The organism is Streptomyces coacervatus (assembly GCF_029223485.1).
GTDB lineage: Bacteria > Actinomycetota > Actinomycetes > Streptomycetales > Streptomycetaceae > Streptomyces > Streptomyces coacervatus.
Genome location: NZ_JARHTP010000009.1, coordinates 1 through 55,673 on the forward strand (window position 1 = coordinate 1; position 55,673 = coordinate 55,673).

A 55,673-nucleotide genomic window follows, 5' to 3' on the forward strand; every position below is an offset into this window, starting at 1 on the left:
ACACCGCTCTCAGTGGAGGCTTCAACGGCCCGGGTCCAGAAAGGCGTCGTAGCCCCGCGCTCGAACAGTCCGGCGCGAGTGTGGTCCCCGCTACTGGAGCTGTTCACAAGGAATTAGGGCCTCCTGGCACTCGATTGGGATCACACCCGCGAGCGACCAAGAGGCCCTGCTGCCTGATATGGGCGACAACTTCGCCCGCCACTCTCGTGCCGATCCCGGTGAGCGCAGGTTCGAGTACGGCCTGCGGACACAGCCCCCACCGCGATGGTGCGGGAGGCCTGGGTCAGTTTCCGTCCTCGTCCTGGGCGCGTTGGTAGAGATTGGCGATGTCATTGTCGAAGTACGCGGCGTAGGAGACGTCGTCCTCGTCGCCGCCGCCTTCATAGCCGCCCAGGACGCCGATGACGGTGCCGGTATGGCTCTTGGGGTCGTAGTCGGTGAGCCAGGGGCTGCCGCTCGTGCCGTCCTCGAAGTCGGTGCACTGGATGCGCAGTTGGTAGTCGCTGAATCTGGTGGTGTGGTTCTGGCAGGAGATCGGGGTGTCACGGCTGGTGGGGTAGCCGGTGATCTTGACTTCGTTGTCGAAGCCGCGGTCTGTGCCGAGCCTGTTGCCGCCCAGGACGTTCTGGATGTTCTTGCCGTCCTTCGGGTCGACCGTGAGGAAGGCGACGTCGAGGTCTTCGTCCTGCGATTTGGCCCAGCGGTCGTCGACTACGACCTTGTTGACCTTCCACAGACCGGTGGGTTCGTCGCCGTTGCGGTAGGCGGGGGCGAAGACCAGGTCGTCCACCGGCTTCCCGGCGTCCGCGTCGAAGGCGCAGTGGGCCGCGGTGATCAGCATGTTCCGTCCGCGGCTCTGCACCACGCTCGCGGTGCAGAAGTGGGCGCCGTGGTCGTCCTTCTCGAAGACCGTGCCGATCCGGGCGTTCTCCTCGGTCCTGCGCGGGGTGTACGCGGTGCCGTCCTGGGCAGGGGCGGTCGCCAACGCGTCCTGGTCCTGGGGGGCCTGGCCCGGCTCGCCGGACTTGCCGTAGCTGCTGCGCCCGCTGCCTCCGCTCGGATAGGTCTCCTCCGCGGCGTAACCCAGCAGTGCGGCTGCCCCCACGATGACCAGCGTCAGTGCAATGCCAGCCTTCATGGAGCGAAACGGTAGCCCAGTCCGGGCATGGTGATCGCCCGGGGGTGGCAAACAGGCTGACAGGTCCCCCCACCCTGCTCAGGCCCGGAAGTGCTTCGGTCGAAACGCTTCCAACGTCCTACGAAGCTGACTTGCCCGAAGCCGGAGCACCCCATCTGACCTGCATGGAGCACTCCGAGCCGCCACACGTGGGCGTGGTTCAGAAGCGGATACGACGGCGAGACGTTCACCAACTCCGGCCGGCTCGACATCGACCATGTCGTGCCCCTCCACCTTCGCCAACGACCTCCAAGATCTGTGCCAGAGCCCAAATGGCGCCGCCGTAGCCACACCCTTGCAGGCGCGGGTGCTGCGTACAGCGGGATTTCGCTGGTGGAGCAGGGGTCCGCACGGACAGCGGCCGCCCCGGCGTTCAGTGCGGTGCGGACAGCCACAGGCTGAGCCATCCGAAGGCCGCGGGGTACTCCGCCGACCAGGTGTTGTAGTTGTGCCCGCCGCTGGGCAGCACCAGCGTGCGGACCTCCACCGGGGTGACCCTGGCGGCCGCTTGGAACGTCTCGATGTACGACAGCGGACTGAGCCGGTCCTCTCGCGAGGTGGCCAGGAAGAGCCTGACGCGGGCCTTGGTGTGGCGCACGAGGTACGTCGGGCTGTTGAGCCTGCGCACGGCCGGGTCGGGAAGGACGGACTCGTCGCCGGTCAGCGGATCGGGGTCGAGGGCGGCGCCCGCCCCAAAGACCTTCGGGAACTGCAGGGGCAGTTTCGCGGCGCAGAACCCGCCGGTCGAAAAACCCATCAGGCCCCAGCCCCGCGGGCCCGGCAGCGTGCGGAATTTGTGGCTGACGAGATCCGGGACGTCGGCCGCCATCCAGGTCGCCACCTTGCGGTTAGGCAGGTCGCTGCCGTCAGTGTCCACGCTGCCCGGGTTGACCACCGGCATCACAAGGATGAAGGGGTGCACCTTGTTCTGCTTCAGCAGATCCACGAAGGCGCCCGGCATACCGCCATGCTCCAGCCAGGACTGGGGTGAACCCGGGACACCGTGCAGCAGCATGATGACCGGGAACCGTTTCTTCGCGTAGGCAGCCTGGTCGTACTGCGGCGGTGTCCACACGAGCACCTCACCGGACAGCGCGGATCGCCGGCCGTGGAAATACGTGTCCAGTACGCCGCCCTTGGTGCTCTTGCTGAACTTCGCCCGGTGGACCGGAGGCCCAGGCATCGCGACCGCGTTGGTGTTCGCGTTGCCGAGCAGGTCGTCCCAGGACGCATACAGGCCGTAGCTGTTGTTGATCCAAGTGGCCACTACGGCGATGGCCGTGAGCTGACACAGGCCGATCATGACGGCGTGCACCAGCCAGCGCACCGCTCTGGGCCCGCGCACCTTCGGCCACAGCGCAATCGCGCCGACCATCATCAGGGCCGTCGCGACGATGAGTACAGCGAAGAACGGCGTGCTGGTCAGGGACACACAACCACCTCCCGATACCACCTTGCCCACGACCTACTGAGCAAGAGGGATCTCCACGATCAACGGTTCCTTGCCGACATGCGGCGAAGTGAGGGTCAGGGCCCCTCGGAGAATCGCTCGTATACGTGCGTGGCGAGTCGAAGGAGCGGACGGAGGTTCCGACAGCCGCGCCGGCCGCGGGTTTCTGGGCCTGCCTTCTCTGCCACCGGAACGAACGCCGTCCCGTCTCCGGCCCAGGTCTGGTCACCCATGTGGTCCGCCACCGCCTTGGCCAACTCCCTGCCTGCAGAGGGGCCTTGGCCCCAATCGAGCGATGGTCTACTTCTTGGCCGACGTGGGCGAGCAGTCGTACACACGGAACCTCTCGTGGGGCATGCGTGTGCAGTGGCCGCGTACCCAGTCCGCGGCGGCGCGGCCCGGGGTGGTGGGCGCGCCGCCAAGGACGACGTAACGCAGCCGGCCGGTGGCGATCAGGTTGCGGAACTCGGCGCTGGTGGGCGTGGGCGCGGCGCCCGTGAAGCCGCCCATGGGGAGCACCTTGGCGCCCGCGAAGAGGATGTAGGGCGAGGCCGAGCGCCAACTGGTTGTCGCGAAGACGAAGGTGGCATGGCCCTGGCGGGCCCTCATGGCGGCCAGGAAACGCTGCTCCTCGCGGGTGAGTGCCGTCCGCTCGGAGTACCTGATCGTGTGCTTGTGCGGTTCCGTCGCGCGAGGGGAGCCGTCCCCCCAGGCCGGGCCCTGCGTCGCTGCGCGGGCCGTGGCCCGGTGACGCTTGTGGTGGTGCCAGGTGGAGACCGGCCCGGCCGCGCCCATGCCCGAGTGGCCGTACTTGGAGTCCAGGACCGCCGACGCCCAGGCGGCGGATGGCAGCAGCATGCCCACGATGACCGCCCCCACGCCCAGCACCGCGATCCGGGACCGCGCCCGCTCGCCGGTGGTGCGCGACAGCATGAGCAGCAACAGGCCCCCGGCCCCCACAAGGGTCGCGACGGGCGCCAGCCACGGCAGGAACGAGTATCGCGTCGCGATGAACGCCGACCACGCCACGGTGCTCACCACCGCCGTCGGCAGCGCCCACGAGCGGGCCCGGTCGCCGCGCCGCCAAGCGCGCCAGAACTGCACGATGCCGCCGCCGAACAGCGCGGCGAGCGGCACTGCCACCACTCCCATGTAGTAGGTGTGGGCGCCGACTGCGCCGGCGCTGAAGACCAGGAAGTACAGGGCCAGCCACACGCCCCACAGCAGGAAGCCCGCCCGCAGCGGATCCGTGCGGTGCCTGCCGCGCAGCCATACCAGCCCGCACACCACGGAGAGCGCGGCCACCGGGTACAGCCAGCCGACCTGGGAGGCCAGCGACGGGCCGAACATCTTGGCCCACATGGCGGCGGGCCGGCCCTCACCGCCGGAGGGCGCCGGTGCGGTGCCGGCCATGGTCGTGGCGGAGACGCTTCCGGTGGCCTTGGCACTGATGCCGAGGCCGGCGAAACGATTGAGGAAGTTGTATCCGATCACCTGACTGAACGCCGAGTTGTCGGTCGTACCGTCGATGAACGGCCGGTCCTGTGCCGGAGTCAGGGCCACCAGGACCATCCAGGACGCCGACGCCGCGATGCACACCGCCGCGGCCGTCCCCAGGTGGGCAAGTCGGCGGCGCAGCGTCGACGGCGCCGACACCAGGTAGACCAGCCCGAGGGCGGGAAGCACCGCCCAGGCTTCCAGCATCTTGGCCTGGAAGCCGAGGCCGACCCAGAGCCCGGCCATGAGGAGCGGACGCAACCGGGCCTCACGGGCGGCGCGCAGCGTGGCATTCGCGGCCAGCAGAACGCACAGGGTGAACGCGGGGTCCTCGACCTCTGTGCGGAACATTCCCGCGACCACGGGAGTCAGTGTGAAGGCGCCGGCGGCGAGGAGTCCCGCGCTTTCCCCCGCCCACCGGCGCACGGCGCGGTGCAGCACGGCGACGCCGAGGACGCCCTCGATCACCTGCGGCAGTGTCAGAGCCCACGAATGGAACCCGAAGATCCGCGCGGAGAGGGCCTGCGGCCAGAGGAAACCCGGGAGCTTGTCGATGGTGATCGTGTTGTTCGGGTCGAACGAGCCGAAAAGGAAGCCCTTCCAGCTCTCCGTCATGCTGCGCGCGGTCTCGGAGTAGAACGCGTGGTAAGTGCTGTGCTGGATGTCCCAGGTGAACAGCACCGCCGCCGCCAGCATGATCGCCCACCAGGCCAGTCTGGCGTTGATCCCCTTCCTGCGCGCAGGCGGCGGTCCACCCGTGCGCTGGACCGACCTGATGAGCTCTGCGGTGGTGGCCCCCATGGACGACCCTTTCCAAATGCGCGTCAGCCGTACGACGTGCAAGATGGCGAGGGCGCCGCTCGGGATGCACGGGACCGGTTCTCATTCAGGTGAGAATCAGGTGTGCTGCCCTGACTTTGCTGGGATGTGTGGGCCTGGCCACCCGGCGGTGCAGATACCGCCTCACCAGCCCGTTCGCCCGCTGCACCAACCGGCTCGGGATGCTGCTGAACGTCACCGCGCCGACCCTGGCCGGCTGGACGGGAGCACCACTTGCACGCACTGGTGGACGGAGCCGTTGCGTCCGGTAGCGCAGCAGGTGAGCGATGTCATCGGCGCCAACTAAGCTCCCGCCCATGAGTGAGGCAGATAGAGGTCCCGCCAGACGAGTCGTCGACGGGCGCTTCGAGTTGGAGGCCCGCCTCGGCGGCGGTGGGATGGGCACGGTCTGGCGAGCCAGGGACCTGGTTCTGCACCGGTTCGTGGCGGTCAAGGAGGTCCGCCCGCCCGACCGGGACCTCGCAGAGTACGACCCCGACAGTGCACGGATGCTGCGCGAACGCGTCCTGCGCGAGGCTCGGGCCCTGGCCCGGATCGACCATCCGAACGTCGTCACCATCCACCACATAGTCGACGGCGGCGAAGGCACGTACCCGTGGCTCGTGATGGAGCTGGTCGCCGGAGGCTCTCTGGCCGACCGCCTGGCCCGTGGACCCATGCGCCCGGCCGAGGCCGCACGGATCGGCCGCGGCGTGCTCGCGGCGCTGACCGCGGCGCACGACGCCGGCATCCAGCACCGGGACGTCAAACCCGCCAACGTCCTGCTCCGGCCCGACGGGCGACCCGTCCTCACCGACTTCGGCATCGCCGCGATCCGCGAGACGACCAACCTCACCGCCACCGGCTCCATCATCGGCACGGCCGACTTCATGGCACCCGAGCGCATAACCGGCAACGAGGGCGGAGCCGCCTCCGACCTGTGGTCCCTTGCGATGATGCTGTACACCGCCGTCGAGGGCCGCCACCCATTGCGCCGGGGCACCACCCTGGCCACCCTCGCCGCGGTCCTCCACGAGGACGTCCCGCCACCGACGCAAGCCGGACCCCTGGGCGCCGTCCTGATGGATGTCCTCGTACGAGACCCTGCGGCGCGCCTGTCCGCCGCCGTGCTCGACCGACGCCTGGCCGAGATCGAGGCGGATCCGATCGGACACGCGAGCACGCGGGACGAGCCGACCTCGTACCAGCTGACCCCGCCGGCGCCCCCGTCCACCCCGACGACCCACCCGGGGAACCTCGCTTCCCCGACCACCTTCGTCCCCTACGGCGGCGCTCCGGCGGGCGTGCCCACTGCCCCTGCGACCGCACCTCGCCGACGCGGTCCCGCCCGGCCCGTCCTGCTCAGCCTCTCGGGAACCTCGCTTGTCGGGGTCCTCGCCGTGTTGTGGTGGGTGCTGCCCCTGGGCGGCAACGACTCCGCGGGCGCGGGCGGCTCGCCCTCCACCGCGACCAGCTCTCCGGGTGCCACTCCCGTCTCCCGGAAGTCGCAGGACTCCGAGACACTGTCCGCGAACACGGACATGCTCACTCCGGATCACATCCGCACGGCCATCAAGGCGATCGAGAAGGAGACCGGCGGCAAGCGGTTCGGCGACTTCACTGTCTACTCGGACTACGTGTCGGCGGAGGTGATGGTCAACGGCAGCAAGGTCGCGTACGAGACCTACACCTACCGCCCGGGCAAAGGCGTGGAGAAAGGCATCATCGCCGGCAGCCTGGACAGCCTGGAGAAGCCCTTCACTCCCGAACTCTTCAACTGGGACAAGGTCCCCGCGCTCATGAAAGAGGCGGACAAGAAGCTCAACGTCAAGGACCCGGAGAACCGGTACGTCGTGGTGATGATGCCCAACGCCTTCTACCCCGAGTTCGGTATGGGGATCTACCTCAGCGACAAGTACAGCCGGGCGGGATATCTGAGGACTGACACCAAGGGCAAGGTCGTCGACGTGAACCCCGCCGAGAACTGAGCGGGGAAGAGTCCGGCGCTGACCCACACCGATGTGCGCGACGGCCCGGCGGCGGCGCCCCGCGCCGTGTCGTGAATCAGCTCAGTGGTCGGTCGCCCGCTCACGGGTCGGCGAGGTCCTGGCTTCCACGGCCGAGACCGGGCAAGACCCCGCTCCGGCCCTACAGGCGGTTCGTCGGAGCGCCTGTCGAACACCGACGGCGAGCCCGCCCTGCCTCATCAGTGACCCTCATCGAGACCCGTCGCGTGGAACCACGAAGGTGCCAGGCACACTCTGCGTGTTGTAGTCCCTCTGACACGAGAATGAGCCATACATGATCACGCTCACCAAGGAAGACGGCCCCGCAGACCTGGACGGAGTGACGCACCTGTCCATCGGGGTTTCCTGGGATCCCACGGCCGGCAGCAGCGGCGGAATGCTGGGCAAGCTGCGCCGCAAGAAGGGCACCGACCTCGACCTGATAGCCATCGCCCTGCAGGGCGGGGACCCGGTCCGCCTCGCGGGTCTCGACTCGCTCGACCCCATGGGCAACGGCTCGTTGGTCCACAGCGGCGACAACCAGACCGGGCACGGGGACGGCGACGACGAGACGGTGACCGTCGAGTTCGCCCGTATCCCGCCCAACATCACAGCGATCGTGTTCGTCGCCGCCGCGTACAAGAAGGGCAGTTCCTTCCAGCTGGCGCGCAACATCAGCTTCAAGGTCTACGACGCGACGGGGGGTAGCTCTCAGCAGGTCGCCGACATCTGGCCGAGTCTGCTCACGAAGGACAACGGCTGCGCCGTGGCCAAGGCGATGCGGGTCGGCGGCAGTTGGAAGCTCGAAGTGATCAACGTGACGGGCAAGATCAAGCAGGGGGACGAGCATGCCCTGATGCGTTTTGCTGTCAGCAAGTAGTACGTCCCTGGGGCTCGGCACTGGTTTGCTGACTGGTCCGCGGGAACAGGTCCAGGCAGCCGGCAGGGCGACCGGCAGGTCCAGCGGCAGGAGCGCACGGAAGAGCAGTTGGACGGGCATCGGGGCGTAGCCACCTGACCCTGGTGATCGGCAGTGACTGGTCGAGCGGCACCACCTGCCCCGGCAACTCGTCCTCGCCGGCGCCCGCCGACACGAAGGCCGCCGTCTCCCCAAGGTCAGGCATACGCAGCCGCGAGTAGCAAGCCCGACTTCGACGCGTGAATCGCTGACGAGAAAACGGAGGCCCGCAACCGAGGAGCGTGCTATCGCCGCGTGCCGCAACCCGGGCAGAATGCCGCGCCGTCCGGCACGACGGTGGAGCAGGAGGTGCACTGGGTGGACTGGGCCAGGTGGTAGCCGCAGCCGGAGCAGTAGGCGGCTCCGTGGGTCTCGGTCCGGCATTGGGGGCAGACCAACTGCCGGGGCGTGGTGGGGTCGTAGGTCTGGCCGGCCTGCTGTCCTACGGCGTACGCCCGCTGGGAGGCCATGTCGTTGAGACCGCGCTGCTGGGCTGCCATGGCCTCCGCCGCGGTGTCCGGTGCGCAGTGCAGACACAGTCCCTGTGCTGCGTTCCAGCAGCGTCCGCAGACGTAGTTCGTACAGCGCGCACAGCGGTTGAAATGACCCTGCGCGTTGGTGATCGCCCGCTGGAAGGCACTGTCGCGGGCCTGCCCCCAACCCGCCCCCGCAAGCCCGTCGGCGGCGGACGTGACCCCCCTGCCCGCACTGCCCAGCAGGCTCCAAGCCATGTCGACGCCCTTGCCGAGCCAGGTGGCGGCCCGCTCACCGGCGTACGCCTCGAACGGCGAACGCCAGGTGTCATAGCAGCGAGAGCAGGAGAACTCGAACTGGAAACCGGCCCCGGTGCCGTTTCGCTCGCACAAGTCACGGTAGTTGTTGCTGAAGTAGATCTCGCTGCTCATGTGGTCCCCCCACAGTTCAGGCCGTCGGCACCCCTGCCCTACGACGCTGGCGGAAGGGTACTGGTTCTCGCCATCGGCCGGGCGCTCGGGTGCTGCCGGAGTTGTACAGTTGCGCAACGCAGCAATCATGGCTGCGGGTGCGGCTGTCATTCCTCGGCTGAGCGGCGCGACCACGGGAGAGCCTGGCGCTCCGGCGTTGATCTGCAGGAACGGGGTTCATGGCCGCGCCTGTTGTTGAGCCGTGGGCCCGGACGTCGTCCGTATCCGGGCCGGCTGGGGTGCGGGGACGGCACTGCTTCAACCGGTCGTCCCCGCACCCTTGCTGCTTTCGGGGACCGCGCCGGGACGGAGCATCTGGCCGGCGGCCAGCTCGCGGTAGAGGGGGCTGTCGGCCAGCAACTCCTCGTGGCGTCCGTCGGCGGCTGTGCGGCCGTCGTGCAGCACGACGATGTGGTCGGCGTGCTGCACGGTGGACAGGCGGTGCGCGATGACCAGCAAGGCGCACTCCTGGGCGATGTCCTTCATGGCGCTGATGAGCGCCGATTCATTGATGGCATCGAGGTGGGAGGTGGGCTCGTCCAGCAGGAGCAGCGAGGGGCGCGCCAGCAACGCGCGGGCGACGGCGACGCGTTGGCGTTCGCCACCGGAGAGCGTGCTGCCGTGTTCGCCGATGACGGCGGCCAGACCGCCGGGCAACCGGTCGATGACCTCTTCGAGGCGGGCCAGTTCTATGACGCGCCGGATCTCCGCTTCGGTGGCGTCGGGCACGGCATAGGCGATGTTGTCGCGCAGGGTGCCGTGGACGACGTGGGCGTTCTGGTCGACGACGGCGATGCGTCGGCGGCAGGCGTCACGGGTGAGTTCGGTGGCGGGCCGCCCATCGAAGACCACCGTGCCGGCGTCCGGCTCGAAGAATCTCGCCACCAGGGCGAACACCGTGCTCTTGCCGGCTCCCGACCGGCCGACCAGGGCGACATGCTGCCGGTGCGCCACGGCGAACGAAAGGCCGCGGAGGACCGGCCGTTCCGGGGTGTAACCGAAGCGGATGTCATGCAGGGCGAGGGCGGGCTGTTCGGGGGTGGCGGAGGGCCTTGCCGGCCACGGCGCGTGTGCGCTGACTCCCGGGATCTTCGGTGCGGTCGGCTCCACAGGCAGGCAGAGTGCCTCGTCGATGCGCTGGTAGGCGCCCATCCCCCGTTGGATGAGGCCCACGGCACGGAAGACGGAGGACAGCGGCAGGACGAGGTACGAGGCGTACAGCAGGAAGGCGACGAGGTCGCCGAGGGAGCCGGCGTGGCCGCTGACGCGCAGGCCGCCGACCACCAGGACGATGAGGAAGGAGCCCTGCACGGCGAGTTCGACAGCGGGGCTCATGACCGAGGCGAGCTTCGCGGTGCGCACCCCCGCGCCGTAGGCCGCCTCGACACGTGCGCCGATGCCCGCCGCCTCCCGCTCCTCGGCGCGATGCACCCGGACCATCGGCAGAGCACCGAGGGCCCGTGCAAGGTCCGCGGCGAGGGCACCGACCGAGTCCTGCATGTGTTCGGACGCGCATCGGATACCCGTGAGCAGCGAGGCGACGACCAGGGCCGCCGCGGCCACGACGACGGCGACCAGGAGCAGCAGCAGGGGGTCGAGCCATGCCATGAGGACGATCGCCCCGGCGGCGACCAGGCTTCCCGTCACCAGATCGACGAGGGCCTGCGACACGACCTCCCGGAGCACGGTGGTGTCGGTGGTCACCCGGGAGATGAGGTCGCCGTCTCGGTGGCGGCCGTATTCCCTCATCTCCAGCCGGAGCAGCCGCCCCACCAGCCCGTGCCGGAGCTGCCGTACGACGCCTTCGCCCATCTGCTCCAGAAGGAAGCGCCCCGCGGATCCCGTCGCCGCCTCGGCGACGAACAGCGCGCCGAGGAGGGCCAGCAGCGGCCAGATGACCTGCCCGCGGCCGCTGGCGTCCACGACGTGCTTGGCCACGAGTGGCTGGGCCAGCCCGAGGGCGGAGGCCACGAGGGTCAGTACGGCGGCGACGGCGATGGCACTCCGGTGCCCGGCCGTGAGCCGGTACATCGCGGCCACCGCCGCCCGGGTGGACTTGTCACCGTCGGCGACCGCGGCCCGGCCGCCGTTCGGATCCGTTGCGTTGGTCATCGGCCCGTCGGTCGTGGCAGTGGGCCGACGGCCAGCAGCGGGGCGAAGTAGCCCTCCGGCACTCCCTCGCCGACGGGACGGCCGTCCGCCTCGATCCAGGCGTGCGCGGTGAAGGGCGGGACGACGCGCACGCCGGTGCTCCAGGTCGGCCATGTCCCGCCGAGCCGGCACAGCAGTGCGGCCCCCAAAGAGCGCGGCAGACACCCCTTCGGTCCGGCGCAGCGCAGGCTGGCCGCGCACATGGCATCGCGCGCGTTCTGGGCCTGCGCGGTGGTGGCGGGCGTGGCACCGCGCCGCAGGATGCCAAGTACGGTGCGGATGCGGCGGGGCGGCAGCAGGGCGAGGACGACGGCGGGGAACAGGACGAGCCGGGCGGCCAGGCGTCGGGCCAGGGGCACATCTGTGGGTCGCTCCAGCGCGCTGGGCGTCGTCATGAGGCCAGCCCCGAGCTGCGCAGCTGCCGTACGAGCGTCTCGACGTCCTGCAGGGCCTGTGCCTGGTCGATGTCGAACTCCTGGGCCAGGGCGGCGGCCGCATCCGCCTCCTCCGCGCCGGCCAGCAGCGTCCGCACGACGAGGGTGGCGGTCGGATTCAACTCCCAGTAGGCGCCGGCACGTTCGTCCAGCAGCACCGTTCCGTAGTCGGTCTCGGCCGTGGAGACGTTGTCGCCGAACCGCAGGGGCATGTGAGGGCCTTTCTGACGTGTCTGACGTGTCTGGCGTTGTCTGACGTGGGGCTGGGGTCAGGGTTGTGGGACTCGGGTGTGGCCGCGGGCTATTCCCCGCAGCCACACCTCGGCGGCGATCGTGGAGTAGAGGATGGCGTCGGACAGCCCCTTGGAGGCGGGCCGCCGGGCCAGGCGACGCAACTCGGCGGCGTCCACCAGGCCCAGCGCCTCCAGCCGTGAGTCCTCCCACAGGGCCAGCAGGTCGGCACGGTGTTCGCGCAGTCCGTTGGAGGCATCCATGGAAGCTGTGGCCTTGTTGCTGCGCCGCAGGCAGTCCTCGGGCACGATCCCGCGCATCGCGGCGCTCAGAACGGGCTTGTACCGCCAGGGTGTGACGCGCTCGCTCGGACGTACCGCCAGACACGCCTCGATGACGCGGTCGTCGAGGAAGGGAGAGGCCATCGGCAGGCCGACGCGGGCCGCCATCCGATCCCACTGCCGGATGATGCGGGTGCACGAGCGGATCTGCTCCAGGTCGCTGTGCAGGCCACGGTCCGGATGCAGTGGCGAGGCCGTTGCCGCGGCTTCGAGCACTGCCCGGCGGGCCATCCCTTCGGCCTCCGGGGTCACCCAGTCGAACAGGCGCGGGGCCATACCCCAGCCGAGCCCCGTTGCGACGGACGGGGGCAACGGGCCACGCAGGCGGCCGGCGCCGTCGGCGAGCCACTTCCGGTACGGCCGGGAGTCGGAGAGCGCGCGGACCGTGCCGCCGAGTGGCCACTGCCACAGCGCCCGGAACCCGCGCAACTGGCGCAGGGCGAACAGCGGGCGGGTGCGCAGCAGTTGGTGGTAGTACGCCTCTGAGCACCATGCGACGTGGTCGCCGCCGATGCCGGTCAGGTGCAGCCGGCTGCCGCGTGCGGCGAGGCCGGGCAGGTGGTGCAGGACCCGGGAGCGGTCCATGACACCGATGGTGGGCTCGTCCAGGAGGTCGTCGATGTCGAGGAGGTCCTCGTAGACCAGTGGCGAGGCGTCGGCGTCCCAGACCACGTGCTCGACGTCCGGGAGGTGCCCGATCGCCCGCTCGGCCCAGTGCAGGTCGGTGTCCGCCGGATCGCGTCCCGGCCATGTACTGGCCACCACGCGGGCGGGGGAGCGGTCGGCCAGGAAGCAGACGGAGGTCGAGTCCAGGCCGCCGGACAGGTCGCAGCTCACGACGCCGCCCTGCCGGGTACGCGCGCCGACGGCCTCCTCCAGCGCGGTCCGGATCAGGGGCGCCGCTTCGGCGAGCGGCAGGACCGGCTCCGGCGGCGTCCACCACCGGGTGTGCCGTACGGTGCGCCCGTCCGCGGCCATGACCAGGGCGTCCTGCGGAGGAACGGCGGTGACCGCACGCCACAGGGACGTCTCGAACAGCGGGTACGGGGCGGGCCACAGCAGTCTCACGGCCAACTCCTCGACGTCGGGGTCGAGGCCCAGAACCGCGGCCAGGGTGTCGGCACGGGTGGCGGCCACCTGTACGCCGTCGATCTCCGTGTGGAAGACCAGTCGCAGCCCGGAGGCCGTGCCCTGAACCCTGATCTGTCCGTCGAGGGCGCCGACGAGGTGGAAACTGCCGGGCAGGGACCTTGCCAGTGCGTCGAGCTCCGTGAGATCACGCAACCGTGCGGCGCGCCGGCGCAGTTCGTCGGCGTCGATGGGGCAGCAGCCGACGACGGTAAGGACGGCGGTGCCGGCCTGCGCCGTGACGACCTCGTCGTCGTGCCAGTGGCCGACCAGCCAGGGCCGGCCCGACGCATGTGCGACGCTCCGGCTTCCGGGACGGGCGAAGGAGCGGGCCACGGCGGCCGCGTCCGCGTGGTCGGTGAAGACCGCGAAGTGCGCGTCGCCGGGGCCCGTCCCCGCACTTTCGTGCAGTTCAGTCATGACGTCGGGTCAAGGACCGTCGGCCGTCAGTTCTTGCTCAGGACCAGGCGGTCGTTGCCGTGGCGCCCGAGGAGCCCCGTCTCCTTCCGGAACGTACCGAGCCGGACGAGCGTCGGCGCCTCATAAGCCTTCTTCATGACCACTCCTCACGTGCGGGTTTCCCGACCACCTCCCTGACCGACGGCGACCCCGGGGCTGCCGGTGTGCTGTTGGTCTGCCCAGGGTTCATCGGGAACCCGGGCCAGGAAGCGGGCGCAGCAATCAGCTAGCTGCAGAACGTGAGGTCATGGCAAGAGCGTTTATGAAGCTCAGATAATATGCAAAATTCCAATCCATTGGATTGTGCGCCCCCTCCTTGTAGATGCATTTGTTGCGCAACTGGGTATGTGTGTGTCGAAAGAAACGTTTTGACATGTGTCCTGGCAGCTGCCTGCCGCTTCTCCCGGACAAGCTTGACGACGCACACATGCGGCGCCGCCGGGCGCACTCCCCGCCTCTGGGCATGCGCCGCTTCCTGCGAACGGACAGGTGCTTGGGGGGCTTCACTGACTTCTGTCACTGAGCCCAGGGCGGTCGCTCGTCAGAGGCGGCTGGGCAACTTTCGGAGTGTCTCGCGCGTCAAATGTGCATGAAAGCCAAGGGCAAGGTGTTCGTGGCAGTGCCGGCTGCCGTGGTGCTCGCCCTGGCGCCCTGTCCAGCCGCCGGGGCCGACGATCCGTCTGCGACGCCGTCGCCCCTGCCGACGCAGGCATACGCGACGATCGAGGCGGAAAAGCAGCTCAACGTGGGGTCGGCGGCGCAGTCGGCCGATGTGAGCTGGATGTTCTGGGACGGCGGAGCGCAGGTCCCTGTACCCATGAACGACACGCTCGTCATCGACGCACGTGACCTGACGGGCATCGCAGGCGTCGCGGTCGACGACCCGAGATGCAAGGCCGACGGGCAGGTCATCACCTGCGTCAACTCGGATGCCACACAGAGCCGTTCGGTGCACTTCACCGTGCGTGCGGACGCGGACGCGAGGCTCGGCGACAGCGGCACGATCAAGTACACGCTGACCGCCGACAAGGCCACCGGCGCCACCGCGAATGCGAAGGTGGTCGTCGGCATTCCGAACCTGGTCGTCGGCAAGGTCCCTGATGTGTCCCACGCCAAGATCGGGTCCCGGGTCGCTCTTCCGCTCCAGCTCCGCAACACCGGGGATCTGGCCACCGACCGGCGCGTCATGGTGCGGTGGGAATCGGAGGGTGGTCTGGCCTTCGACCGGAAGTTCTCCAACTGCACCTACGGCGAAGGCGACGATGCGGTCGAACCGGGCGGCCACGCATCCGTCACCTGCATCTTCACGGCGCCCGTGCCCGCCCTGGCCACCGTGGAGCTGAGCAGCCCCCTGACCGCCACCGTCGGCAAGCGTGTCCTGAACGCCGTGACCGACTACTCGGTCACCCTCCTCAGGCCGAACGTACAACCCGGCGGCGGCAGCGAGCGGGGCACCGGACCCGCACTCACCCTGGTCCCGGCCTCCGGGTCGGGGAGCGGATTCGAGACCGGTGCCAAGGGCCAGTTCACCGTCTCGGCCGACAACTCCGCGGATCTCGCCGCCACCGCCACGGCCAAGCCCGGCCGCAAGGCGGGTGAATGGACCCTGGAGCTCCACGCCGTCAACCAGGGTCCGGCTTCCGTGTACAGCATCACCGGCAAGGCCGTTGCCCTGATCGACGTCGTCCTGCCCAAGGGCACGGTCGCGACCGGCAACGCATTCGAGGAGGACGAGGACACCCCGTACGGCCAGTGCCTGCTCCGGGTCAGCAACACCAGGACGGCACCCTTCGAGGCGGGGCACCGGCATTACGTGTGCCCCGTGCCGTTCGGCGTCGCCGCCGGCAAGAGCCAGCTGTTCGTACTGTGGGGGAAGACCACCAAGGGGTACGACGGCGCCAAGGGCACGGCGACCGTGCGTCCCGGCCCGGCCGGCATCCCGCTCCATGATCCGGACGCCTCCGACGACAGCGTCACCTTCGCCTTCGACGCGTCGGCAACACCGACCGCGACGGCGTCGTCCGACGGCATCCTGGCCGCCACGGGCGCGGGCCGAACGGCACTCATCGCCACCGCGGCGGGCTGCGCCGCCCTGCTGGGCGGTGCGGTCTTCGTCGTCCGTCGGCGCAGGCGTTCGCACTGAGCGCCGGACGGTGCCTCAGGTATCCGTGAAACGAGGCCAGTTCGGTCAGACGGCGGGCCCCGCGGCCCAGGCGTCGGCTCGATGGTGCCGCACGGCGTCCATTGGACAGGTTCCACCTGTGCCCGCCGGCGGTTTCGCCGCCCAGAGCACCGAGCCCGTGCCCGAAGCCGGGGGCCGTTTGCGTGTGGTGCTCCTGATGGCCGGCAGTTGTCTGCCGGTGCTTGGCGCGGTGCTGCTCGCTCCTGTGTTGCCGAAGCTGCAGGAGCGGTTCGCGACGGTGCCCGATGCGGACGAGCTGGTCCCGATGATCCTGACGATCCCGGCGCGGTGTCGTGATCGATCGGCTGGGGCGCGAGCGTCTGCTGGTCGTCGCAACCACTTTGTACGCGCTGTTCGGCACAGCACCGCTGTGGCTGGACTCGCTCGGTGGCATTGTGGCAAGGCGGTGGCACACACCGACTGCCTCGGACTGGCGGGCGCCGTTCCAGCTTTATGCCGTCGGGCTGCTCCTCGCGCCCGCGATGGCAGCGTTCCTGCCCAGAGCCAGACAGGACGCGGCCGTGAACGAGGCGCTCACCGCCGGGCGGCGGCGGTCTCCCGCGCGCCGGCTGGTGGGCATCTGCGTGCTGTCGGTGTTCGGTGGCATCGTCTTCTACACCGTCCGGGTGGAAACGGCCTATCTGATGAATGGCCTGGGCGTGCAATCCAGCGGCCTCATCGGCATGGTCACCGCGATCGCCAGCGCCGCCACCGTCACCGGATCCGCCATCTTCGCCTCGATGATCGGCCGGCCGGAGCGCAGACTGACCGCGATCTTCGCCCTGTGCGGAGCCGGGCTCGTGGTGATCGGCCTGGCCCAGAGCATGGCGGTTCTGATCATCGGCACCTTCCTCAACTGCGTCGGCACCGGTTTCCTGCTCGCCACGCTGCTCACCTGGGCGATGTCCAAGCTGGTACACGACAACCGCGGCCGCGGCACCGGCCTGTGGACCGCGTCGTTCTTCTTCGGGCAGTTCCTGTGCCCGATCGCCCTCGTCGCCTTGGAGGCCATCACTGGCAGCCTCGCCACCGCCGTCGGCATCCTCGGCCTCGTCTCGGCAGTCGTGGCGGTCGGGCTGCTGCCCTTCCTTCGCCGGACGGCAGCCGAGCGAGAATTCCCAAGGGTGTGACCTGGTACGGGCGTCGTGGTGGATCTTTCCATGGGCGGGTCGTTGAAGGACTCCCTGGTGACCAGCTCGTTCATGGGTTCGCGACGCCACCTGGTCGCTGACCTCGGGCCGACCAGGTGTCCTTGTCCAGCAGCTCGAGCTCGGTGGTGTTGGCACCCGCCATCTGCCGGCCCAGGCCCCAGAGCTCCTTGAAGGCCTGGGGCCGTTCGTTGCGGTCAGAACGCGCCGGGGGTGCGGCCGAGGGTGTTGTCGAGGTCGCGGGGGTCGGCGCCCGCTCCGGCGGGTCGCAGGGAGGACTGCTGGACGCGGGCGAGGGCCTTCGACGGTTGGAACGGATGCGTGAACTGCCTCGCAGGTGGGCGTGGTCAGGAGTCGGTGCGTGCGTGGAATGCGGCGATGCGGTCCCACATCCACACGGGGTTGGCGTACATCGGCCAGTGCCCGCTGTGCGGGACCTCGGCCAACTCGACGCCGTTCGCGGCGAGTTCGGGCAGGTAGGACAGGTGCGCGTTCTGCTCGCCGTACATGAACAGGCGCGGGAAGGGCAGAGAGAGGAACTTCGCCAGCAGGTCGCCGTGGTCGGACAGTTCGACCATCGACTCGAAGATCCCGCGCACCGCGCCGGGGCGCACCTTGTGCAGCAGACTTGCCGCGTACAGGGCGCTGGAGGACTCGGTCGAACGGCGGGCCCGCTCGACGAAGCCGTTGAAAAAGCCCTCGTCGTCGGCCGCGGGATGCGTGACGATCTGCCGGCTCAGGAAGCACTCCTCCGGAGTGACGTTCCCCTCGATGTCGACGAAGCTCAGCACACGGTACGGCTCTTGGTGGGCGAGCATGAGCGCGGTCAGGCCGCCCATGGAGTGGCCGACGACATGGAACCGCTCGATGCCCGACTGCCGCAGTACCTCCTGGGCGGTCCTCACCAGGAACGGGATCGAGACCTTCGCAGGATCCGCGCACACCGTCTCCCCGCAGCCCGGGGCGTCGTAGGCGAGGAACGGGCGCCCTGTGAAGGCCGGTTGGTGCAGGAAGTCGACGTAGTCCTCCTTCGTCGATCCGAAGCCGTGGAGGAAGACGACGGGAGCGAGGTCGCCGTCCCGACGGACGGTGGCGATCCGTAGGGCCGTGTCGTCGACGCGCAGGCTGACGTGCTCATGGGTGAGACGGCTCATGGCGTGCTCCCTGAGCCGAGGCGGTAGTACTCGAGGGTCGTCACGCCGCCGCGGATCGCTGCGAGCGCGCGCTGCTCCGCGGCGACCCGTTCGTCCGACCGATCCAGGGTCTCGGCCACTGCTTCGGCCCGCAGGACGACCACGCCGTCCGCGTCGCCGACGACGAGGTCTCCGGGTCGTACGACCACTCCGCCGACGCGGACGGGGACGTCGAAGGTGCCGGGGTGGTCCTTGCCGGTGCCGACGACGGTGATGTGACGGGCGAAGACCGGGAAGTCCAGCTCGGCCTGCTCGGCGGTGTCGCGTACGCCGCCGTCCACGACCAGGCCGAGGATGCCGCGCTGCTGGGCGGCGACGGCGAGGATCTCGCCCAAGTGACCGTGCCGGGCGCCCTGGAGGTCGACGACGAGGACGCTGCCGGCGGGGGCGGCGGCGACCGCGCGGTGCAGGGCGAGGTTGTCGCCGCCGATGCCCTGCACGGTGAACGCGGGGCCGGCCACCCGGGCGCCCTGCCAGGAGGGGCGCAGACCCGGGTCGCAGGCGTGGGCGGCACCGGCGGAGGCCTCGAACAGGGTGGCGGTGCTGTGTCCGCGGGCCGCGTCGGTCATGCCCTGCTCCTCGTCTGGAGCCGGTGGTAGCCGAACTTCTCCCGGGCCTCGCGCAGGGCGCCGCCCGCGCGTGCGGCGGAGACGATGCCGGACTCCACCCGCTCGATGCGCTCGGCGATGTCGACGACGCGCTCGGCCTCGGCGGCGGGGACGGCGAGCACTCCGTCGGCATCGGCACAGATCAGAGCGCCGACGTGGATCTCGACGCCGTTGACGGTCACCGGCTCGCCGACGGCGACCAGACGCACCCGGTCCTTGCCGGTGCGCATGAAACGACCGCGGCTGAAAAGCGGGTAGTTCTGGGTCAGCGAGACGGACACGTCGCGGCAGACGCCGTTGATCACGGTGCCGGCGATGCCGCGGGCGGCCGCGACCTCGGTCATGATGCCGCCCCAGACGGTGACGTCGGTACGGCCGGCGTTGTCGATGACGATGACTGCGCCCGGCGGGACGTCGTCGAGGAAGTCACCGACCGTGCCGGCACCGGTCTCGTCGACCGGCGCATAGCGGACGGTGAACGCGGGACCCACTGCCCGGAAGCCGTTCGACAGGGGAGCCAGGCCGTGCAACGCGCCCTCGACGCCGATCCGGTCCAGGGCGTCCGAGACGGCGGCGGTGGGCAGGGCACGCAGGCGTTCCACGAGCATCAGCGGGCCTCCGTCCCGGCCAGGCGGGCGTCCCGCATCGCGTCCGGCAGCGGGACACCGGCCCGGACCTCGGCCTCGATCGCGGCCTCCCGGTCCGCGACGGCCTGAGCAGCCTTGAGTACGTCGCCCGCCCGCTCGCGGGGTATGACCACGACGCCGCCCTCGTCCGCCAGGACGACGTCGCCGGGGTGGACAGTGACGCCGCCGATGGCGACCGGTTCGCCGGACGACTTCTGCCGCACCCGGCCGCGCGCGGTCACGGGGACCTGGGCGCGGGCGTAGACCGGGAAGTCGAGCTCCCGGGCCTGGCCGACGTCCCGGCACGCGCCGTCGGTGATCACGCCCCGGACACCGCGCACCGAGGCGCCGACGCTGACGATGCCGCCCCAGGAGGAGACGTCCGTACGGCCGCCGTTGGCGATCACGATGACGTCCGTGGGACCGGACTCGGCGATCGTGCCGGTGAGGACGTGGGCGCCACCGTGTTCGCCGGCCAGGGGCTCCAGCTCGATGGTCCGCGCGAACCCGGCCACCTTGGGTCGGCCCCACATGGGCCGCAGACCGCCCTGGCCCGGAGGGAGACCGCACTGGTCGAGGGCGTCGGACACGGCGGCCGTGTCCAGGGCCGTGAACTGCGCCAACAAGGCTGCTTCAGCTGTCATGCCCCTCAGTGAAGCAAGAGCGTTCCATATACTGAAGGTCTGATTTCCTCTCCCACTCATAGGCGGAGCGACTGATGATCGAGGTCCGCCAAGCCCGCTACTTCCTCGCTGTCGCGGAGACCCTGCACTTCGGGCGCGCCGCGGAGCAGCTCGGCATGTCGCAGCCGCCGCTGAGCCAGGCGATCCTTCAGCTGGAACGGCAGCTGGGGGTGCAGCTGCTCGATCGCACGGGGCGCAGGGTCAAGCTCACCGAGACCGGGCGGGCGTTCGCGGAGGAGTGCCGCACGCTCGTGGCGGCCGCCCAGCACGCCCACGAGGTGGCCACGCAGGCCGGGGCGGGCCTGGTGGGCACGCTGCGCGTGGGCGTGGTGACGTCGGCGCTCAGTGAGCCGCTGCTGAGCACCCTCGCCGAGTTCCGACGTGCTCGGCCTCGCGTCGAGTTGCAGATCATGGAGGTCGACACCGGGGTCGGGCAGGAGGCGATCGGCCGACATGAGATCGACATCGCCGTCATCCGGCCCAGCGCACCGGTCCGCGGCCTGCGCATGCGGCCCTGGCGCCACGACCAGTTCGTCATCGCGCTGCCGCGGCAGCACCCCCTGGCCGGGGACACCAGCAAGCCCATCGACCTCTCCCGCTTCGCCGACGAGCCGTGGGTCTGGCTGCGCCGCGAGGCGTCACCCGACTACCACGACCAGCTCATGGCGACCTGCCGCCGGGCGGGCTTCACCCCCGACGCGCGCCATCTCGCCAACTCGATCCTGACGCAACTGGCCATGGTGGCCTGCAGCCTCGGCGTCACCCTCGTACCGAACGTCACCGCCGCGCGCTCCTTCGACCACCCCATCGCCTACCGGCCCCTCACGGACCCCGCCGACATCGTCGAACTCTCCCTGGTCACCCGGTCCGGCACACACGAACCGCTGGTCCAGGAGTTCCTGCGCATCGCATCGGGCCGGCCGCTCGGCGCAGCGCATCGCGGTTGACCGGGACACGGCGGCGTTCGCCTCGGCCGTGTCGGCCCGCCGGCCGACGTCACTCCGGCGGCTCTCTTCCTCGCCGGTGACGAAGCCGCCTACATCACCGGCGCCAACATCGTGTATCGGTGCTCAATCTTGAACTGCGCCGTGGCAAATCCGCGAACGCCCCTATCGTCAGAAGGGGTTTGAGGTTCGCTGGACGGTCAACGGTCGGGAGGAGCCCGAGCCCTTCCTCACCAAGGGCCTCGCAGAAAGCCGCCGGGCCAAGCTGATGACCGCCGCTCGCGACGACGGGCCGTTCGATCCGCAGACAGGTCTGCAGGCCTTCGGGTGCCACGCGGCGTTCAGCGGCCCCCACACGATTGCCGCGGCGCTGCTCGACGGCGGCCTCGGCGCGTCTCACGAGGACTTCACCGACGCCGTCGCCCGTGACTCCCGCCGCCTCGCCCTGGCCGCCCTGCTGCGCTGCGTCGAGGACGAGCGCTGCAGCGCGTCGTTCCGGTACGCCTTCCCTGCCGCCCTGCGCGTGACCACTCGCACGGGCGAGGAGCTCGAGGCCCGCGTCGCGGCCCGAACGCTCGCCCTTCCTGACGCTCAGAGCGCCGAGGATCTCACCGCGCTGCTGACCTCGGCGGGGGAGCGCCGAGATCGAGACGGTTACCGCTCCCGGACTGCGTAGGTCAGGTGGGTAACCCGCTGCGTCGGCTCCGCGCGGACCGGCTCCAGGGCCACGCGGCCCGCGTCCACGCCCTCGAACAGGCGGATTCCGGAGCCGAACAGCAAGGGTGACAGCGCGATCGTGAACTCGTCGATCAGGCCGGCGTTCACGTACTCCAGGATCGTTGCGCCGCCGCCCGCGATGCGGACGTCCCTGTCGCCGGCGGCCTCGCGGGCCTGGTCGAGCGCGGTCTCGATGCCGTCGTTGACGAAGTGGAAGGTGGTCCCGCCCGGCCGCTCCCAGGGGTCACGCTTCTCGTGCGTCACGACGAAGGCCGGCGTGTGGAACGGCGCCTCCTCCGGCCACGCCTGCTCGCCGAGGTCGAACATGCGCTTGCCCATCACGCTCGCGCCGGTGCGCTCGAACGTCTCCCGCACGATGTCGTTGTCGCGCCCTTCCTCGCCGCCCTCGCCGAGCTTCAGGTTCTCCTGGAAGAACCGCAGCGGGAATATCCACTGCTGCAGCTCCATCCACTGCGCCATCCAGCGCTGCGCATCCGGGTCGCCCATGTGCTCCTCGGGCGCAATGAACCCGTCCAGCGACATCGTCACGCTGAAGAACACCTTCCCGGCCATCAGTCCTCAGCTCCCTTCCGAACGATCTCGGTGACGTAGGCAGCCAGGTGGCTCAGGGTCTGCCGGCCGCCTTCGATCGCGTGGTACTTCTCGACCGCCTCGTCGCGCAGCTCCTTGGTGGGGAACACCGTGCGCATCTCGATCCGGGTCGCCGCACCGTCGGGCGCGAACGTCAGGACCGACTCGAAGGCGTTCGGGTCGCCGCGGGACTCACCGTGCAGCAGCGCGATCCGCTCCGGCGGGGCGATCTCGGTCCAGGAGATCCACTCCTGGTAGTCCGTCCCGTCCGGTCCGTGCAGCACGAAGTCCCACTCCCCGCCGACGCGGAACTCGAACGCCCGCGTGGTGGTGGTGAACCCCTCCGGTCCCCACCACCGCGACAGGTGCCGCACCTCGGTGAACGCCTCGAACACCAGCTCCCGTGGGGCGTCGATGACCCGGGAGATCACGATCTCGCGGTCGGCCGTCGCGGACTGCGTAGGCGCTCCTCGTCCCGTCGCGCTCATCGGCTACTCCTCCTGCCTTGCCTGCTTGAGGTCCTGCACGTATGCGTCCAGCCGGTCGAAGCTCTCGTTCCAGAACCGCTCGAACCCGCCGGCCCACTCGTGAACCGGTCGCAGCCCACGGGCGTCAAGGCCGTACAGGCGCTGCTTGCCTGCCTTGCGGTCCCGCACCAGCCCGACCTCCCGGAGCACCCGCAGGTGTTTGGACGCCCCCGGCTGGGTCATCCCCAGCTCCTGGGCCAACTCGGTCACCGGCCGCTCACCCGCCCGCAACAGCACCAGGATCTCCCGGCGCTGCGGCTCGGCGATCGCGTTGAAGACGTCCGACGTCGTCGCTGCTCGTGCCATGGGCGCCATCGTATGCCGATATCGGCATACGTCAAGCCGGAGGGATCAGGCGGGTCTTGTCAGACGACGATCGTGACCCTTGGGCGCCTGACGGGCATCTTTCCTGGTCAGGCGCCCTTTATGCGCGTCGAGAAGAACCCGAGCTTCTTCGGCGAGTACGACACCAGCAGGTTCTTCGTCTGCTGGTGGTACAGCGCAAGCAGCCCGCTGCACTGCGAATATGGCAGCCGTGGGGATCTGCCGGGACTGCCGGCCCGGGAATGGTCCGGATCTTGACTGATGCAGACCTTGGGGCTGCGGCTCTGTTGGATTGGCCGTCGCCGCTGACGTGGCCGATCGGGGCCTGGGCGAGCGGTTCCCGGGAGCGGTGCAGGGATGCCTGCCCGAGCAGCCGACCCGCCGCCGGAAGGCGGCCCCCGGTGCGAAATACTCTCCCGATGAGTTCACGCACTTCCCCGATCAGCCAGCCGATCACGATACGGAGGGCAGTCGCGCGGGATGCCAAACGGCTCACGCGGCTTGTGCGTGGCTCAGGCGCCTACGAGGGCAAGTACGCATCCGCAGTGGCGGGCTACCGGGTCGGTCCTGACTACATCGAAGCCCACCGCGCCTTCGTAGCCGTGGGCGCCGACAAGCATGGAGGCCGGGTCCTCGGGTTCTACTCGCTCGTCCTCGCTCCACCGGAGCTCGACCTGCTGTTCGTCGCCGACGAAGTGCAAGGACGGGGTATTGGACGGCTGCTCGTCGCGCACATGCAGTCCGAGGCCCGTGCCGCCGGGCTCGACTGTGTCAAGGTCGTGTCGCATCTTCCCGCCGAGGGCTTCTACCACCGCGTTGGCGCATTGCGGACCGGGACCGCGCTCGCGAACCCGCCCGCCGTGCCGTGGGACCGTCCCGAATTCGAGTTCCGCATTCCTTCGGAATGACGCGGTGTGCCGGTTCGCAGGGCACCGGCTTCGCCTGCACGGTGGCCGGCATGCAGGAGCCGCTGGACGCCGCGCACTTCGTGTGTGCCGTCGCCTCTGCCCTGGCGAGGTGATCGCCTGCGCCAGCGGCCTCTCCTGGCGACTCCCTCGCCTCCGGTACTCCCGAGGCCATCGACATCGCGTACACCTCGGCTCGCTCCACACACGATGGCGATGGTCCTGCCGGAGCCGGCGGAGGCGGTGGAGGTCAGGCCGTAGGCCGACTGCAGGTCGCTGGGGCCGTAGCCGGTGGGGGAGTCCGCGGCGGCGTTCCGCCGGACGGTCTGGGGTGCGATGCCCCTTCTTCGCCGCCTGCTCTTCCTGGAAGGCGGTGGTGCCGCTGGTGATGCGCAGGGCGTTGCAGGATGCGTAGCCCTTCTTCGGGGTGTCGGCGCACTGCAGCATCTCCAGGCGGAACTGCCGGCGCGCCCAGCGCTACGGCGTGGGGGTCCGCTGCGGGGAGCGGAGTACGAGCAGGGTGATCTCACTCGGGGCGAAGACGCGGAAGGGCGGGCCCCAGAAGCCGGTGCCACGGCTGGTGTAGAGCAGGGTGCGGGTGCCGTGGCGGCTGAGGCCGGCGAGGGCGGGCTGGTCGATGCGGACCAGGTGGTGGAAGGGCCAGATCTGGCCACCGTGGGTGTGGCCGGAGAGTTGGAGGTCGACGCCGCCGGCTGCCGCCCGGTCGACGAACTTGGGCTGGTGGGCCAGGAGCAGGACGGGGTGGTCGGGGTCGGTGCCGTGCAGGGCTCCGGCGAGGTGGGCGCCGTGGCCGGCGAGGCCGGAGGACTCGGCGGTGACGTCATCCACTCCGGCGACCACGAGGGTGTCGCCACCGCGTTCGAGCAGCAGATGGCGGTTGCGCAGCGGCTCCCAGCCCAGCTCGTCCATCAGGTCGACCCAGCCCTGGGCCTCGCTGTAGTACTCGTGGTTGCCAGTGACGTAGACCCGGGCCTGGGTGGCCTGCACGGTGCCGAGTGGGGCGGCCTGGGCGCGGCGGCGTTCGGCCGTGCCGTCCGCGATGTCGCCGGTGTGGCAGACCAGGTCGGCCTCCAGCGTGTTGACCGTCTCGCAGACCCGCGCCGACCAGCGGGCGCGGTCGAGCGGGCCGTAGTGGGTGTCGGTGATGAGGACGACGCGCGTGCCGTCCAACCCGGCCCCCAGGCGCGGCAGTTGCACGTCCAGGCGGCGTACCCGTGGTACCCGGCGGGCCTCGGCGTACCCCCAGGCGAGTAGTACGGCGGTGACGCCGAGGACGGCCCAAGTGACGATGCGGGCCCGGTCCTGACTCTCGCCGACGCCGGTCACGGTCAGGGCGAGCCGCAACGGGACGCCGACCAGAAGGGACCAGGTGAACAGAACCCAGCTGGTGCCCAGCAGGGTGTCACCGACTATCGCCGCCCGGTCCTGCTGGCGTCGGCCGTGGCCGCGCACCATCGCGAGCGGCATACCGATCAGGCCGAGGGCGAACAGGGCGGTGCCGGCGAGCGTGACAGGGAGCGGCCAGTGCTGGCCGGTGTGCAGCAGCAGCCAGCAGGGCACGGTCCACAGCAGGACGGGGGCGATCAGGGGGAGGTAGCGCATCAGGCGGAGCAGCCGGCTCTGCCGAATCGGGTGCGCTGCACTGTCGGCGAGTCGGGTTTCGCTGGTGTCGGTCACGCCACCCCTCCTTGAGCAACCAGGCTGCCTTCGCGCGCACTGTATCCGGCCTGTCCAGTTCGACCGTGCCCATTGGAGCTGGAGGCGCAGCCGCTGCTGGACCGGACGGGGGGAACCCAGTGGTTTCTGACGGCCACGGTGCCGGAGCCGGCGGCGCAGCTGCGACGGCGGGCGCTGGAGCAGTTCCCCGTTCCGATGACGCTCTTCGATCAGGACGGCCTCGCTGTGTCCGCGACCTCTGCCATGGAAGCGGCGCCGCTGGGCAGGCCTGAGTCGGACCTGGTGGGCCGACAGGTGGGGGAGTCGGGCCGCGGGCTGCGACGGCTGCCGGGCTTCGAGGGGATCGACGAGGCGGTCGTGCGGGTCCTGCGCACGGGTGAGCCGATGCCGTACGAGGCATGGCTGCGCGTGCCCGGCGAGCCCCGTGAGCACGCGTGGCTCGTGTCTCTCAGCCCGCTCAGGGACGACGCGGGAGGCCCATTTCGTGAAGAAGCCCTCAAGCGTGCGGCAGCTGGAGCCGCGCACCTCCCGGCATGTCGTCGGGATGTCGGCCGCCACCTCGGTCAACGGGTGACACACCCTGTTCGGTCACTTCCCCAGGCGGGCAGCGCTGCTGGAAGCCCCCGCCGCGGACCCCACCTCTTCAATCGCTTCATGGGCATGCTCTTCTACTGCCTCCAGCACGGCCAGCTCTACGACGAGCTCAAGGCATTTCCGATCCATCCGGACGATCGTTCCGCCTCTGCGGCTTGACTCTTATCCGCGTGGGATGTCTTGTCCGCCCGGACCACCTCTGGCCTGGTGCGGGGCCGTCCGCGTCGGCGCGGAACACGTAGACGTGCCATCACCTGCGCGAAAGCGGGTGCGTCGCCGGCCTGTCCGGCGGTGAGATGGAAGGCCCGAGGACGACAGCTGCCGTCGGCGGCGAGGTGGATCTTCGTGGTCAATCCGCCGCGGGACCGGCCGAGGGCGTGGTCTGCCGGTTCGCTGGCCGGGGCCTCTTTTTGCGGGCCCAGCTGCCGTTGACAGCCCACATCCGCAGCCGGTTGTAGACGCCGCGCCAGTTTCCGTACTTCTCCGGCAGGTGCACCCACTGCGTTCCGGTCTGGAACTTGAAGGCGATCGCGTCGATCACCTCCCGGTGATCCCTCCAGCGACCACCCCGCATCGGCGTCCGGTCCGGGAGCAACGGCTCGATCCGTGCACAACCGGGCCGTTCTCTGAGCAGGCCCGGCGGAAGGCGCCTGCCTGGTAAATGACCAGGTCAGGCGCCTTCATTTGTGCGTCTAGAAGAAGCCCAGCTTCTTTGGCGAGTAGCTCACCAGCAGGTTCTTCGTCTGCTGATAGTGCTCCAGCATCATCTTGTGCGTCTCGCGCCCGATGCCCGAGCCCTTGTAACCGCCGAACGCCGCGTGCGCCGGGTAGGCGTGGTAGCAGTTCGTCCAGACGCGGCCCGCCTGGATGGAACGGCCCGCGCGGTAGGCGGTGTTGATGTCGCGCGTCCACACGCCGGCCCCGAGGCCGTAGAGGGTGTCGTTGGCGATCTTCATGGCGTCGTCGAAGTCGTCGAAGGAGGTCACCGAGACGACCGGTCCGAAGATCTCCTCCTGGAAGATCCGCATGCGGTTGTCGCCCTCGAAGATGGTCGGCTGGACGTAGTAGCCGCCCTTCAACTCGCCGTCGTGCTCAATGCGTTCGCCGCCGGTGAGGATCTTGGCGCCCTCCTGCCGGCCGATGTCCAGGTAGGAGAGGATCTTCTCCAGCTGGTCGTTGGAGGCCTGCGCGCCGATCATCGTGTCCGTGTCGAGGGGGTGGCCGGTCTTGATCTGCTCGGTGCGGGCGACCGCCGCCTCCATGAACTCGGCGTAGTGGCCGCGCTGGACCAGCGCCCGGGAGGGGCAGGTGCACACCTCGCCCTGGTTGAGGGCGAACATCGTGAAGCCTTCGAGCGCCTTGTCCCGGAAGACGTCGTCGTGCGCCGTGACGTCCTCGAAGAAGATGTTCGGGGACTTGCCGCCGAGTTCCAGGGTGACCGGGGTGATGTTCTCCGAGGCGTACTGCATGATCAGTCGGCCGGTCGTGGTCTCCCCGGTGAACGCCACCTTCGCCACCCGGGGGCTGGACGCCAGTGGTTTGCCCGCCTCCACACCGAAGCCGTTGACGATGTTGAGGACGCCCGGCGGGAGCAGGTCGGCGACCAGGCTCAGCCAGTAGTGGATGGACGCCGGGGTCTGCTCGGCCGGCTTCAGCACGACCGCGTTGCCCGCCGCCAGCGCGGGCGCCAGCTTCCAGGTCGCCATCAGGATCGGGAAGTTCCACGGGATGATCTGCGCGACCACGCCGAGCGGCTCGTGGAAGTGGTACGCCACAGTGTCCTCGTCGACCTCGCCGAGCGAGCCCTCCTGAGCGCGGATCGCGCCCGCGAAATAGCGGAAGTGGTCGATGGCCAGGGGGATGTCGGCGGCCAGCGTCTCACGCACCGGCTTGCCGTTCTCCCAGCTCTCGGCGACCGCCAGTTCTTCGAGGTTCGCCGCCATTCGGTCGGCGATCTTCAGCAGGATGTCGGAGCGCTCGGTGACGGACGTACGGCCCCAGCCGGGCGCCGCCGCGTGCGCCGCGTCCAGCGCCCGCTCCACATCCTCCGCCGTGCCGCGCGCGACCTCGGTGAACGGCTGCCCGTTCACCGGAGAGGGGTTCTCGAAGTACTGCCCGCGGGCCGGCGGCACGTACTCGCCCCCGATGAAGTGGTCGTAGCGCGCCTGGTAGGAGACGATCGCGCCCTCGGTGCCGGGCGCCGCGTAACGGGTCATGCTGGTCTGCCTCCTTCGAAGCGCTGCCCGCCGTTGGGCAGCTCCCGTCGGGAGGCTAGGGACGGCGACGTTGCAACTACGTTGCCGCCGGCGCCCGGGGCCTGTTGAGTGCTACACCGGCGCCGCTCCCCGGCGACCTGAGATGCCGGACCAGTTGGCCGGTGCCCTCAGTTCGTCCTCCAGTGCGGTCAGCCGGGTCCGGACCGTCGCCGTCGGCCGGACCGCGGCCAGCGCCCGCCATACGTCGAGGTCGTCCTCGCCCCAGGGCGCGTGCGCCCAGTCGGCCAGCAGGTCGGGGTCGCGGCGGGCGATCAGCGCCGTACGGAGGGCGTCGGCGAGGCGGTGCCTGAGCCGCACCACCGCGGGGGCCTGGGAGCCGGGCAGCAGCGGCCCCGCGTACGCCGTCGCTGCCGCCGTGACCGCACCGGTCTCCAGCCGCCGTTCGACCGCGGCCACGTCGCACTCGACGGGCACGGTCAGCCGGTACGGCCGCGAGGCCAGCAGCCCCGGGCCCAGCACCCTGCGCAGCCGGGCCAGTTCGGCGCGTAGCGTCACCGGCGTCACCGACTCGTCCTCGTACAGCGCGCACAGCAGCTCGTCGCCGGTCAGCCCCTCCGGGTGACGGGCCAGCAGGACGAGGATCTCGCTGTGCCGGCGGCTGAGCCTGATCCTGCGCCCGCCGGCCAGGAGTTGCGCCTCGTCCCGGCCCAGCGCCGTCAGCTCCGGCGTGTCGGCGGCGGGCCGCTCCGGCACGAGCAGTGCCAGCTGCGACTCGGCGGCGCGCGCGACCGCCTGCACGAAGCCCAGGCTGTGCGGATGCGCGAGACCGTCACCGCCGGTGATGTCCACGGCGCCGAGCACCCGTCCGGTGCGCGGATCGTGCACCGGAGCCGCCGCGCAGGTCCAGGGCTGCACACGCCGGATGAAGTGCTCGGCCGCGAAGACCTGCACCGGCCGGTCGACGGCGACCGCGGTCCCCGGCGCGTTGGTGCCCATCGCCGTCTCCGCCCAGCGGGCTCCCGGCACGAAGTTCATCCGCATGGCATCCCGCCGGGTGGCCGGATGGCCCTCGACCCACAGCAGGCTGCCGTGCGCGTCGCACACCGCGAGCAGATGCTCCCCGTCGGCCGCGAACGTCCCCATCAGCTCACGGAAGAGCGGCATCACCCGCGCCAGCGGATGCTCGGCCCGGTAGGCGCCGAGGTCACCGTCCACGAGGTCCACGCTCGCCGTGCCGTCGGGCCCCACGCCGGCCCGTGCGGAACGCCGCCACGACTCGGCCACCACCGAACGCACCGGACGCGTCACCGTGCCCACCTCGGTGAACGTCTCGTGCGCGCGACGCAGCATCCGCGCGTGCTCGGCAGGGTCGGCCCCCGGCTCCAGGGCCACCCATGGATCGGTCAACTCGGCCTCCCCGAGAGGTCATGCGGCTGAGGACATCGTCACTCCGGGTACGCGCGCCGACAACCGTTTCGACCGGTTCACCCGAACGACGGCCTTCCCGCCGCGGTCAGGCGAAGTTGACGAGCCTCATGTAGCGCGCCCAGTCCCAGTGGGGTCCGGGGTCGGTGTGGTTCGTCCCCGGCACCTGGTAGTGCCCGATGATGTGGTCCCGGTCCTTCGGGATGCCGTACTTGGTGCAGATCGCCGCGGTGAGCCTGGCCGACTGTTCGTACAGGGCGTCGGTGAAGTAGGCGGGCCGGTCCACCCAGCCCTCGTGCTCGACGCCGATGCTGTGCGTGTTGTAGTGCCAGTTCCCCGCGTGCCAGGCGATGTCGGCCTCCCGCACGCACTGCGCCACATGCCCGTCCGCCGAGCGCACCAGGTAGTGCGCGGTCACCTTCTTCTCCGGGTTCTGGAAGATGGCGAGAGTCTTGGCGTACCTCTCCTGCGTGACATGGATGATCACGTAACCGAGGGGACAGGACGCGGGGCGGTCCGACACCGTGTAGTTGGACGTGCTCGCCGGCTGCCACTCGGCGGCCGGGTAGTCGACGGCCTGGTCCTGCGCACCGGCCCGCGTCCCGGGAAGCACCGCATACGGTACGGCGGCCAGGGCGGCGCCCTTCAGGAACCGCCGCCGGGATGCGCTCGGTCTTGCTCGTTCCATGAAGCCGTGCCTTTCGATCAGTGGGGGGAGGCTCAGCCCTGCAAAGTCGTCGCGATCTCGCGCAGCTGCGCGTGCACACCGCGATGAGTCTCGCGCGCGGGTAGCCACTGCTTGCGGATCTTGGCCACGCATGTGTAGTTGGTGTCGCACACATTGGCCAGCGGTGACTCGACCGCCTGGGTCGCGAACTGGTACGCGTCCAGCTCGCTGAACCCGTAGTCGCGCACCAGCCACTGCACCAGGTCGAGCTGGGATATCCGGAAGGCGTCCTCCAGCGGGCGGGCCGAGCCCGTCGAGATGATGTGCGTGTCCGACTCGATGCGCGGCCACGGCGTGGCGAGCCCCTTGAGGAGTTCCACGATCACCACAGTGTTCATCGCGCACTCGACGGCGACCCCGCAGGTCTCGCCCTCGCCCTGCCGCGCATGCCCGTCGCCGAGGCTGAGCAGCGCGCCCTCCACATTCACCCCGAGGTAACAGGTGACGCCGGCCCGCATCTCGGGCGTGTCCATATTGCCGCCGTGCGCGTCGGGCACCAGGGCCGAACGGACCTCGAGGTTGGCGGGGGCCACACCCACGGTGCCGTGCATCGGGTCCATCGGCAGCTCGGCCTCGATGTCGCTGTCGTGCGCCCGGAACAGCGCGGTGCGGCGGGTGCGGTCGAGCTGCCAGATCCACACGGTCTCCGGCAGCGGCGGCTGCAGTGTGGCCGTGGTGTGCGTGGAGGTGAGCGCCCCGAACAGCGGGACCGTGGTCGACGCGGCCCAGTCGCGGGCCGGTTCGACGGACACGAAGTGCACGGCGACCGTGTCACCCGGTTGGGCGCCCTCGACGTAGAAGGGTCCGGTCTGCGGATTGAGGAAGGGGAACTCGCACACCTCGGACACCAGGTCCTTCTCGGACCGCACCCGCCCGGCGAAGCAGTCCTCGGTGTACAGGTCGAGGACCGTGCCGGGCGCGATGCGTGCCACGGGCGGCGCGCCGCCGAACGTCCAGGCGTACTCGCCCGGCTGGGGCCGGACGGTCAGGATGCGGGGGTCGCTCATGGGCGGGCTGCTCCGTTCTGCGCAAGGCCGGTGGGGGAGGGGTCGTCGAGGTGGACGCGGGCGGTCTCGGCCACCCGCTCGGGATGCCGCCGCATCAGCACCAGCAGCACTACGACACCGGCGGCCATCCACACGGCGACGATCGGTCCGGCGTAGGACACCGGCGCCGTCAGCTCGGTGACGAAGTCGAAGACGGGCAGGCCTGCCGCGGTCAGCAGCGCGGGCACGAACGCGACGATGCCGAGCAGCGGCAGCAGCAGATGCCGTACCGGTTTGAGCAACTCCCGTCTGCGGCGCAGGAAATAACCGGCGCAGGCGAGGTTGACGACGATGTAGACGCCGATCACGACCGTGACGATCACCGTGGCGAGCAGCAGGAAGGCCGTCACCGGGTCGTAGCCGAACCCGAGCCCCAGAACGGCACCGACCGCCACGACGGTCTGCACGGCGATTCCGGCGACGGGGGAGCGGTATCTCGGGTGGAGCACGGCGAGGATGCGGGGCATGACGCGGATGCGGGCCAGGGCGAAGGCCGTCCGGGTGGAGACGTTGGCGCACGCGTTGGCGTTGGCGATCGTCGAGTTCACCACGGCCAGGAACACCAGCACCCAGAACAGGCCGAACGACGCCCGTGCCACACCCTCCCAGGACGCGGCGCCCGAGGCCCCGAACCTCGCGAACCGGTCCGGGCCGAAGTACACCGTCATGGCGTAGGTCGTGACCACGTAGAACAGGCCGATCCCGAGCGCCGCGCCGAGGACCGCACGGTGCATCGTCCGGCGCGGATTGCGCGTCTCCTCGGCGAGCGGTGCCGCGGCCTCGAACCCGGCGAAGGCCAGCACCGTGTACACCGACCCGGCGAAGACCCCGCTGACCCCTCGGTATCCCTCGGCCGTGTGCGAAGTGCCGAACACCGAAAGGGTGTTGTCCCCACCCGCCTTGCCGATCAGCCAGACGGCGAACACCAGGAAGACGAGGACCTCGAAGACCCCCAGGAATGTGCCGAAGCGGGCCGAGGCACGCACCCCGAAGTACCCCGCGACCGCGATGATCGCCGCACCCGCGAGTGCCCAGGGCCACCACAGGTCCGCCGGATACGAGGACCACTCCTGGTGCAGGGTGCCCGCCGTGGTGAAGCCGAGCTGCAGTAGCAGCAACGGCGGGACCAGCGCCTCCACGAACACATAACCCCAGCCGACGAGGAAGCCGACCGCCGGGTGCAGGCCCTGCGCGGCATACGTGGACACCGAGCCCGCGGCCGGGAGTTCACGCGCCAGCTCGGCCACGCAGGACGCGGTGAACAGACAGGCCACCAGCGCGATCAGCACCGCGAGCGGCAGACTGCCGCCGGCGAAGGCCGCACCGGACGGAATGGAGGCGGCGACCGCGGCGGCCGGCGCCATGGCTGTGATGCTCTGGAACAGCACTTCGCGCAGCCCGATCGCATCGCGCCTGAGACCTACCGCCGCTCGATCTGCTGCTGCGTCCCCCGACATGTGAATCCCCCTCAATTCACGCCGACCTGCCTGCCGCCCGACCCGGCGGGAGCGCCTCGTGTGAATCACGGTACGGCGCTTGCGAGTTGGGCAGAAGGGCGCACCGTGCTTCGGTGGACGACGGCGCGCATGTGGAAAACCCGGCCACTCGTACGGGTGAAGCCGACGGCCGCGGAGCGGTCTACCGCGTGCGGCGCAGGCTTGCCGAGAGGTGGTGCTGCAAGGGCCGGCCGACCGCCGCCAGGTCGAAGACGAAGGTGAGTGTGTCGTCGGCGGTGAGGGTGTAGCGGCGGCGGGTGGCGGCGACCTCCTTCGCGGTGGGGGTGAGGGCCACGTGGTGAGTGGAGAGATCGACCGCCCCCTCGGCCGCCCGGCCGACCGCGATCTCCGCAATCCCTGTGGGCTGGGTGATCAACGCCTCCACCCGGCCCTCTTGCTGAAGCCGCCACCAGCCGCTCTCCCGGGCCGCCGGACGCAGCGGTGCGCCGTCGGTGTCGAGCAGCCAGGCCCGGGCCTCGTAGCGGAGGAACGGGCGGCCGTCATGGCTGAAGGTGACCTCCTGCCCGTACGCGAAGTCCCCGTCGAGCGTGGGGTACCCGCCCTCGCCCCGCCCCTGCCACGTGCCCAGGAGACCGAGCACGGGAGCGAGCAGTGCGTGCGGTGCGGGTGCCGCGTCCGGGCGGTGGCTGTCGGGGTACGGGTGCTCAGCTGCGGGGTCGAACACGGTTGCGCTCCTCGGGTGGTGCCGTTGCCGTTGCCGGGCGAAAGCCTAGGGCGCGCGCGGGGTGCGGGTCGGGAGGTGAGGCGCGGTGGCGGTCGGGCACTGAGGGACGGGTGCGGGCCTGGAGTTACGGCATGGATGCTGGTTTGGAGTTACGGCGCGGGCGCCGGTCTGGAGCACAGGCACGGGCGCCCGGATCAGGTGGCCCGCTCCGCCACCGCCGCAGGGTCGTCCAGCACGGCCCGCACCACCGAGTGCGCCGCCCCCAGCAGCGGCCCCTCGGGGCCCAGTCGCGACACGGACACCGGACAGGCCGGACCCGCGGTGCGCCGGTCCAACTCGGCCTCCAGCGACGGCAGCAGCCAGGGCGCGAGCCCGGCCAGCGCGCCGCCCAGCACCACGCTCTCGGGGTCCAGCAGGTTGACCGCCCCGGTCAGCGCGATGCCGAGCGCCTTCCCTGCGTCGCGCAGTGCGCCGCGTACGTCTTCGTCGCCCTCGGCGGCCCGCCCCGCGAGCAGCCCGACGCGGTCCTCGCCCGGCTCCAGGCCCGCCGCGCGCAGCACTGCCTCCTCACCGGCGTACTGCTCCAGACACCCGCGCCCGCCGCACGGGCACGCGGGCCCCTCCGGCTGTACCGGCACATGCCCCAACTCGCCTGCGAAGCCACGCGTTCCGCGCAGCAGCCCCCCGGCCACCACGACCGCCGCGCCGATGCCGATCTCCGCCGACACATGCAGGAAGTCGTGCGGGGTGCTCTCGCCGAGCCAGAGTTCGGCGAGAGCACCGAAGTTGGCCTCGTTGTCGACGGTCAGCGGGATGTCCGTGGGCAGCAGCGCCCCGATGTCGGTGTCGTGCCAGTCGAGGTTCGGGGCGCGTACGACGGTGCGGGCGTCGCGTGCCACCAGGCCCGGCACGGCCACCGCGAGCCCCGCGGGCCACAGCCCCTCGCGCTCCGCCTCGGCGACGACCCGGCGCACCAGCTCGGTGAGTTCCTCGACCACCGGCTCGGGGGAGCGGCCACGGTTGGCGCGGTGCCGTACGGCACGCGCGCGTACCTGTCCGCGCAGGTCGACGGCGCAGACCGCGAGATGGTCCACGCCGATCTCGGCGCCGATGCCGGCGGGGCCGTGTCCGCTGACGGCGAGCGCCGAGCCGGGACGGCCCACCCGTCCGGGCCGCTCGGGGCCCAGCTCATCGAGCAGCCCCGTGCGTATGAGCTCGTCGACGAGGGTCGACACGGCCGCCCGGGTCAGCCCGATGCGGGAGGCGACGGCGGCACGGGAGAGCGGCCCCTCGGCGCTGACGGTGTGCATCACCCGGGCGAGATTGCGGCGGCGCATGCCCTGCTGGGTGTCGGGCAGCACCCGCCCCGGGCCGCCCGGGTGGGCCTCGTGCAGCGGTGCGGTCATGCCCCCGTCCTCAGCTGTCGGTGCTCCGCTCCAGCAGCGGGGCCGCGTCGGAGAGTACCCCGGAGATCCTCGCCAGCGTCGCCTCGTCCCGTTCCACGGCCTCCAGCACCGGGCCCGCCGCGGTGTTCCAGCGCCGGGCGACCGCGGCCGGATCCTCGCCGGTCAGCAGTCCCGCCGCCTGCGCGGCGGCGCCGAGCGCGACCAGTTCCTTGGCCTCGGGCACCTGGACCGGGCGGCCCGACAGGCGTCGTACGGTCTGCTGCCAGGCCGTGCCGCGGGCGCCGCCGCCGATCAGCAGCAGCGGAGCCGAGCGGTCCGCGTCCTCGTCGAGGACCAGGTCGAGCGCGCCGAGCAGCGAGTGCACGGCCCCGTCGTAGGCGGCCTGCAGGAGCTGGCCGCCGGTGGTGTCGTGGCGCAGGCCGTGCAGCAGTCCGGAGGCGCTCGGCAGGTTGGGGGTGCGTTCGCCGTCCAGGTAGGGCAGGAGGGTGACGCCGGTGGTCGGTTCGACTGCCTCGCGGTCCAGGCCCAGCAGCGTTGCGACGCGGTCCACGGCGAGCGTGCAGTTCAGGGTGCAGGCCAGCGGCAGCCAGTCCCCGTGGGCGTCGGCGAAGCCCGCCACCGTGCCGGTCGGGTCGGCCGGGCGCCGCTTGGAGACGGCGTACACCGTGCCCGACGTGCCGAGGCTGAGCACGGGGGTGCCGGGACGCAGTCCGAGGCCGAGCGCCGCGGCGGCGTTGTCACCCGTGCCCGGGGCGACCAGGGTGCCCTTGGAGAACGGCAGGTCGTGGCTGTCGCGCACGGTGCCCGCCACCTCTCCGGGCCGCACCACCCGGGGCAGCAGCGCGGGATCGAGCCCCACGTGCGCGAGGGTCTCCTCGTCGTACGACTCCGTCCCCGAGGCCCACCAGCCCGTACCGGAGACGTCGCCGCGGTCGGTGGTGCCCTGCCCGGTGAGGCGTTCGGTGAGGTAGTCGTGGGGCAGGCGCACCGCCTTGGTGGCGCGGATCGCGTCCGGCTCGTGCTCGGCCAGCCAGGCCCACTTGGTGACCGTGAAGGACGGGCCGGGCACGCTTCCGGTGCGCTCCGCCCAGGCCTTCGGGCCGCCCAGTTCCTCGATGAGGCGGCGGGCCTGCGGCGCCGAGCGCACGTCGTTCCACAGCAGCGCCGGGCGCACCGGCTCGCCCCGCTCGTCCAAGGTGACGAGGCCGTGCTGCTGCCCGCCGACCGACACCGCGGCGGCCTCGTGCGCCGCGTCGCCGCACTGGCGCAGCGCCTCGCACAGGGCGTCCCACCACTGGCGCGGGTCGCTCTCGCGGCCGGCCCCGGAGGAGACGGTGTGCGGTGCCTGGCCGCTCGCGACGACCTGACCGGTGGCCGCGTCGACGACAAGCGCCTTGGTGGACTGGGTGGACGTGTCCACGCCGACGACGAGCGGACCCTCGGCTGCTGACATCGGGCTCTCCCTTTTCCGCGGCTCTGCGGGCTCTGACCTGCTGTTTCAAGGATGCCAGGGTCCAAGTGACCCGGACCTCACCCCTTCGAGGACATCTTGTCCCTTCCCAGGGACGCGACCGCATACTAATTTGTAAACCGCCATGACGAAATAGTCGTAGGCAACCGTCGCAAACAAGCAAGGAGCCGCGGCATGAGCTACCAGCCCACCCCCGAGGACAGGTTCACCTTCGGACTGTGGACCGTCGGCTGGCAGGGAAGGGACCCGTTCGGCGACGCCACGCGGCGTGCCCTCGACCCGGTCGAGACGGTGCAGCGCCTGAGCGAGCTCGGCGCCTACGGCGTCACCTTCCACGACGACGACCTGATCCCCTTCGGATCCTCGGACACCGAGCGCGAGTCGCACATCAAGCGCTTCCGCCAGGCTCTCGACACGACCGGCATGACCGTGCCGATGGCCACCACCAACCTCTTCACGCACCCCGTCTTCAAGGACGGCGCCTTCACCGCCAACGACCGCGAGGTGCGCCGCTACGCCCTGCGCAAGACCATCCGCAACATCGACCTCGCGGCCGAACTCGGCGCCAGGACCTACGTCGCCTGGGGCGGCCGTGAGGGCGCCGAGTCCGGCGGCGCCAAGGACGTACGCGTCGCCCTGGACCGCATGAAGGAGGCCTTCGACCTCCTCGGCGAGTACGTGACCTCCCAGGGCTACGACCTGAAGTTCGCGATCGAGCCCAAGCCGAACGAGCCCCGCGGCGACATCCTGCTGCCCACCGTCGGCCACGCCCTCGCCTTCATCGAGCGCCTGGAGCGCCCGGAGCTGTACGGCGTCAACCCCGAGGTCGGCCACGAGCAGATGGCCGGGCTGAACTTCCCGCACGGCATCGCCCAGGCCCTGTGGGCGGGCAAGCTCTTCCACATCGACCTCAACGGTCAGTCCGGCATCAAGTACGACCAGGACCTGCGTTTCGGTGCCGGTGACCTGCGCGCCGCGTTCTGGCTGGTCGACCTCCTGGAGAGCGCCGGCTACGAGGGCCCGCGCCACTTCGACTTCAAGCCGCCGCGGACCGAGGACCTCGACGGCGTGTGGGCCTCGGCCGCCGGCTGCATGCGCAACTACCTCATCCTCAAGGAGCGCGCGGCCGCCTTCCGCGCCGACCCGGAGGTGCAGGAGGCCCTGCGCGCCTCGCGCCTGGACCAGCTCGCCCAGCCGACCGCCGCGGACGGCCTGCAGTCCCTGCTCGCCGACCGCAGCGCCTTCGAGGAGTTCGACGTGGAGGCCACCGCCGCGCGCGGGATGGCCTTCGAGCACCTCGACCAGCTGGCCATGGACCATCTGCTGGGGGCGCGCGGCTGAACGGCACGCGTACGCGTGCGCATGCGGACCTGATTCCGTCTGCGCATGCGCGCGTGCCCGAGCGATCCCCGCGCGCAATGCCCCGGAATCGTACGGTCCATGGCATGGGGCCGTATCAACTTCCGTGCGGGGGTCGCCGCATGCCCGGTACGAGGCGACTCTGGACGGTATGGCCATACCGCCGGTACCGCCTCAGCCGCCCGGGCCGCCGGGTGACACGCCGCCATCGGGCGGCGGGTTCGGACCACCCCCCACCTACGGGGACTGGCAGCCTCCCCCTCAGCCGCCCAGGCGTCGGCGGAACCCGCTCTACATCCTGCTCGTCGTGATCGCGGGGATGGCGGCCGTCGGCGTCGTGGTGCTGATGTCCGGCTCCGGGAACGACGACTCGCCCGACAAGAAGCCGTCCGCAGCGAGCAGCGAGAGCTCCAAACCCTCCCCGTCACTGAGCATCCCGACGGGACTGCCGAGCAGTCTGCCCAGCAAGCTGCCGTCGAAGCTGCCCAGCGAGATCCCGAGCGAGATCCGGTCGCTGATCCCGTCCGGCATAGAACTGCCGTGACGCGAGGTCAGATGCCGTGCGGCAGCCGCACGTAGATCACCTTCGTCTCGATCCCGCTGTCGACCAGCCGCCCCTGCGCGTCGAACGCGCCCGCGCCGTCAGTCATACCGAAGTCGTTGTCATTGATCAGGGCGAGCGTGTCGTGATCCACGCGCGCAATGCCCTCGATCTTCCCGGGCACGCCGTCGACCTTGCCCAGGTCGACGACCAGCCGCTTGTCCAGCACCGGAACGCCGGAGGCCGCCGGATCGTCGAGCTGCTCCAGAGACGGCGAGGTCGTGTCGTCGTCGTAGGGACCGCCGAGGATGTTCGCACCCCCTCCCAGCTTCACCAGTTGCAGCCGCGCGGCCTTGTCGGTGCGCTCCTCCACCAGCAGCCGGTTGCCGCCCACGGCGACCACCGAGGAGATCTTCAGCTCCGAGGTGTCGTCCTCGCTCGGGTCCACCACGTTCACGGGGTCGAAGCGGTAGGCGTACTCGGCGGTGACGGCCTTCTTCTTCGGCGAGAAGCGCAGCAGACGCGTGGTGCGCGACGCTGCACCCGCATCCGTGTCCGGCAGGGACAGCGGGCTCTGCAGGGCCATCACCAGGTCGCCGCCGGGCAGTTGGGCCAGCCCCTCGAAACCGCGGTTGACCTTCCGGTGCAGCAGGACGGCGGGCAGCGCCTCCACCACCGGGTAGTCCGTGCCGCCGAGGTTCAGCCCCTTGGGCACATAGCGCGTGAGGACCCTCCCGTGCGCGGAGACGTGGACAAGGCTGGGGCCGTATTCGTCGACGAGCCAGAAACTCCCGTCCTCGGCCCGCACGATGCCCTCCGTGTCCAGCCCGTTGGGGTTGTACGACAGCGGCGACTTGGCGTCGTAGGTGTACGGCGCCTCGTCGCGCCCCGCCTGGTTCGACAGCCCCGTGACGGCCTTCCCGGAGGCGGTGGTGACCGGAATCGCGTCCAGCACCTTCACGGTGTCGCCGACCACCCGGATCTTCACGATCGCCGGATCGAAGCCCGGCACCGGGAACGTACGGCGCTTCGTGCCGGCCCCCTTGATCTGGCCGTTGGGTCCGCGGTCGGTGATGGTCCAGAACTCGCCCTTGCGGCCCGCCGGGTAGATGTCGCTGCCGTTACCGCCGAGGTCGATGCCGTGGTCGTCGTCCACCGTGCCGGGCAGCAGGGCGTTGCTGAAGGCGCCGAGCGGAATGTCCCCGAGCGTTGCCGTACGGACGACATGCGCGTCCTCGTCCGACGCACTCGCGCCCGGACCGGCCGCCACGAGGGCCGCGATCACGACAAGCGGAACACCCACTGCGGCGGAGCGTCGGACGCGGAGCCGGCCGGTGGCGTGCGGGGACATCGGGCCTCCTGAGGGACAAGTTCGTTGACAGCGGCCAGATTTGGGCACCGCAGCGAACGCATCGCGACGGTCGGATGAACGTGGGGCGTCGGCCTCCCACAGGAAAAACCGTTCGCGATGGCCGCAGCGCGCCGGGAACGGGTTCCGCAGGCGCAGCTCATCCGCGGCGACGCCACGGCCGCCACCATCGGCACCGCCTCCTTCGAGGTGGTCGTCTCCCCGTACGCCCTCATCCACCTGCCGCCGGCTGTGGCCACCACAGGACGCCGGGCGTGGGCCGGAAGTGAGGACAACTGGCTCGGCGGTGGGGCCCCGATGCGGTGGAGCCACGCGGACGCCGCCACCAACCGTGCCTGGATCACCCCGACCGGGCTGAGGCGAGGCTGGAACGGGAGGAGTTCGTGCCCGAGGGAGACGCCGGACAAGCCCTGTTCTGGGCCCGGCGCCCCGCACAGCCGGTGTGAGCCCGGGCGGCGGGGCTCCGCCGCCCGGGCCAACTGCGGCGCCCCTCAGGCGGGCTCCTCCCCGGGAGCCGGCTCCACCGAGGCCAGAGCCGTCGCCGGATCCTGGCAAGCGGCCCCGGCGGGCATCCAGCGGCCGCGCTCCTTCCGGTACGGCCACCAGCGCCCGTCCCGCCCCAGGCGCAGCTGGGCCGGTGCGCCGACGACCGTCCACCGATTGCCGCTCGCCCGCAGCGACGGCCGTTCGTCCTCGTCCCAAGCCGACTGCAGGGCGGCACGCGCGCGTGCGAGAGCCTCGCCCGGGACGGTCCCCTCCTCCTCCAGCACGGACAGCGCGGACGCACCGCCGAAGCCCCACGCGCGCGTGGCGCGCGCCAGCCCCTCCCGGTCCCGTCCCGATCCGTCGGCCAGCCGCTGCGCCACCGCCGTCTCAGGCGCCCCTGCGGCGAGTCGCACCGCATCCTGTGCGACCGTCAACTCCTCTTCCAGCGGCTGCTGTTCGGGCCCGGGACGGAGAGCCTCGACGAGCAGGCGATGTGCCTCGGCGGCCGTCCGGGCGGCCAGATGGCGCAGGGCGACCGGGTCCACGCCCCGCCCGGGCGGGGCCTCGGTGTCCAGGGACGGCGGCACACCGGGCTCCGTGGGCAACTCCGGCAGGGTCGGCAGCGGCGGCAGGATGGCGCCGGTCGTGTACGCCTCGGCGGCGTCCACCCCCTCCGGCCCGGAGGGCTCCGCCACGGGCGCGGGCGTGGCACTGCGGGCCTGGAGATCCTCCAGCAGGGCGCGTTCGCCGCGCCCGCGGATCAGCAGCAGCACGAACGGGTCCTGGTCCAGCAGCCGCGCCACCTGGTAGCATAGGGCCGCCGTGTGCCCGCAGTGGTCCCAGGCGCCGCAGTCGCACTCCGGCTCCAGATCGCCCAAGCCCGGCAGCAGTTCGACGCCTGCGGCCGCTGCGTCCTCGACCAGATGCGGCGGCATCTCACGGTCCAGCAGCGCCGCGACATGTCCGGCCCGCTCGACCGCCATGTCCAGGAAACGGTCCCACTGTTCGCCGTCCAGCTCCGCCAGCAGGACATCGGCCCGGTGAGCCGTACGATCACGGCCCTGGACCACGGCCGTGATACGTCCCGGGCGCACGGACACGGCGCCCACGGCTCCCGCGCGCGCGAGCCTGCGGCCCGTCTTGAGCTGCTGCGAGTCAAGTGCCGTGTCCTCCAGGGCTTTCAGCCAGGCCTGGCCCCACCACGTGTCCGCGAACCCCCGCCCGTGCGCGGGCGGCAGCGCGCCGAACGTGCGCTCCGGGTCGGCGTCGTGCCGGTTCATCGTGTGCCCTCTCGCAGTTCCACCAGGTCGGCCAGCTCTGTGTCCGTCAGCTCCGTGAGCGCCGCCTCGCCGGGGCCCAGCACCGCGTCGGCCAGCTTTTGCTTGCGGCCGAGCAGGTCGGCGATGCGGTCCTCGATGGTGCCCTCCGCGATCAGCTTGTGCACCTGCACGGGCCGGGTCTGGCCGATGCGGTACGCGCGGTCGGTGGCTTGCGCCTCGACCGCAGGGTTCCACCAGCGGTCGTAGTGCACGACGTGCTCGGCCCGCGTCAGGTTCAGTCCGGTGCCCGCGGCCTTCAACGACAGCAGGAAGACGGGGACTTCACCGTCCTGGAAGCGCCGTACCATCGCCTCGCGTTCCGCGACGGGCGTCCCGCCGTGCAGGAACTGCGAGGTGACACCGCGGGCTGCCAGGTGCCGTTCGAGGATGCGCGCCATGCGCACGTACTGCGTGAAGACCAGAACGCCCGCCCCCTCGGAGAGGATGGTGTCGAGCAACTCGTCCAGCAGCTCCAGCTTCCCCGAACGCCCGGCGATCTGCGGCCGCTCCTCCTTGAGGAACTGCGCCGGGTGGTTGCAGATCTGCTTCAGCCCCGTCAGCAGCTTCACGATCAGCCCGCGCCGCGCCATGCTGTCGGCGCCGGCGATCTCCGAGAGCGTCTCGCGCACCACCGCCTCGTACAGGCCCGCCTGTTCCTTGGTCAGCGACACGGCACGGTCGGTCTCGGTCTTCGGCGGCAGCTCCGGCGCGATCCCCGGATCCGACTTGCGGCGGCGCAGCAGGAACGGCTGGACGAGCCGGGCGAGCCGCTCCGCCGCGGCGGGATCCTGACCGCCCTCCACGGCCTGCGCATAGCGGGTACGGAAGGTGCCGAGCCGGCCCAGCAGTCCCGGGGTCGTCCAGTCCAGGATCGCCCACAGCTCCGACAGGTTGTTCTCCACCGGGGTGCCGGTGAGCGCCACGCGTGCGCGTGCGCCGATGGAACGCAGCTCCCGCGCGGTCGCCGAGTACGGGTTCTTCACGTGCTGCGCCTCGTCCGCCACGACCATGCCCCAGGGCACCTCGGCCAGGCTGCGCGCGTCCAGGCGCATCGTCCCGTACGTCGTGAGCACGAACTCCCCGGCGGCCAGCGCGTCGAGACTGCGCCGCGCCCCGTGGAAGCGGCGCACGGGCGTGCCGGGTGCGAACCTCTCGATCTCGCGCTGCCAGTTGCCCATCAGCGACGTCGGACACACCACGAGCGTGGGGCCGGCCGTCGCCGCGTCGCTCTGCCGGTGCAGATGCAGCGCGATCAGCGTGATCGTCTTGCCGAGTCCCATGTCGTCGGCCAGACAGCAGCCCAGGCCCAGGGATGTCATCCTCGCCAGCCAGCTCAGGCCGCGGCGCTGGTAGTCCCGCAGGGTGGCCGCGAGAGCGGCGGGCTGCGCGACCAGCTCCTGCGCCTCCGGGGCCGCGAGCCGCTCCCGCAGGGCCGCCAGCCACCCCGTGGGATGTACGTCGACCCGGAGGCCGTCGACCTCCGTCGAGCCCGTCAGCGCGGCACCCAGCGCATCGATGGGTGTGATCTTGCGGTCCTGCTGGGCGCGGGCGCGGCGCACCTCCCGGGGGTCGACGAGGACCCATTGGCCGCGCAGCCGCACCACGGGGCGGTCGGCCTCGGCCAGCCGGTCCAGCTCCGCGCGCGTGAGCCGCTCGTCGCCCAGTGCGAAGCGCCAGTTGAAGGCGAGCAGCGCGTCGGCGGACAGGAACGACGGTGCACCCGAGGCGGCCCGGTCACCCACCGGCTCCTCGTCCGGTGGGCCGATCACCGCACGGGCGGTCAGCTTGCGGGCCAGCTCCTTCGGCCAGTGCACGTCGACTCCGGCTGCGGCGAGGGCCCGGGCACCCTCTGCGAGCAGCTCGGTCACCTCCTCGTCGGCGAGTTCGACGGCACCCGGCACGCTCGCCGAGAGCAGGGGCGTCAGCGGCGGCCAGGACCGGGCCGCCCGGCGCAGTGCGAGCAGGGCGTCCATCCGCGCGCGCGGGCCGAAACCCCCGCCCCTGTCCGCGGAACCGCCCCAGACCTCGGCTGCGTCCGCCACCAGCGCCGGATCTCTGACGCTGTGCACCTGCAGCACGGCCCGGAACGACACCGCGGCGTCGTCCTGCGTCAGGTCGGCAAGGCCGGGCGCCTCGATCCGCAGCGAGAGCCGTACGCCCGCATCGTGGCCCGCGGCGACGTCGGCCGCCCACGCGCGCTGCCCGGGCATGTGCTGCGGCTTCCGCGCCGCGTAGGCGGGCCCGCCCGTCACCAGCGAGGCAGCAGGGGAGCGGGGGAGCGTGTCGGCCACCGCGTCCAGGAAGGCGCGCAGCAGACCCTCCGGGTCGGGCAGCCGCAGCGGCCCGGAGCCGTCCACCGGCACGGCATGCGCCTCGGGCGGCATCGCGGCGGCCAGCCCACGGATGCGGTCGATGTCGTCCAGGGGCAGGGGGCCGACGCGCCAGGCGTCATGATCGCCGGGGGACAGACCGGGCAACAGCAGCCCCCGCGCCAGGAGTTGCAGGGCCAGCACAGCAGCCGTGCCCCAGAAGACGGCCCCCCGGTGTGCCTGCGCGTCGGTACGCGCACGCGTGAGGACCGGCAGTGCTGCCCGCACCGGCAGCAGCACGGCGGGAACCTCTACCAGCTCGACGCCGTCGCCGCCGGGCAGGACGACGGCCAGATCCTCGGCGGACCCGGCCGCGAGAGGCACAGGGGCGGTGCCGTCGGGCCGCCAGAAGGCGACCCGGCCGGTGCGGGCCGGGTCACCGGGCACGAAAACGGCGCAGCAGCGGGTCAGTTCGGAGATCTCGGACGGTGTTGCCGCGGGGATCCTCTGCACAGCGAAGCCGCATTCCTCAAATTTGACTACTGGGGGTCGGAGCCGCCGAGGGTACAGCAAACGGCGGGCTTCCGGGCACGGCCGAGCGCTCACCCGGATCGTCTCGCCCAAGGGTGTCGTCAACCCCCCCTCGCGGTCACCGGCAGACCCCCGCCCGGACACGGGTGGTGGCGTCATGGTCGCAACAGGTCATCGTTTCGTACGTTTCCTCAGGTCAGCCCGTTGCCCGAGAGAGCCGGAGACCGGACATGTCCGAGCCCACCACAGCCGTCGCCGACCCCGTCCGGGGCACGCGCGACGCACCGCCCGCCGGAAGCGAGTTCGCGCCTCTCCTGCGCACGGTCCGGGGCCAGGGACTCCTGGAGCGGCGCCACACCTGGTACGCGCTCGGCATCGCCACCAACGCGCTCGCCCTGGCCGGCATCGTCACGGGCATCATCCTGACCGGCGACTCCTGGTGGTCACTGCTCCTGGCACCGCTGCTCGCCTTGTTCTGCGCCCGCACGGCCTTCATCGGCCACGACGCGGGCCACTCCCAGATAACCGCCGGCAAGACGGCCGCCCGTGTCATCGGCCTGATCCACGGCAACCTGCTCCTGGGCATGAGCTACGCCTGGTGGAACGACAAGCACAACCGCCACCACGCCAACCCCAACCACATCGACAAGGACCCGGACGTCGTCGCCGACGTCCTCGTCTTCACCGGCGCACAGGCCGAGCAGCGGTCGGGCTTCCGCCGCTGGCTGACCCGCAACCAGGCCTGGCTCTTCTTCCCCCTCACCCTCCTCGAAGGCGTCGCCCTGAAGATCCACGGCTTCAAGGACCTGCGTCGGCAGGCACCCCGGGAGCGCGCCGTGGAAGGCCTGCTCCTCGTGACCCACGTCGCCGCCTACGCGACGCTGCTGCTCACCTCGCTGTCCCCGGGCAAGGCCCTCGCGTTCGCCGCCCTCCACCAGGCCCTGTTCGGTCTGCACCTGGGCCTGGCCTTCGCCCCCAACCACAAGGGCATGGAGATGCCCGACCCGAACGGCGAGCGGTGGGGGCATCTGCACCGGCAGGTGCTCACCTCGCGCAACATCCGCGGCGGCATCCTGACCGACTGGTTCCTCGGTGGTCTCAACTACCAGATCGAGCACCACCTCTTCCCGAGCATGCCCCGCCCCCATCTCCGGCTCGCCCAGCCCCTGGTGCGCGCCCACTGCCGGGAGTTGGGTATTCCCTATACGGAGACCGGGCTCGTCGACTCCTATCGGCAGGCCCTGCGGCACCTGCACGAGGTGGGGGAGCCCCTCAGGGCGGAATGACGGAGAGTGTTCTCAGGGACAAGTCGGGGTCGCACCTCAGGGGCGTCTCAGGGTCGTGGAACGGAACTGCGGGAGGCACGGGCCCGTTTTCAGGACAGAGAGCGGCAGTGGCCGCGAAGGAGGCTACGCAGATGTCAACGAACGCGAAGATCGCCATTGGAGGTGTGGCGCTCGGGCTCTTCCTGTGGATCTGGCTGCCCTTCTGGGCAGTGGTCCTGATAGTCGTGGGAGTCCCGACCGCCGCATATCTCACGCTGGACCCCTCGCAGCGGCGCAGGCTGCGCCGCATCACCCGCAAGGAGATCGGCCGCTGAGGGACTACCGCACGGGAGCGGCCCGGTCGGCCAGCGCGCACGAGTCGACCACATCGCCGCCCGCGGGCCGCGTGATGGTGTGGTCCGCGGGCGGCTGCGTGCCCCTTTGCACCCAGGAGACCAGCGTGTCGAAGGCCGAGCGGTAGCAGGGCAGGATCGGCCGCAACCGGTCCGGATAGGTGTCGTACAGCCCGTCCACGTGTGTGCCGCCCTGGACCGTGTAGTAGCGGTGCAGCGCGCCGCGTCCGCTCGCGTCGACCATCCGCGCGTACACATCCGAGTCGACGGCCTTGGGCAGCAGGGCGTCCAGGTCGCCGTGCAGGGTGATCAGCGGCTTTCCGATGCGCCCGGTGAGCGACACACGGGCCACGGCGCGATGGACGGCGGCGGGGCGAGACGCGTAGTCGTACGTGGCGTCGGCGGCGCAGGGCGCCAGGATCTTGTCCGGGGTGGTCCCGGCGGACGGGCCGGGGCAGCCGGGGGCGTAGGCCGGGTCGAACTCGGCGCGGTAGATCTTCTGCGTGACGCCCCAGTACGCCTTCTCGTGGTACGGCCACAGAAACTCGGAGCCACGCGCGAAGCCCACCGCGTACAGGTCCTCGTCCCGCGCCGAGCCCAGCATCCGCGCCACTGCGGTGGGCAGGGAGGAGAGCAGGTTGGGTCCGTCCGCGGTCCACAGCGCGCCTTCCCAGTCCACGCCACCGTCGTACAGCCGCGGGTGGTTCTCCAGCTGCCAGCGGGTGAGATAGCCGCCGTTGGAGATCCCGGTCATGTAGGTGCGGCGCGGGGCGTGCCCGTACCGCTGGGCCACCGCGCGCTTGGCCGCCAGGGTGAGCTGGGTGGTCCGCGCGTTCCACTCGGCGACCGCGTCACCGGGCCGGGATCCGTCGCGGTAGAAGTCGGCACCGCTGTTGCCCTTGTCGGTCGCCGCGTACGCGTACCCCTGTGCGAGCACCTGGTCGGAGATCGCTGTGTCCGTCGCGTACTGCCTGCGCGTGCCGGGTGCGCCGGTGACCACCAGGCCGCCGTTCCAGTGGTCGGGCAAGCGGATCACGAACTGGGCGTCGTGCCGCCAGCCGTGGGTGGTGTTGAAGTGCGAGGAGTCCGGGAAATAGCCGTCGATCTGCACCCCCGGAACCCCGGACGGATTCTGGGTGGCCTTGGCCGTCAGGCCCGCCTGGTCGGCCATGTCGGTGTACGGCGTGCCGGCGAGTCCGGATGTGGTCAGGTCGGGCAGACAGGCGCTCTGCTGGAAAGCGGCGCCCGGCACATGCACCTGCTCCCGGCGGGCGCAGTGATCCCCGCCGACTGCCGCGGTTGGCGTCGCTCGGGCGGGAGCCGGCCCGGCAAGCGCCGCTGTCACCAACGCGGCGGCAACGATCGGAACACCGCGGAACGGACGCATGATGGACCTCCAGGGCGGGACGGGAGGGACGGCCGCCCGCAAAGAGCGGGCGCCGACGGCTGCCCCATCGTGCGGTCCGGTCTCCGCGGCATCCATGGGCCGGCACCACATGGAACGCGCCCACCGCATGGCGGTCCAGAACAGGGGCCTCGGGTGATGCCGTGTGCGGAAGAAGGAATTCAGGGAGGGGAGGCCCGGTGCAAAGCTTCACCGTGGGGTCGTGAGTGCCGGTGTGTGCCGGGGAATGCTGGTGAGCGGCCCCGGGCGTCGCAGACCCTGCCCCCCTACTGCCTCATGCTCGGCCGACGGCCGGGCGCGTCCGCCTGAGGGGCCGGCCCCTGCCCTTCCCAGTTCGCACCCTTGCATGCGCCCCGTCGCCCCGGTGTGCAGGGCACTGCGAGTACAGGGCCCCGAGCCCCGCCGCGGCATCGCGCGCGGGGCTCGGTCCGCGTGGACTCAAATAGGGCGGACTGCCATCTTTTCGAGCGCGTCCAACAGGCTCGGCAGCTCCGGTCCGCGGCCGACCGGCAGCACCTCGCCGGGCTCCGCGTCGAGCAGCACGAACGCGATGTCGTCGGTCCGGGCGACGAGCGACCAGCCCGGACCGTCGGCACGCAGGGTCCGCGCGTCACCCGGGGCGAAGGACGACCGGACGCGGCCGAGGGGCGGCGGTGTGTCCACGTACGCGCGCGCCTCGGCAAGCACCCGCCGGACCCCGCCGTGCCTCGGCTGCCCGTCTCCTTGCTCGCCCTGCTGGCCCTGCTCTGCCGTCTCGGCCTGAGCGTCCTCCGCGACCTCCGCGGCCTCCTCCGCGTCGTCGGCGGCCGCTGTGGCCCCGTTCGGGTTCGGGAAGTCGGCATCGTCGATCTGCTCCCGCCACACCGCCCACTGGAGCGCGATCTCGTCGGCACCCAGCCGCCGCTGGGCCGGCCCCCACCTGCTCGTGTCCGGCGGCGTCAGCGGCGGACCGTCCGCGACCTCGGGGCCGGGATCGTGCGGCGCGGGTACGCCGGGCGCTGCCACGGCGACCGCGAGGGGCCAGCCCGGCAGTGCGGCGACGACCGATCGCTCGTCCGGCGACAGGTCGTACTCCATTCCGCAGTCCCAGGACGCGATCGCGACGGCGACCAGGGAGACGTCGTCGACCACGACCGTCCAGCGGGCGCCGTCCCCGTCCTGGCCGAGTACCAGGCCGTATCCGTCGGCGAGCGGCGCGAGGCCGAGTGCCGCGCAGGCCTCCGGATAGTCGTCGCCCAGCACGCTCGGGAACTTCGCCGGCGTCAGAAGTACCGCCGTGAGCACATAAAGCGCATCGTCCGCGGCGGCGACGGCGTCCTCGTCCGTCCCGGCCATCCCAGCCTCCCCATGGATTCATCCGATCGCGCGCACCCTAGTGCGAGCGGAAGCAGCTTGTCACGACTCACAAGCACACCCGGAGCTGCAGTTTTCCGGCTGGACGGGGCGAATCGACCGCCTGCGGCCCGGCGCGTCAGGCCGCCGGAAGCCCCAGGAGTGCGCGGGCCACCGTCCCCGGCGACTCGTCGCGCTCCCGCGCGAGCGCGATGACCGCCCGGCACGCCAGCTCGTTGACCCCGAAGGACAGCGCCTCCGGCGACACCCAGCCGGCCGCCTCCTCGAGCCGGTCCTGGTCGTCCTCCGCGCAGGCCGAGACGTACGTGGCGGCGGCTTCGAAAAGATTGTGTGTACGTTCGTTCCGGTCGCTGTTGATGTCCGCGTTGATGTCCGCGCGAACGGCGTTGAAGAATCTTGCACAGGACTTACGCACCCTGCCCAACATGCTGACCACCTTCCCCCTGCATGGTTGCTCAGGCCGATCCTTTCATCTCCTGCTGTTCAACGTAGAGTTGGAGTTCCGGCGGCAGAAGGGGGACGCAACGGTGAACCGCGCGGCCTACGAGTTTCCCCTGGACTGCACCCGCTCCCTGCCGTGATCGTGTCCGGAATACGGCGACTCGTTCTGCGGGGCGGGATACTTGTGTCTTCTCGCGACGTGGCGACCAGGGGAGCAATCGGTGAACTCTGCCGTAGGAACGGGCAGTTGGGGCGAGGGCGGCGGTAGGGGCGGGCGGCATGCGGTCGTCGTGGGCGGGAGCCTCGCGGGGCTTCTCGCGGCGCACGCTCTGGCCGGATACGCCGACCGCGTGACCGTTGTCGAGCGTGACCGGTTCCCCGACGGCACCGGGCCGCGGCCCGGCGTTCCGCAGGGCCGGCATCCCCATGTCCTGCTGCAGGGCGGGCAGGTGGCTCTGGAGTCGCTGCTGCCGGGCTTCCTGGCGGAGCTGCGGGCGGCCGGGGCGCCGCGGGTGGGCATGCCGTCGGACATGGTGCTGTGGCAGAACGGCCGCTGGTTCCGCCGGTGGCCCGCGACGACGCACATCTACACCGGCTCCCGCGCGCAGCTGGAGGAGCTGGTGCGACGGCGGGTTCTCGCCAATCCCGTGATCAGTGTGGTGGAGGGGACCGATGCCGTGGGGCTTGTCGGTGATGCCTCGCGGGTGCGGGGCGTGCTGCTGCGCGACCGCTCCGACGGCGCACGCGCGGAGCACCGGGCCCTGGAGGCCGATCTGGTCGTCGACGCCTCCGGCAGCGGAACCAAGGCACCGCAGTGGCTTGCGGCGATCGGTGCCGAGACTCCGCAGGAGGAGACCATCGACACCGGGCTCGCCTATGCCTCCCGCGTCTACCGTGGGAGGAAGGGCGTCCTCGACGGCGAGACCCTCGGCTACTACGTCTACCCCAACCCCGACCAGGTCCATGCCGGCGGTGCGCTGTCGCTGGAGGACGGCAGCCACCTGGTCATCGTCTCGGGGCTGCGCGGCGACGAACCGCCCACGGGGGACGACGAGTTCGAGACGTACACCAAGCGGCTGGGGCATCCGCTCCTGGACCGGTGGCTGGACGACGCCGAACCGCTCTCGCCCGCGTTCGGCTACCGGCGGACCGCGAACATCCGCCGCCGCTACGACCTGTCCGGCGGCCGCCCGGCCGGATTCCTCGCCACCGGCGACGCGCTGTGCACCTTCAACCCGATCTACGGGCAGGGCATGGCCGTCGCCGCGATGAGCGCGGTAGCCCTGCGCGACGCGCTCGCCGACGGGCGCCGGACGCCCACCACGCGGCGCGTACAGCAGGCGCTCCTCGCGGCCTCCCGGCAGGCATGGGACATCTCCGCCGGGGCGGACCGCACCATGCCGGGCGCGGTGGGCACCGCGGTCGCCGGCGGGTCTGCGGACCGCGTCGCGGGGTGGTACCTGCGCCGGGTCACGGAGCGGTCCCCCGGTGACCCTGTCGTGGGGCGTGCCTTCCGTTCCGTGCTGACCCTCTCGGCGCCTGTCACCGCCCTGTTCGCTCCACCCGTGGCCCGAGCCGTCCTCTTCAGCCCGCCCGGCCCGACGCCCACCGAGCCGCCGGCGACACCGGAGGAACCGGTGTAGGAGCGCCGGTTGGCGAATGCGGCCGACGCCCACGCGGTCGCCGACGGCGTGCTGGGTGACCTCCGAGTCGACCTGCGTGACCGCGCCGACGATCTCGTGGCCGGGGACGAGGGGGTCAGAGCTTCGGGGGCGCCGGGCCGTCCTGATCCGGGCCTGCTCCTCGGGACCCGGCGGCACCCTCTTGGGCGGCCATGTCGAGCAGGACGAGGGCGTCGTGGTCCGGGGTGCCTTGTTCGGCGAAGTAGGCGAGGAGGCGGTGGCCGGGTGTTCCTTCCAGTTCCATGTTCTGGAAGCCGAGCGTGAGGACTCCGACCTCGGGGTGGTGGAAGGTCTTGCGGCCGTGCGCGCGGACCCTGACCTCGTACCGGTCCCACATGCGGGCGAACTCGGGGCTCTTGAGCAGGAGTTCACCGACCAGTCGGGTCAGGTCGGGGGCGTCGGGGTGGGTGCCGGCCAGGGCGCGCAGCTGTGCCACGCCACCGCGGATCTGGTTGTTCCAGTCCTCGGCGAACAGGTCTCGGGCGGCCGGGTGGAGGAAGACATAGCGGGTGATGTTGCGCTGGTCGGCGGGCCAGTCCTCGATGCCGGCCAGCAGGCGCAGCCCGCTCGGATTGCAGGCCAGGAGGTCGCCTGCTCGGCTGACGACGTAGGCGGGGCCCGGGCGCAGGTTCTCCAGCAGGAGCCGGACGCCCGGCCGTACCGCCCGGGAGGGAGCAGTCCCCGGCTCGGCAGTCCGGCGCGCGGCACGCTGAGCGAGGCTGCGCAGGTGTTCGTGTTCTTCCTGCTCCAGTTGCAGTGCCCGAGCCAGGGCGTCGACCACGGCCGGGCTGGGCCGCGTCTCCCGGCCCTGCTCCAGGCGCGTGTAGTAGTCGATGCTGATGCCCGCGAGGGTGGCCAGTTCCTCGCGGCGCAGCCCCGGCGTGCGCCGCCGCCCGGGCTGCGCCGTGAGCCCGGCCTCGGCGGGATTGAGCCGAGCGCGGCGGGCGCGCAGGAAGCGCCCCAGCTCGGTGCCCCCGCTCGCGGTGGCGTGCTCACGTCTCATGGCGTCCGGTGTGCTCCGGCCTCAGTCCTCGGGGATGACGACCTTGAACCGCTCGGGGCTGGTGACGTTCGGGTCCGGGCCGCCGCGGACACCGGTGTCCAGTGCGTCCAGGGCGGCGAGCTCGGCGGAGCTCAGCTGGAAGCCGAACACGTCGAAGTTCTCGGCGATCCGGGCCGGGTTGGTGGACTTGGGGATCGCGTTGCGGCCCTGCTGGATGTGCCAGCGCAGCAGCACCTGCGCGGGCGTCCTGCCGTGGGCCTGCGCGATCGCCCGGACGGTCGGGTCCTGGAGTGTGCTGCGTCCGGCGCCGTCCTTGTCCCAGTAGAAGGTGATCCCGCCGATCGGGGACCACGCCTGGGTGAGGACGCCGTGCTCGGCGTTCGCCTTCTGCACGTCGGGCTGGGTGAAGTACGGGTGCAGCTCGACCTGGTTCACGGCCGGGACGACGCTGGTGCGCTCCACCAGTTCCGCGAGGTGATGCGGCATGAAGTTGCTGACGCCGATCGCGCGGACCCTGCCCTCCTCGTAGAGCTTCTCCAATGCGTTGTAAGCGGCCACCGTGGCGTCGAACCGCTCCGGCACCGGCTGGTGCAGGAGCAGAAGGTCGAGCTGGTCCACCCCGAGCTTGCGGGTGCTCTTCTCGAACGCGTGCAGTGTCTCGTCGTAGCCGTAGTCCGTGACCCAGACCTTGGTCTCGATGAACACCTCGGACCGGTCCACTCCGGAGCGCCGCAGACCCTCGCCGACCTGTCGCTCGTTGAAGTAGGCCGCCGCCGTGTCGATGTGCCGGTACCCGGTGCGCAGCGCCGTCTCCACCGCCGCAGCCGTTTCCTCCGCGGGGCTCTGGAAGACGCCGAAGCCGAGCACCGGGACGGTGACGCCGTTGTTGAGGGTGAGTGTGCTGTTCTGCTGCGGATCAGTCATGCCTTCCAGTCTGTGAGCCGTGTGACCTGCATGCCAGCCGGAAGGGGGCCCTGTCACACCCCTGAACAGCGCTCCCCGGCACAGTGCGGCCTGCCGGTCGGAGCCCGGGGTGAGGAGGCTTGGGCGCGGAGAGAGCAACGGTTCGAAGGGCATGCGTCTTGGTGAACATCGTCGGGCTGCCGGGGCATCGGGTGACGACCTTCGAGTTGTTCTTCGACTTGGTGTACGTCTTCGCGCTCACCCAGGTCACCGCCTTCATGGCCCATGCGCACAGCGGAATGGGCGTGCTGCAGGGGCTGTTGCTGCTGGCACTGCTGTGGTGGTCCTGGTCGGCCTACGCCTGGCTCGGCAACCAGGCACGAGCCGATCTCGGGATCCTGCGCGCCGGCATGGGGCCGGCGATGGCCGGCATCTTCGTGGTGGCGCTCGCCGTCCCGGAGGCGTGGCACGACGCGCCGGGCGGCCTGGACGGTCCGCTCGTGCTGGCGGGGGCGTATCTGTTCGTGCGCTGCGTGCACTTGGTGGTCTACGGCCTGCTCGCCCGCGAGGACCGGGAACTGGTGCGCCAGGTCGTCGTCTCCTGGCCGCCGGTGCTCGCCGGTGCTCGCCGGGGCAGGCCTGCTGCTCGCGGGCGCGGCCGCCGGCGGGGGAGTGCAGACGGCACTGTTCGCGGCGGCGATCGCGGTGGACTGGGGAGTGGTGTACGCGACGTCCCGCAGGGGCAGTTGGCGTATTCACAGCGCCGAGTACTTCGCCGAGCGGTACGAGTTGTTCATCATCATCGCCATCGGCGAATCGCTCACCGCCCTGGGCGTGGGCGCCGCCAAGCTGCCAGTCAGTGTGTCACTGCTGGCGGTGGCCGCCCTGGGCGTGGGCGCGGCCATGGCGATGTGGTGGCTGTACTTCGACGTGGTGACCCTGGTGGCGCGGCGCAGACTGCACGAGGCGGCCGGTGAGGATCGGCTGGCGCTCGCAGCCGGTGCCTACGGCGTCGGTCACTTCCCCGTCGTCGCAGGCATCGTCCTGACCGCACTGGGCATCGAGGGGGTCGTCGGTCACGCCGACAGCGGCCATGGGCTGGGCTGGTTCTCCGCCGGCGCGCTGTGCGGAGGGGCGACCCTCTACCTCGCCGGGTTGCTGCTGTTCGGGCGGCTGGCGGTGAACGTGTGGGGGCCGTTCCGCCTGGCGGCCCTGGTCGTGGTGGCCGCTTGGACACCGGCGGCGGCTGCCCTGCCGCCGCTGGCCGCCCTGACGGGTGTGGTCGTGATCCTTGCGGTGCTCGCGGCCGTCGAGACGTGGTGGTTCGCGGAGTTGCGCCACACGGTGCGCGCCTGAGGGTGGGAGTGAGCTGACGGGGGGGCATCGGCCGACGCCCCCCCCGTCAGAACCGGATCACGACCTCGCGTGCGGGTACAGAGCGGGAACGTTGATCTTCCCGCGCTGCAACTGCGCATCGTGCGGAGCGTTCAGACCACCGTCGGTGACGTACAACCGGCCGTCACTGACAGCGGTGGCACTCGGAGAGGCCAGGCCGTCGGCACCGGTCAGCACCGTCTTCACCCTGCCGCCCGGATAGACCACGGACACCTTGTCAGGAGCGTTCTGCGCAGCGAAGACCACATCGGAGTGGTCGCCCAGGAAGCTGAAGTCGTCCACCCCGTCGATGTTCTTGGCGACGACGTGGATGCGGCCGGGCTTCCCGTCGTCGGCGACCGGTATGCGCAGCAGGCTGTCCTGGGCGAGGTTGGAGACCCAGACGGCTCCCTTGTGGAAGCGCAGGCCGTTGGCGCCGAAGGGCACCGCCTCGGACGAGACGGGGGCCAGGGCCGGATCGGTCAGCCATGCCTTCGCCGGACCGCCCGCGACGGGTACGGCCCACACGGTGCTCTTGAGGCTGTCGGCGACGTAGACGGTGCGGCCGTCGGCGTGGAGGGCCATGCCGTTGGGGAGCCCGTCGGTGGGCAGGGCCGCGAGACGCACGGGGCTCTTGCCCGGCGCGATCTTCCACACTCCGGCGCGTGCCGCGCTGGAGGACCAGACGTTGTAGTAGACCGTGCCGTCCTTGCCGCGGATGTTGCCGGTGATGCCGTCGCCTGGGGCGGAGGTGGCGAGGACGGTGCGGTGGCCGGAGGGCGAGATGCGCACCAGTGCAGGCGCCTTGCCGGCGGGGCGCCGATCATCGACAGCGTCACGGAGCGGTCCGGGTTGACGGTGATGTTCTCGGGGATCTCGCCGGCGGCGTAGTCGAACTCGGCCACGGTCCGCACGTCCGTGATGACGCGCTGTCGGTGGAGCGTCGGAGTGGCGGCTACGGCGGAGGGGGCGGACACGAGGACCACCGAGGCGGCGGTAGCGATCGCGGCCGTACGGATTGTTCTCTTCGGAGAGATCGAGCTGGCAGACATGGAGGTTTCCTTGCGTTGCACACACCTGCCCAGCGTGAACACCGGGCAGGAGAAGGGAATTTGCATACGGGCGAACTCGGCGTTGTGAGCGCCCTGAAGGGCTCATCGCGTGGGGCCGAGC

50 protein-coding genes and 3 pseudogenes are annotated in these 55,673 nt (G+C 70.9%); 17 read left to right on the forward strand and 36 right to left on the reverse strand.

The annotated features are described in order from the left end of the window. Positions 1-283 precede the first annotated feature (283 nt). The 3 genes from P2Q00_RS22450 to P2Q00_RS22460 form a co-directional block, all read right to left on the reverse strand. Positions 284-1,138 (reverse strand): trypsin-like serine peptidase, encoded by an 855-nt coding sequence (locus P2Q00_RS22450; protein WP_275774440.1) that lies wholly within the window; start codon positions 1,136-1,138, stop codon positions 284-286. 412 nt (positions 1,139-1,550) lie between these two features. Further along, positions 1,551-2,609: an alpha/beta hydrolase gene (locus P2Q00_RS22455; protein ID WP_275774441.1), complete on the reverse strand. Its 1,059-nt coding sequence runs from the start codon at positions 2,607-2,609 to the stop codon at positions 1,551-1,553. 318 nt (positions 2,610-2,927) lie between these two features. Beyond that, entirely contained in the window at positions 2,928-4,925 is a 1,998-nt protein-coding gene (locus P2Q00_RS22460) for an ArnT family glycosyltransferase (RefSeq protein WP_275774442.1), read from the reverse strand. Positions 4,926-5,260: 335 nt separating this feature from the next. On the opposite strand from P2Q00_RS22460, the gene P2Q00_RS22465 reads away from it, so the two are divergent. Both P2Q00_RS22465 and P2Q00_RS22470 read left to right on the forward strand, forming a co-directional pair. Continuing rightward, entirely contained in the window at positions 5,261-6,931 is a 1,671-nt protein-coding gene (locus tag P2Q00_RS22465; RefSeq protein WP_275774443.1) for a serine/threonine-protein kinase, read from the forward strand. Positions 6,932-7,244: 313 nt separating this feature from the next. Further along, the gene (locus P2Q00_RS22470; protein WP_275774444.1) at positions 7,245-7,829 is read left to right on the forward strand and encodes a TerD family protein; all 585 of its coding nucleotides are present in this window, start codon (positions 7,245-7,247) and stop codon (positions 7,827-7,829) included. 323 nt (positions 7,830-8,152) lie between these two features. Here P2Q00_RS22470 and P2Q00_RS22475 read toward each other — a convergent pair whose 3' ends face one another. The 6 genes from P2Q00_RS22475 to P2Q00_RS22500 all read right to left on the reverse strand — a co-directional run bounded on the left by P2Q00_RS22475 (position 8,153) and on the right by P2Q00_RS22500 (position 13,693). Further along, on the reverse strand, positions 8,153-8,812 hold the full coding sequence (locus tag P2Q00_RS22475) for a zinc ribbon domain-containing protein (protein ID WP_275774445.1): 660 nt from the start codon (positions 8,810-8,812) through the stop codon (positions 8,153-8,155). Positions 8,813-9,109: 297 nt separating this feature from the next. Beyond that, positions 9,110-10,963 carry an ABC transporter ATP-binding protein gene (locus P2Q00_RS22480; RefSeq protein ID WP_275774446.1) on the reverse strand — a complete coding sequence of 618 codons (1,854 nt, stop codon included), beginning with the start codon at positions 10,961-10,963 and terminating at the stop codon, positions 9,110-9,112. Further along, positions 10,960-11,397 (reverse strand): lasso peptide biosynthesis B2 protein, encoded by a 438-nt coding sequence (locus P2Q00_RS22485; RefSeq protein ID WP_275774447.1) that lies wholly within the window; start codon positions 11,395-11,397, stop codon positions 10,960-10,962. The genes P2Q00_RS22480 and P2Q00_RS22485 overlap by 4 nt, the downstream gene beginning before the upstream one ends. Then, positions 11,394-11,648, reverse strand: coding sequence for a lasso peptide biosynthesis PqqD family chaperone (locus tag P2Q00_RS22490; RefSeq protein WP_275774449.1), 255 nt, complete (start codon positions 11,646-11,648; stop codon positions 11,394-11,396). Before P2Q00_RS22490 ends, P2Q00_RS22485 begins: the two co-directional genes overlap by 4 nt. A 57-nt stretch (positions 11,649-11,705) precedes the next feature. Then, the gene (locus P2Q00_RS22495; protein WP_275774450.1) at positions 11,706-13,556 is read right to left on the reverse strand and encodes a lasso peptide isopeptide bond-forming cyclase; all 1,851 of its coding nucleotides are present in this window, start codon (positions 13,554-13,556) and stop codon (positions 11,706-11,708) included. A 26-nt stretch (positions 13,557-13,582) separates the two neighbouring features. Then, positions 13,583-13,693, reverse strand: coding sequence for a keywimysin-related RiPP (locus P2Q00_RS22500; RefSeq protein ID WP_275774451.1), 111 nt, complete (start codon positions 13,691-13,693; stop codon positions 13,583-13,585). Positions 13,694-14,208: 515 nt separating this feature from the next. On the opposite strand from P2Q00_RS22500, the gene P2Q00_RS22505 reads away from it, so the two are divergent. Together P2Q00_RS22505 and P2Q00_RS22510 are read left to right on the forward strand one after the other, a co-directional pair. Next, positions 14,209-15,738: an LPXTG cell wall anchor domain-containing protein gene (locus P2Q00_RS22505; RefSeq protein ID WP_275774452.1), complete on the forward strand. Its 1,530-nt coding sequence runs from the start codon at positions 14,209-14,211 to the stop codon at positions 15,736-15,738. Between the two features lie 332 nt (positions 15,739-16,070). Further along, entirely contained in the window at positions 16,071-16,907 is an 837-nt protein-coding gene (locus tag P2Q00_RS22510; protein WP_338059330.1) for an MFS transporter, read from the forward strand. 365 nt (positions 16,908-17,272) lie between these two features. Here the strand turns inward: P2Q00_RS22510 and P2Q00_RS22515 are convergent, their stop codons facing one another. Genes P2Q00_RS22515 through P2Q00_RS22530 form a run of 4 tightly spaced genes read right to left on the reverse strand, consistent with a single transcriptional unit; the run spans position 17,273 to position 19,996 of the window. Continuing rightward, the gene (locus P2Q00_RS22515; protein ID WP_275774453.1) at positions 17,273-18,079 is read right to left on the reverse strand and encodes an alpha/beta fold hydrolase; all 807 of its coding nucleotides are present in this window, start codon (positions 18,077-18,079) and stop codon (positions 17,273-17,275) included. Beyond that, positions 18,076-18,687 carry an RraA family protein gene (locus P2Q00_RS22520; protein WP_275774454.1) on the reverse strand — a complete coding sequence of 204 codons (612 nt, stop codon included), beginning with the start codon at positions 18,685-18,687 and terminating at the stop codon, positions 18,076-18,078. Before P2Q00_RS22520 ends, P2Q00_RS22515 begins: the two co-directional genes overlap by 4 nt. Beyond that, entirely contained in the window at positions 18,684-19,334 is a 651-nt protein-coding gene (locus P2Q00_RS22525; protein ID WP_275774455.1) for an RraA family protein, read from the reverse strand. Before P2Q00_RS22525 ends, P2Q00_RS22520 begins: the two co-directional genes overlap by 4 nt. Next, the gene (locus P2Q00_RS22530) at positions 19,334-19,996 is read right to left on the reverse strand and encodes an RraA family protein (RefSeq protein ID WP_275774456.1); all 663 of its coding nucleotides are present in this window, start codon (positions 19,994-19,996) and stop codon (positions 19,334-19,336) included. The genes P2Q00_RS22525 and P2Q00_RS22530 overlap by 1 nt, the downstream gene beginning before the upstream one ends. A 74-nt stretch (positions 19,997-20,070) precedes the next feature. Between P2Q00_RS22530 and P2Q00_RS22535 the strand changes: the two genes are divergently transcribed. Then, entirely contained in the window at positions 20,071-20,982 is a 912-nt protein-coding gene (locus tag P2Q00_RS22535; RefSeq protein ID WP_275774457.1) for a LysR family transcriptional regulator, read from the forward strand. Positions 20,983-21,247: 265 nt separating this feature from the next. Further along, complete coding sequence (locus P2Q00_RS22540) at positions 21,248-21,655, forward strand: hypothetical protein (RefSeq protein WP_275774458.1); 408 nt, start codon at positions 21,248-21,250, stop codon at positions 21,653-21,655. Here the strand turns inward: P2Q00_RS22540 and P2Q00_RS22545 are convergent. From P2Q00_RS22545 to P2Q00_RS22555, 3 genes are read right to left on the reverse strand one after another with little or no spacing between them, the layout of a single operon-like run. Then, the gene (locus P2Q00_RS22545; RefSeq protein WP_275774459.1) at positions 21,634-22,269 is read right to left on the reverse strand and encodes a dihydrofolate reductase family protein; all 636 of its coding nucleotides are present in this window, start codon (positions 22,267-22,269) and stop codon (positions 21,634-21,636) included. The genes P2Q00_RS22540 and P2Q00_RS22545 overlap by 22 nt on opposite strands. Next, positions 22,269-22,775, reverse strand: coding sequence for an SRPBCC family protein (locus P2Q00_RS22550; RefSeq protein WP_275774460.1), 507 nt, complete (start codon positions 22,773-22,775; stop codon positions 22,269-22,271). The genes P2Q00_RS22545 and P2Q00_RS22550 overlap by 1 nt, the downstream gene beginning before the upstream one ends. Before the next feature lie 3 nt (positions 22,776-22,778). Continuing rightward, positions 22,779-23,120, reverse strand: coding sequence for an ArsR/SmtB family transcription factor (locus tag P2Q00_RS22555; RefSeq protein WP_128376371.1), 342 nt, complete (start codon positions 23,118-23,120; stop codon positions 22,779-22,781). Between the two features lie 120 nt (positions 23,121-23,240). Between P2Q00_RS22555 and P2Q00_RS22560 the strand changes: the two genes are divergently transcribed. Both P2Q00_RS22560 and P2Q00_RS22565 read left to right on the forward strand, forming a co-directional pair. Beyond that, positions 23,241-23,396, forward strand: coding sequence for a hypothetical protein (locus tag P2Q00_RS22560; RefSeq protein WP_275774461.1), 156 nt, complete (start codon positions 23,241-23,243; stop codon positions 23,394-23,396). Positions 23,397-23,557: 161 nt separating this feature from the next. Further along, entirely contained in the window at positions 23,558-24,046 is a 489-nt protein-coding gene (locus tag P2Q00_RS22565) for a GNAT family N-acetyltransferase (protein ID WP_275774462.1), read from the forward strand. Between the two features lie 474 nt (positions 24,047-24,520). Here the strand turns inward: P2Q00_RS22565 and P2Q00_RS22570 are convergent, their stop codons facing one another. Further along, a complete protein-coding gene (locus P2Q00_RS22570) occupies positions 24,521-25,741 on the reverse strand; it encodes a metallophosphoesterase (RefSeq protein WP_275774463.1) in 1,221 nt (406 codons plus the stop codon). A 72-nt stretch (positions 25,742-25,813) separates the two neighbouring features. Between P2Q00_RS22570 and P2Q00_RS22575 the strand changes: the two genes are divergently transcribed. Next, positions 25,814-26,494 (forward strand): PAS domain-containing protein, encoded by a 681-nt coding sequence (locus P2Q00_RS22575; RefSeq protein ID WP_425579502.1) that lies wholly within the window; start codon positions 25,814-25,816, stop codon positions 26,492-26,494. A gap of 20 nt (positions 26,495-26,514) precedes the next feature. Here P2Q00_RS22575 and P2Q00_RS22580 read toward each other — a convergent pair. From P2Q00_RS22580 to xylB, 9 genes and pseudogenes are all read right to left on the reverse strand, one after another. Beyond that, a pseudogene (locus tag P2Q00_RS22580) lies at positions 26,515-26,969 on the reverse strand (transposase); the annotation flags it as partial. 58 nt (positions 26,970-27,027) lie between these two features. Next, complete coding sequence (gene exaC / locus P2Q00_RS22585; protein WP_275774464.1) at positions 27,028-28,551, reverse strand: acetaldehyde dehydrogenase ExaC; 1,524 nt, start codon at positions 28,549-28,551, stop codon at positions 27,028-27,030. Between the two features lie 111 nt (positions 28,552-28,662). Continuing rightward, positions 28,663-29,958 (reverse strand): GAF domain-containing protein, encoded by a 1,296-nt coding sequence (locus tag P2Q00_RS22590; RefSeq protein WP_275774465.1) that lies wholly within the window; start codon positions 29,956-29,958, stop codon positions 28,663-28,665. A gap of 106 nt (positions 29,959-30,064) precedes the next feature. Beyond that, positions 30,065-30,664 (reverse strand): N-acetylmuramoyl-L-alanine amidase, encoded by a 600-nt coding sequence (locus P2Q00_RS22595; RefSeq protein ID WP_275774466.1) that lies wholly within the window; start codon positions 30,662-30,664, stop codon positions 30,065-30,067. 32 nt (positions 30,665-30,696) lie between these two features. Further along, complete coding sequence (locus P2Q00_RS22600) at positions 30,697-31,710, reverse strand: acetamidase/formamidase family protein (protein ID WP_275774467.1); 1,014 nt, start codon at positions 31,708-31,710, stop codon at positions 30,697-30,699. After that, a complete protein-coding gene (locus tag P2Q00_RS22605; protein WP_275774468.1) occupies positions 31,707-33,206 on the reverse strand; it encodes an APC family permease in 1,500 nt (499 codons plus the stop codon). The genes P2Q00_RS22600 and P2Q00_RS22605 overlap by 4 nt, the downstream gene beginning before the upstream one ends. A gap of 181 nt (positions 33,207-33,387) precedes the next feature. Beyond that, positions 33,388-33,930 (reverse strand): heme-binding beta-barrel domain-containing protein, encoded by a 543-nt coding sequence (locus P2Q00_RS22610; protein ID WP_275774469.1) that lies wholly within the window; start codon positions 33,928-33,930, stop codon positions 33,388-33,390. 194 nt (positions 33,931-34,124) lie between these two features. Next, entirely contained in the window at positions 34,125-35,336 is a 1,212-nt protein-coding gene (locus tag P2Q00_RS22615) for an ROK family transcriptional regulator (RefSeq protein ID WP_275774470.1), read from the reverse strand. Between the two features lie 10 nt (positions 35,337-35,346). Further along, a complete protein-coding gene (xylB, locus tag P2Q00_RS22620; RefSeq protein WP_275774471.1) occupies positions 35,347-36,789 on the reverse strand; it encodes a xylulokinase in 1,443 nt (480 codons plus the stop codon). Between the two features lie 192 nt (positions 36,790-36,981). Between xylB and xylA the strand changes: the two genes are divergently transcribed. After that, complete coding sequence (gene xylA / locus P2Q00_RS22625; RefSeq protein ID WP_275774472.1) at positions 36,982-38,148, forward strand: xylose isomerase; 1,167 nt, start codon at positions 36,982-36,984, stop codon at positions 38,146-38,148. Positions 38,149-38,473: 325 nt separating this feature from the next. Continuing rightward, positions 38,474-38,710 (forward strand): hypothetical protein, encoded by a 237-nt coding sequence (locus P2Q00_RS22630; RefSeq protein ID WP_275774473.1) that lies wholly within the window; start codon positions 38,474-38,476, stop codon positions 38,708-38,710. Positions 38,711-38,717: 7 nt separating this feature from the next. Here P2Q00_RS22630 and P2Q00_RS22635 read toward each other — a convergent pair whose 3' ends face one another. The 3 genes from P2Q00_RS22635 to P2Q00_RS22645 all read right to left on the reverse strand — a co-directional run bounded on the left by P2Q00_RS22635 (position 38,718) and on the right by P2Q00_RS22645 (position 44,703). After that, positions 38,718-40,058: an esterase-like activity of phytase family protein gene (locus P2Q00_RS22635; protein WP_275774474.1), complete on the reverse strand. Its 1,341-nt coding sequence runs from the start codon at positions 40,056-40,058 to the stop codon at positions 38,718-38,720. A gap of 509 nt (positions 40,059-40,567) precedes the next feature. Continuing rightward, entirely contained in the window at positions 40,568-41,842 is a 1,275-nt protein-coding gene (locus P2Q00_RS22640; protein ID WP_275774475.1) for an SWIM zinc finger family protein, read from the reverse strand. Next, positions 41,839-44,703, reverse strand: a complete 2,865-nt coding sequence (locus tag P2Q00_RS22645; RefSeq protein WP_275774476.1) for an SCO1167/SCO6262 family helicase — start codon at positions 44,701-44,703, stop codon at positions 41,839-41,841. The genes P2Q00_RS22640 and P2Q00_RS22645 overlap by 4 nt, the downstream gene beginning before the upstream one ends. A gap of 248 nt (positions 44,704-44,951) precedes the next feature. On the opposite strand from P2Q00_RS22645, the gene P2Q00_RS22650 reads away from it, so the two are divergent. Further along, the gene (locus P2Q00_RS22650) at positions 44,952-46,007 is read left to right on the forward strand and encodes a fatty acid desaturase family protein (protein ID WP_275774477.1); all 1,056 of its coding nucleotides are present in this window, start codon (positions 44,952-44,954) and stop codon (positions 46,005-46,007) included. A gap of 131 nt (positions 46,008-46,138) precedes the next feature. Then, positions 46,139-46,321, forward strand: a complete 183-nt coding sequence (locus tag P2Q00_RS22655; RefSeq protein WP_275774478.1) for a tail-anchor membrane protein — start codon at positions 46,139-46,141, stop codon at positions 46,319-46,321. A 4-nt stretch (positions 46,322-46,325) separates the two neighbouring features. On the opposite strand, the gene P2Q00_RS22660 is transcribed toward P2Q00_RS22655, so the two are convergent. The 3 genes from P2Q00_RS22660 to P2Q00_RS22670 all read right to left on the reverse strand — a co-directional run bounded on the left by P2Q00_RS22660 (position 46,326) and on the right by P2Q00_RS22670 (position 49,524). Then, on the reverse strand, positions 46,326-47,726 hold the full coding sequence (locus tag P2Q00_RS22660; protein ID WP_275774479.1) for a tannase/feruloyl esterase family alpha/beta hydrolase: 1,401 nt from the start codon (positions 47,724-47,726) through the stop codon (positions 46,326-46,328). 456 nt (positions 47,727-48,182) lie between these two features. Further along, complete coding sequence (locus P2Q00_RS22665) at positions 48,183-49,079, reverse strand: hypothetical protein (RefSeq protein WP_275774480.1); 897 nt, start codon at positions 49,077-49,079, stop codon at positions 48,183-48,185. A 136-nt stretch (positions 49,080-49,215) separates the two neighbouring features. Continuing rightward, positions 49,216-49,524: a hypothetical protein gene (locus P2Q00_RS22670; protein WP_275774481.1), complete on the reverse strand. Its 309-nt coding sequence runs from the start codon at positions 49,522-49,524 to the stop codon at positions 49,216-49,218. Here P2Q00_RS22670 and P2Q00_RS22675 point away from each other — a divergent pair. Next, positions 49,523-49,678 carry a hypothetical protein gene (locus P2Q00_RS22675; protein WP_275774482.1) on the forward strand — a complete coding sequence of 52 codons (156 nt, stop codon included), beginning with the start codon at positions 49,523-49,525 and terminating at the stop codon, positions 49,676-49,678. The two genes, P2Q00_RS22670 and P2Q00_RS22675, sit on opposite strands and share 2 nt — an antisense overlap. 150 nt (positions 49,679-49,828) lie before the next feature. After that, a complete protein-coding gene (locus tag P2Q00_RS22680; RefSeq protein ID WP_275774807.1) occupies positions 49,829-51,181 on the forward strand; it encodes an NAD(P)/FAD-dependent oxidoreductase in 1,353 nt (450 codons plus the stop codon). Positions 51,182-51,196: 15 nt separating this feature from the next. On the opposite strand, the pseudogene P2Q00_RS22685 reads toward P2Q00_RS22680, so the two are convergent. From P2Q00_RS22685 to P2Q00_RS22695, 3 genes and pseudogenes are all read right to left on the reverse strand, one after another. Then, a pseudogene (locus P2Q00_RS22685) lies at positions 51,197-51,295 on the reverse strand (alcohol dehydrogenase catalytic domain-containing protein); the annotation flags it as partial. A gap of 1 nt (position 51,296) precedes the next feature. Then, positions 51,297-52,223: a helix-turn-helix transcriptional regulator gene (locus tag P2Q00_RS22690; RefSeq protein ID WP_275774483.1), complete on the reverse strand. Its 927-nt coding sequence runs from the start codon at positions 52,221-52,223 to the stop codon at positions 51,297-51,299. 21 nt (positions 52,224-52,244) lie between these two features. Continuing rightward, a complete protein-coding gene (locus tag P2Q00_RS22695; RefSeq protein ID WP_275774484.1) occupies positions 52,245-53,147 on the reverse strand; it encodes an aldo/keto reductase in 903 nt (300 codons plus the stop codon). Positions 53,148-53,368: 221 nt separating this feature from the next. Between P2Q00_RS22695 and P2Q00_RS50955 the strand changes: the two are divergent. Next, positions 53,369-53,668, forward strand: a pseudogene (locus tag P2Q00_RS50955) (low temperature requirement protein A); the annotation flags it as partial. Between the two features lie 79 nt (positions 53,669-53,747). Then, positions 53,748-54,482, forward strand: coding sequence for a low temperature requirement protein A (locus P2Q00_RS22700; RefSeq protein WP_275774485.1), 735 nt, complete (start codon positions 53,748-53,750; stop codon positions 54,480-54,482). Between the two features lie 57 nt (positions 54,483-54,539). Here the strand turns inward: P2Q00_RS22700 and P2Q00_RS22705 are convergent, their stop codons facing one another. Continuing rightward, positions 54,540-55,292: an SMP-30/gluconolactonase/LRE family protein gene (locus P2Q00_RS22705; RefSeq protein ID WP_275774486.1), complete on the reverse strand. Its 753-nt coding sequence runs from the start codon at positions 55,290-55,292 to the stop codon at positions 54,540-54,542. Between the last annotated feature and the right edge of the window lie 381 nt (positions 55,293-55,673).

Excerpts from the sequence above, each read along its gene's own strand:
- P2Q00_RS22450 (WP_275774440.1), bottom strand. The coding sequence starts at position 1,138 with ATGAAGGCTGGCATTGCACTGACGCTGGTCATCGTGGGGGCAGCCGCA.
- P2Q00_RS22460 (WP_275774442.1), bottom strand. The coding sequence starts at position 4,925 with ATGGGGGCCACCACCGCAGAGCTCATCAGGTCGGTCCAGCGCACGGGT.
- P2Q00_RS22465 (WP_275774443.1), top strand. The coding sequence starts at position 5,261 with ATGAGTGAGGCAGATAGAGGTCCCGCCAGACGAGTCGTCGACGGGCGC.
- P2Q00_RS22470 (WP_275774444.1), top strand. The coding sequence starts at position 7,245 with ATGATCACGCTCACCAAGGAAGACGGCCCCGCAGACCTGGACGGAGTG.
- P2Q00_RS22475 (WP_275774445.1), bottom strand. The coding sequence starts at position 8,812 with ATGAGCAGCGAGATCTACTTCAGCAACAACTACCGTGACTTGTGCGAG.
- P2Q00_RS22480 (WP_275774446.1), bottom strand. The coding sequence starts at position 10,963 with ATGACCAACGCAACGGATCCGAACGGCGGCCGGGCCGCGGTCGCCGAC.
- P2Q00_RS22485 (WP_275774447.1), bottom strand. The coding sequence starts at position 11,397 with ATGACGACGCCCAGCGCGCTGGAGCGACCCACAGATGTGCCCCTGGCC.
- P2Q00_RS22490 (WP_275774449.1), bottom strand. The coding sequence starts at position 11,648 with ATGCCCCTGCGGTTCGGCGACAACGTCTCCACGGCCGAGACCGACTAC.
- P2Q00_RS22495 (WP_275774450.1), bottom strand. The coding sequence starts at position 13,556 with ATGACTGAACTGCACGAAAGTGCGGGGACGGGCCCCGGCGACGCGCAC.
- P2Q00_RS22500 (WP_275774451.1), bottom strand. The coding sequence starts at position 13,693 with ATGAAGAAGGCTTATGAGGCGCCGACGCTCGTCCGGCTCGGTACGTTC.
- P2Q00_RS22515 (WP_275774453.1), bottom strand. The coding sequence starts at position 18,079 with ATGAGCCGTCTCACCCATGAGCACGTCAGCCTGCGCGTCGACGACACG.
- P2Q00_RS22520 (WP_275774454.1), bottom strand. The coding sequence starts at position 18,687 with ATGACCGACGCGGCCCGCGGACACAGCACCGCCACCCTGTTCGAGGCC.
- P2Q00_RS22525 (WP_275774455.1), bottom strand. The coding sequence starts at position 19,334 with ATGCTCGTGGAACGCCTGCGTGCCCTGCCCACCGCCGCCGTCTCGGAC.
- P2Q00_RS22530 (WP_275774456.1), bottom strand. The coding sequence starts at position 19,996 with ATGACAGCTGAAGCAGCCTTGTTGGCGCAGTTCACGGCCCTGGACACG.
- P2Q00_RS22535 (WP_275774457.1), top strand. The coding sequence starts at position 20,071 with ATGATCGAGGTCCGCCAAGCCCGCTACTTCCTCGCTGTCGCGGAGACC.
- P2Q00_RS22540 (WP_275774458.1), top strand. The coding sequence starts at position 21,248 with ATGACCGCCGCTCGCGACGACGGGCCGTTCGATCCGCAGACAGGTCTG.
- P2Q00_RS22545 (WP_275774459.1), bottom strand. The coding sequence starts at position 22,269 with ATGGCCGGGAAGGTGTTCTTCAGCGTGACGATGTCGCTGGACGGGTTC.
- P2Q00_RS22550 (WP_275774460.1), bottom strand. The coding sequence starts at position 22,775 with ATGAGCGCGACGGGACGAGGAGCGCCTACGCAGTCCGCGACGGCCGAC.
- P2Q00_RS22555 (WP_128376371.1), bottom strand. The coding sequence starts at position 23,120 with ATGGCACGAGCAGCGACGACGTCGGACGTCTTCAACGCGATCGCCGAG.
- P2Q00_RS22560 (WP_275774461.1), top strand. The coding sequence starts at position 23,241 with ATGCGCGTCGAGAAGAACCCGAGCTTCTTCGGCGAGTACGACACCAGC.
- P2Q00_RS22565 (WP_275774462.1), top strand. The coding sequence starts at position 23,558 with ATGAGTTCACGCACTTCCCCGATCAGCCAGCCGATCACGATACGGAGG.
- exaC (WP_275774464.1), bottom strand. The coding sequence starts at position 28,551 with ATGACCCGTTACGCGGCGCCCGGCACCGAGGGCGCGATCGTCTCCTAC.
- P2Q00_RS22595 (WP_275774466.1), bottom strand. The coding sequence starts at position 30,664 with ATGGAACGAGCAAGACCGAGCGCATCCCGGCGGCGGTTCCTGAAGGGC.
- P2Q00_RS22600 (WP_275774467.1), bottom strand. The coding sequence starts at position 31,710 with ATGAGCGACCCCCGCATCCTGACCGTCCGGCCCCAGCCGGGCGAGTAC.
- P2Q00_RS22605 (WP_275774468.1), bottom strand. The coding sequence starts at position 33,206 with ATGTCGGGGGACGCAGCAGCAGATCGAGCGGCGGTAGGTCTCAGGCGC.
- P2Q00_RS22615 (WP_275774470.1), bottom strand. The coding sequence starts at position 35,336 with ATGACCGCACCGCTGCACGAGGCCCACCCGGGCGGCCCGGGGCGGGTG.
- xylB (WP_275774471.1), bottom strand. The coding sequence starts at position 36,789 with ATGTCAGCAGCCGAGGGTCCGCTCGTCGTCGGCGTGGACACGTCCACC.
- xylA (WP_275774472.1), top strand. The coding sequence starts at position 36,982 with ATGAGCTACCAGCCCACCCCCGAGGACAGGTTCACCTTCGGACTGTGG.
- P2Q00_RS22635 (WP_275774474.1), bottom strand. The coding sequence starts at position 40,058 with ATGTCCCCGCACGCCACCGGCCGGCTCCGCGTCCGACGCTCCGCCGCA.
- P2Q00_RS22640 (WP_275774475.1), bottom strand. The coding sequence starts at position 41,842 with ATGAACCGGCACGACGCCGACCCGGAGCGCACGTTCGGCGCGCTGCCG.
- P2Q00_RS22650 (WP_275774477.1), top strand. The coding sequence starts at position 44,952 with ATGTCCGAGCCCACCACAGCCGTCGCCGACCCCGTCCGGGGCACGCGC.
- P2Q00_RS22655 (WP_275774478.1), top strand. The coding sequence starts at position 46,139 with ATGTCAACGAACGCGAAGATCGCCATTGGAGGTGTGGCGCTCGGGCTC.
- P2Q00_RS22660 (WP_275774479.1), bottom strand. The coding sequence starts at position 47,726 with ATGCGTCCGTTCCGCGGTGTTCCGATCGTTGCCGCCGCGTTGGTGACA.
- P2Q00_RS22665 (WP_275774480.1), bottom strand. The coding sequence starts at position 49,079 with ATGGCCGGGACGGACGAGGACGCCGTCGCCGCCGCGGACGATGCGCTT.
- P2Q00_RS22675 (WP_275774482.1), top strand. The coding sequence starts at position 49,523 with ATGCTGACCACCTTCCCCCTGCATGGTTGCTCAGGCCGATCCTTTCAT.
- P2Q00_RS22670 (WP_275774481.1), bottom strand. The coding sequence starts at position 49,524 with ATGTTGGGCAGGGTGCGTAAGTCCTGTGCAAGATTCTTCAACGCCGTT.
- P2Q00_RS22690 (WP_275774483.1), bottom strand. The coding sequence starts at position 52,223 with ATGAGACGTGAGCACGCCACCGCGAGCGGGGGCACCGAGCTGGGGCGC.
- P2Q00_RS22695 (WP_275774484.1), bottom strand. The coding sequence starts at position 53,147 with ATGACTGATCCGCAGCAGAACAGCACACTCACCCTCAACAACGGCGTC.